Annotated in this window: 50 protein-coding genes and 1 riboswitch (1 of these 51 running past the window's edge); of the genes, 32 read left to right on the forward strand and 18 right to left on the reverse strand. The window is 53.2% G+C overall.

The window, feature by feature from the left end; genetic code table 11:
• Positions 1 to 170: 170 nt before the first annotated feature.
• Positions 171 to 470 (reverse strand): hypothetical protein, encoded by a 300-nt coding sequence (locus N0M98_RS21600; protein WP_249866451.1) that lies wholly within the window; start codon positions 468 to 470, stop codon positions 171 to 173.
• Positions 471 to 674: 204 nt separating this feature from the next.
• Between N0M98_RS21600 and N0M98_RS21605 the strand changes: the two genes are divergently transcribed.
• Positions 675 to 1,703 carry an HRDC domain-containing protein gene (locus N0M98_RS21605; protein WP_249861583.1) on the forward strand — a complete coding sequence of 343 codons (1,029 nt, stop codon included), beginning with the start codon at positions 675 to 677 and terminating at the stop codon, positions 1,701 to 1,703.
• Positions 1,704 to 1,837: 134 nt separating this feature from the next.
• Here N0M98_RS21605 and corA read toward each other — a convergent pair whose 3' ends face one another.
• Positions 1,838 to 2,773, reverse strand: coding sequence for a magnesium/cobalt transporter CorA (corA, locus tag N0M98_RS21610; RefSeq protein ID WP_249861584.1), 936 nt, complete (start codon positions 2,771 to 2,773; stop codon positions 1,838 to 1,840).
• Positions 2,774 to 3,281: 508 nt separating this feature from the next.
• Positions 3,282 to 3,422: riboswitch (SAM riboswitch) on the forward strand.
• Positions 3,423 to 3,543: 121 nt separating this feature from the next.
• Between corA and metA the strand changes: the two genes are divergently transcribed.
• The 10 genes from metA to N0M98_RS21660 all read left to right on the forward strand — a co-directional run bounded on the left by metA (position 3,544) and on the right by N0M98_RS21660 (position 14,272).
• On the forward strand, positions 3,544 to 4,470 hold the full coding sequence (gene metA / locus N0M98_RS21615; RefSeq protein ID WP_249861585.1) for a homoserine O-acetyltransferase MetA: 927 nt from the start codon (positions 3,544 to 3,546) through the stop codon (positions 4,468 to 4,470).
• Entirely contained in the window at positions 4,467 to 5,654 is a 1,188-nt protein-coding gene (locus N0M98_RS21620) for an aminotransferase class I/II-fold pyridoxal phosphate-dependent enzyme (protein WP_249861586.1), read from the forward strand. The genes metA and N0M98_RS21620 overlap by 4 nt, the downstream gene beginning before the upstream one ends.
• 6 nt (positions 5,655 to 5,660) lie before the next feature.
• Positions 5,661 to 6,842 carry a trans-sulfuration enzyme family protein gene (locus tag N0M98_RS21625; protein WP_249861587.1) on the forward strand — a complete coding sequence of 394 codons (1,182 nt, stop codon included), beginning with the start codon at positions 5,661 to 5,663 and terminating at the stop codon, positions 6,840 to 6,842.
• 295 nt (positions 6,843 to 7,137) lie between these two features.
• Positions 7,138 to 8,274: a cyclic dehypoxanthinyl futalosine synthase gene (mqnC, locus tag N0M98_RS21630; protein ID WP_249861588.1), complete on the forward strand. Its 1,137-nt coding sequence runs from the start codon at positions 7,138 to 7,140 to the stop codon at positions 8,272 to 8,274.
• Between the two features lie 201 nt (positions 8,275 to 8,475).
• Positions 8,476 to 9,393 (forward strand): putative sporulation protein YtxC, encoded by a 918-nt coding sequence (locus tag N0M98_RS21635; RefSeq protein ID WP_249861589.1) that lies wholly within the window; start codon positions 8,476 to 8,478, stop codon positions 9,391 to 9,393.
• A gap of 319 nt (positions 9,394 to 9,712) precedes the next feature.
• Positions 9,713 to 11,656: a threonine--tRNA ligase gene (gene thrS, locus N0M98_RS21640; RefSeq protein ID WP_259619108.1), complete on the forward strand. Its 1,944-nt coding sequence runs from the start codon at positions 9,713 to 9,715 to the stop codon at positions 11,654 to 11,656.
• A gap of 171 nt (positions 11,657 to 11,827) precedes the next feature.
• The gene (locus tag N0M98_RS21645) at positions 11,828 to 12,520 is read left to right on the forward strand and encodes a 3D domain-containing protein (RefSeq protein WP_249861591.1); all 693 of its coding nucleotides are present in this window, start codon (positions 11,828 to 11,830) and stop codon (positions 12,518 to 12,520) included.
• A 62-nt stretch (positions 12,521 to 12,582) separates the two neighbouring features.
• The gene (locus N0M98_RS21650) at positions 12,583 to 12,711 is read left to right on the forward strand and encodes a hypothetical protein (protein ID WP_259619109.1); all 129 of its coding nucleotides are present in this window, start codon (positions 12,583 to 12,585) and stop codon (positions 12,709 to 12,711) included.
• Positions 12,712 to 13,220: 509 nt separating this feature from the next.
• Positions 13,221 to 13,565 (forward strand): hypothetical protein, encoded by a 345-nt coding sequence (locus N0M98_RS21655; RefSeq protein WP_249861592.1) that lies wholly within the window; start codon positions 13,221 to 13,223, stop codon positions 13,563 to 13,565.
• A gap of 230 nt (positions 13,566 to 13,795) precedes the next feature.
• Complete coding sequence (locus N0M98_RS21660; RefSeq protein WP_249861593.1) at positions 13,796 to 14,272, forward strand: hypothetical protein; 477 nt, start codon at positions 13,796 to 13,798, stop codon at positions 14,270 to 14,272.
• A 157-nt stretch (positions 14,273 to 14,429) separates the two neighbouring features.
• On the opposite strand, the gene N0M98_RS21665 is transcribed toward N0M98_RS21660, so the two are convergent.
• Positions 14,430 to 15,722: an ammonium transporter gene (locus tag N0M98_RS21665; RefSeq protein ID WP_259619110.1), complete on the reverse strand. Its 1,293-nt coding sequence runs from the start codon at positions 15,720 to 15,722 to the stop codon at positions 14,430 to 14,432.
• Positions 15,723 to 15,915: 193 nt separating this feature from the next.
• On the opposite strand from N0M98_RS21665, the gene N0M98_RS21670 reads away from it, so the two are divergent.
• The 8 genes from N0M98_RS21670 (at position 15,916) to glnA (ending at position 26,292) form a co-directional block, all read left to right on the forward strand.
• Positions 15,916 to 16,344 (forward strand): YugN-like family protein, encoded by a 429-nt coding sequence (locus tag N0M98_RS21670; RefSeq protein WP_259619111.1) that lies wholly within the window; start codon positions 15,916 to 15,918, stop codon positions 16,342 to 16,344.
• 1,643 nt (positions 16,345 to 17,987) lie between these two features.
• Entirely contained in the window at positions 17,988 to 19,559 is a 1,572-nt protein-coding gene (locus N0M98_RS21675) for a S1C family serine protease (protein ID WP_259619112.1), read from the forward strand.
• Positions 19,560 to 19,678: 119 nt separating this feature from the next.
• Positions 19,679 to 20,371 (forward strand): response regulator transcription factor, encoded by a 693-nt coding sequence (locus N0M98_RS21680; protein WP_249861597.1) that lies wholly within the window; start codon positions 19,679 to 19,681, stop codon positions 20,369 to 20,371.
• Between the two features lie 2 nt (positions 20,372 to 20,373).
• Complete coding sequence (locus N0M98_RS21685) at positions 20,374 to 21,900, forward strand: sensor histidine kinase (RefSeq protein WP_249861598.1); 1,527 nt, start codon at positions 20,374 to 20,376, stop codon at positions 21,898 to 21,900.
• A gap of 24 nt (positions 21,901 to 21,924) precedes the next feature.
• On the forward strand, positions 21,925 to 22,878 hold the full coding sequence (locus N0M98_RS21690) for a 4-hydroxy-3-methylbut-2-enyl diphosphate reductase (RefSeq protein WP_249861599.1): 954 nt from the start codon (positions 21,925 to 21,927) through the stop codon (positions 22,876 to 22,878).
• 21 nt (positions 22,879 to 22,899) lie between these two features.
• Positions 22,900 to 23,439, forward strand: a complete 540-nt coding sequence (locus N0M98_RS21695) for a DUF2062 domain-containing protein (protein ID WP_249861600.1) — start codon at positions 22,900 to 22,902, stop codon at positions 23,437 to 23,439.
• A gap of 134 nt (positions 23,440 to 23,573) precedes the next feature.
• Positions 23,574 to 24,617 carry a 3-deoxy-7-phosphoheptulonate synthase gene (gene aroF / locus N0M98_RS21700; protein WP_259619113.1) on the forward strand — a complete coding sequence of 348 codons (1,044 nt, stop codon included), beginning with the start codon at positions 23,574 to 23,576 and terminating at the stop codon, positions 24,615 to 24,617.
• Between the two features lie 250 nt (positions 24,618 to 24,867).
• On the forward strand, positions 24,868 to 26,292 hold the full coding sequence (glnA, locus tag N0M98_RS21705) for a type I glutamate--ammonia ligase (protein ID WP_249866452.1): 1,425 nt from the start codon (positions 24,868 to 24,870) through the stop codon (positions 26,290 to 26,292).
• 110 nt (positions 26,293 to 26,402) lie between these two features.
• Here glnA and N0M98_RS21710 read toward each other — a convergent pair whose 3' ends face one another.
• Complete coding sequence (locus N0M98_RS21710) at positions 26,403 to 27,218, reverse strand: 2-phosphosulfolactate phosphatase (protein WP_259619114.1); 816 nt, start codon at positions 27,216 to 27,218, stop codon at positions 26,403 to 26,405.
• Positions 27,215 to 27,685 carry a GNAT family N-acetyltransferase gene (locus N0M98_RS21715; protein WP_259619115.1) on the reverse strand — a complete coding sequence of 157 codons (471 nt, stop codon included), beginning with the start codon at positions 27,683 to 27,685 and terminating at the stop codon, positions 27,215 to 27,217. The genes N0M98_RS21710 and N0M98_RS21715 overlap by 4 nt, the downstream gene beginning before the upstream one ends.
• Before the next feature lie 362 nt (positions 27,686 to 28,047).
• On the opposite strand from N0M98_RS21715, the gene N0M98_RS21720 reads away from it, so the two are divergent.
• Both N0M98_RS21720 and N0M98_RS21725 read left to right on the forward strand, forming a co-directional pair.
• On the forward strand, positions 28,048 to 29,103 hold the full coding sequence (locus tag N0M98_RS21720) for a TolB-like translocation protein (RefSeq protein ID WP_259619116.1): 1,056 nt from the start codon (positions 28,048 to 28,050) through the stop codon (positions 29,101 to 29,103).
• On the forward strand, positions 29,048 to 29,872 hold the full coding sequence (locus N0M98_RS21725; RefSeq protein WP_259619117.1) for an alpha/beta hydrolase family protein: 825 nt from the start codon (positions 29,048 to 29,050) through the stop codon (positions 29,870 to 29,872). Before N0M98_RS21720 ends, N0M98_RS21725 begins: the two co-directional genes overlap by 56 nt.
• A 19-nt stretch (positions 29,873 to 29,891) precedes the next feature.
• On the opposite strand, the gene thpR is transcribed toward N0M98_RS21725, so the two are convergent.
• Positions 29,892 to 30,455 (reverse strand): RNA 2',3'-cyclic phosphodiesterase, encoded by a 564-nt coding sequence (gene thpR / locus N0M98_RS21730; protein WP_259619118.1) that lies wholly within the window; start codon positions 30,453 to 30,455, stop codon positions 29,892 to 29,894.
• 182 nt (positions 30,456 to 30,637) lie between these two features.
• Here thpR and serC point away from each other — a divergent pair, with 182 nt between their 5' ends.
• The gene (gene serC / locus N0M98_RS21735; RefSeq protein ID WP_249861607.1) at positions 30,638 to 31,726 is read left to right on the forward strand and encodes a 3-phosphoserine/phosphohydroxythreonine transaminase; all 1,089 of its coding nucleotides are present in this window, start codon (positions 30,638 to 30,640) and stop codon (positions 31,724 to 31,726) included.
• Positions 31,727 to 31,876: 150 nt separating this feature from the next.
• On the opposite strand, the gene N0M98_RS21740 is transcribed toward serC, so the two are convergent.
• Complete coding sequence (locus N0M98_RS21740) at positions 31,877 to 32,590, reverse strand: response regulator (protein WP_259619119.1); 714 nt, start codon at positions 32,588 to 32,590, stop codon at positions 31,877 to 31,879.
• A 125-nt stretch (positions 32,591 to 32,715) separates the two neighbouring features.
• On the opposite strand from N0M98_RS21740, the gene N0M98_RS21745 reads away from it, so the two are divergent.
• Together N0M98_RS21745 and N0M98_RS21750 are read left to right on the forward strand one after the other, a co-directional pair.
• A complete protein-coding gene (locus tag N0M98_RS21745; protein ID WP_249861609.1) occupies positions 32,716 to 33,180 on the forward strand; it encodes a tRNA (cytidine(34)-2'-O)-methyltransferase in 465 nt (154 codons plus the stop codon).
• Between the two features lie 194 nt (positions 33,181 to 33,374).
• The gene (locus tag N0M98_RS21750) at positions 33,375 to 33,629 is read left to right on the forward strand and encodes an AbrB/MazE/SpoVT family DNA-binding domain-containing protein (RefSeq protein WP_249866453.1); all 255 of its coding nucleotides are present in this window, start codon (positions 33,375 to 33,377) and stop codon (positions 33,627 to 33,629) included.
• A 252-nt stretch (positions 33,630 to 33,881) separates the two neighbouring features.
• Here the strand turns inward: N0M98_RS21750 and N0M98_RS21755 are convergent, their stop codons facing one another.
• Genes N0M98_RS21755 through N0M98_RS21770 form a run of 4 tightly spaced genes read right to left on the reverse strand, consistent with a single transcriptional unit; the run spans position 33,882 to position 38,862 of the window.
• A complete protein-coding gene (locus tag N0M98_RS21755; protein ID WP_249866454.1) occupies positions 33,882 to 34,955 on the reverse strand; it encodes a phosphodiester glycosidase family protein in 1,074 nt (357 codons plus the stop codon).
• Positions 34,956 to 34,970: 15 nt separating this feature from the next.
• A complete protein-coding gene (locus tag N0M98_RS21760; protein WP_249861610.1) occupies positions 34,971 to 35,411 on the reverse strand; it encodes a hypothetical protein in 441 nt (146 codons plus the stop codon).
• Positions 35,408 to 37,024 (reverse strand): response regulator, encoded by a 1,617-nt coding sequence (locus tag N0M98_RS21765; protein ID WP_259619120.1) that lies wholly within the window; start codon positions 37,022 to 37,024, stop codon positions 35,408 to 35,410. Before N0M98_RS21765 ends, N0M98_RS21760 begins: the two co-directional genes overlap by 4 nt.
• A gap of 44 nt (positions 37,025 to 37,068) precedes the next feature.
• Entirely contained in the window at positions 37,069 to 38,862 is a 1,794-nt protein-coding gene (locus N0M98_RS21770; RefSeq protein ID WP_249861612.1) for a cache domain-containing sensor histidine kinase, read from the reverse strand.
• A 195-nt stretch (positions 38,863 to 39,057) separates the two neighbouring features.
• Here N0M98_RS21770 and N0M98_RS21775 point away from each other — a divergent pair, with 195 nt between their 5' ends.
• From N0M98_RS21775 to N0M98_RS21790, 4 genes are all read left to right on the forward strand, one after another.
• A complete protein-coding gene (locus tag N0M98_RS21775) occupies positions 39,058 to 39,942 on the forward strand; it encodes a carbohydrate ABC transporter permease (protein ID WP_249861613.1) in 885 nt (294 codons plus the stop codon).
• Complete coding sequence (locus N0M98_RS21780; RefSeq protein ID WP_249861614.1) at positions 39,942 to 40,778, forward strand: carbohydrate ABC transporter permease; 837 nt, start codon at positions 39,942 to 39,944, stop codon at positions 40,776 to 40,778. Before N0M98_RS21775 ends, N0M98_RS21780 begins: the two co-directional genes overlap by 1 nt.
• A gap of 165 nt (positions 40,779 to 40,943) precedes the next feature.
• The gene (locus N0M98_RS21785; RefSeq protein WP_249861615.1) at positions 40,944 to 42,248 is read left to right on the forward strand and encodes an ABC transporter substrate-binding protein; all 1,305 of its coding nucleotides are present in this window, start codon (positions 40,944 to 40,946) and stop codon (positions 42,246 to 42,248) included.
• A 322-nt stretch (positions 42,249 to 42,570) separates the two neighbouring features.
• On the forward strand, positions 42,571 to 43,842 hold the full coding sequence (locus tag N0M98_RS21790; RefSeq protein ID WP_259619121.1) for an MFS transporter: 1,272 nt from the start codon (positions 42,571 to 42,573) through the stop codon (positions 43,840 to 43,842).
• A gap of 86 nt (positions 43,843 to 43,928) precedes the next feature.
• On the opposite strand, the gene N0M98_RS21795 is transcribed toward N0M98_RS21790, so the two are convergent.
• Together N0M98_RS21795 and N0M98_RS21800 are read right to left on the reverse strand one after the other, a co-directional pair.
• Positions 43,929 to 46,469 carry a PEP/pyruvate-binding domain-containing protein gene (locus N0M98_RS21795; RefSeq protein WP_259619122.1) on the reverse strand — a complete coding sequence of 847 codons (2,541 nt, stop codon included), beginning with the start codon at positions 46,467 to 46,469 and terminating at the stop codon, positions 43,929 to 43,931.
• 244 nt (positions 46,470 to 46,713) lie between these two features.
• A complete protein-coding gene (locus tag N0M98_RS21800; RefSeq protein ID WP_259619123.1) occupies positions 46,714 to 47,175 on the reverse strand; it encodes a MarR family winged helix-turn-helix transcriptional regulator in 462 nt (153 codons plus the stop codon).
• 207 nt (positions 47,176 to 47,382) lie between these two features.
• Between N0M98_RS21800 and N0M98_RS21805 the strand changes: the two genes are divergently transcribed.
• Positions 47,383 to 48,336, forward strand: coding sequence for an NAD(P)/FAD-dependent oxidoreductase (locus N0M98_RS21805; protein WP_259619124.1), 954 nt, complete (start codon positions 47,383 to 47,385; stop codon positions 48,334 to 48,336).
• An 83-nt stretch (positions 48,337 to 48,419) separates the two neighbouring features.
• Here the strand turns inward: N0M98_RS21805 and N0M98_RS21810 are convergent, their stop codons facing one another.
• Positions 48,420 to 49,292 carry a polysaccharide deacetylase family protein gene (locus N0M98_RS21810; RefSeq protein WP_259619125.1) on the reverse strand — a complete coding sequence of 291 codons (873 nt, stop codon included), beginning with the start codon at positions 49,290 to 49,292 and terminating at the stop codon, positions 48,420 to 48,422.
• Positions 49,293 to 49,388: 96 nt separating this feature from the next.
• Positions 49,389 to 50,309 carry a DUF2161 domain-containing phosphodiesterase gene (locus N0M98_RS21815; RefSeq protein ID WP_259619126.1) on the reverse strand — a complete coding sequence of 307 codons (921 nt, stop codon included), beginning with the start codon at positions 50,307 to 50,309 and terminating at the stop codon, positions 49,389 to 49,391.
• Between the two features lie 244 nt (positions 50,310 to 50,553).
• On the opposite strand from N0M98_RS21815, the gene N0M98_RS21820 reads away from it, so the two are divergent.
• The 3 genes from N0M98_RS21820 (at position 50,554) to N0M98_RS21830 (ending at position 54,762) form a co-directional block, all read left to right on the forward strand.
• Complete coding sequence (locus N0M98_RS21820; protein ID WP_259619127.1) at positions 50,554 to 51,903, forward strand: sn-glycerol-1-phosphate dehydrogenase; 1,350 nt, start codon at positions 50,554 to 50,556, stop codon at positions 51,901 to 51,903.
• Between the two features lie 397 nt (positions 51,904 to 52,300).
• The gene (gene prkA, locus N0M98_RS21825; RefSeq protein ID WP_249861623.1) at positions 52,301 to 54,196 is read left to right on the forward strand and encodes an ATP-dependent protease PrkA; all 1,896 of its coding nucleotides are present in this window, start codon (positions 52,301 to 52,303) and stop codon (positions 54,194 to 54,196) included.
• A 257-nt stretch (positions 54,197 to 54,453) separates the two neighbouring features.
• Entirely contained in the window at positions 54,454 to 54,762 is a 309-nt protein-coding gene (locus N0M98_RS21830; protein ID WP_249861624.1) for a hypothetical protein, read from the forward strand.
• Between the two features lie 93 nt (positions 54,763 to 54,855).
• Here the strand turns inward: N0M98_RS21830 and N0M98_RS21835 are convergent, their stop codons facing one another.
• The 3 genes from N0M98_RS21835 to N0M98_RS21845 form a co-directional block, all read right to left on the reverse strand.
• A complete protein-coding gene (locus N0M98_RS21835; RefSeq protein ID WP_249861625.1) occupies positions 54,856 to 56,409 on the reverse strand; it encodes a PAS domain-containing sensor histidine kinase in 1,554 nt (517 codons plus the stop codon).
• Positions 56,410 to 56,934: 525 nt separating this feature from the next.
• Positions 56,935 to 57,105: a hypothetical protein gene (locus tag N0M98_RS21840; RefSeq protein WP_249861627.1), complete on the reverse strand. Its 171-nt coding sequence runs from the start codon at positions 57,103 to 57,105 to the stop codon at positions 56,935 to 56,937.
• 31 nt (positions 57,106 to 57,136) lie between these two features.
• A protein-coding gene (locus N0M98_RS21845) for a YwaF family protein (protein WP_259619128.1) crosses the window boundary here: on the reverse strand, positions 57,137 to 57,671 show its 3' portion. It continues 242 nt past the right edge of the window; the window shows 535 of its 777 coding nt (coding positions 243-777); its start codon lies beyond the right edge, outside the window; its stop codon occupies positions 57,137 to 57,139.

The following is a 57,671-nucleotide window of genomic DNA, read 5'->3' on the forward strand; positions in this document are numbered from 1 at the left end:
GGTTCAGGACACCAAAGTGAACCGACCTTCCTCGCCAGCCATAGTAGCAGTGTTAACGTTTTTTGTTAGTACCAACCCCATTTTCATCATCAATGGTGCCGCGTCAGCGGCATGGATGGCTTTTGGGGGATTTGTTCGTTGCAGCCTAGCGGGACGAGGACGCCCGCTGATCAATCATCAATCAAATCGTCGCCCGGACCGTCATGCGTAGGATGAGATCCCGGGTAATCCCGGGAGATTCCTTCGTGGAGCTCGCGGTTCTCGTAAGTGAAACGATTGGGAGGACGCTGATCCTCACGCCACGGAGAACTTTTGCCCAAGGTGGCTTCGTGAAACGTCGCGCCGTACGGCCCTTCAGGGAACTCTTCGGCGGTTAGGTCGTTGCGCTGAGATTCGACGGTTTTGACATCGGTATAACGATGGCGGTCCTCTTCCAGGAAGCCGTTTTGTTCATTTTCCGGATTGGCCATCATGCTTGCACCTCGCTTTTTTTACAGTACTGCTTTTAGATTGCCTTCATGGGAAAATCGTTATTCCTCTTGCTTTCATGGAGGTTGTATGATAATATGGGAATAATTTCAAACGCGCTTAGAGGAAGCACCTCTCTTACTTTACGTAGGAGGGGTGCTTTTTTGCGTTTGAATATATATCTGATGGCGAGGGTGGGATATGGAATGAATCTGTTATTTCTGAACAGTATGGAGAAGCAGGTTGGCGACGACCGCACGCGGGGAGCGCAGGCTTCCATCGGTGAAAGTCATGGGAAGTGGATCGCAGGATGGCAGGAGACGAAAGAAGACGGCAGATTAACCCATGAAACTTGGTTTGAAGGAACGAGCTGGGAGGAGCTGATCGCGGCGTTCCGCGAGCGGATGCTCGTCAAGCGGCATGAAGGCTTCAAGCCGGTATTGGACCCGGCCCTGCTTCTGGAGCGGGTTTCGTTGGACAGCCGCTCCGCGCGAATCCAGCTGCTGCAGTTTTACAGCGAGCAGCACACGAGCGAAGAACTGTACGAGGCGCTTCGTCAATGGCGGCTTAAGCAGGCGGGCAAAGAAGGCAAATCGCCCTTTTTGGTCGCGACCAACCGTCTGCTGCGGATGATCTGCGCGTTCCTCCCTCACACCGAAGAGGAATTAAGCCAAATTCCCGGATTTGGCGCGAATAAAGCCGCGCTGTATGGAGCGGAGCTGTTGAAGTTCACGCGTCAATATGAGCGGACGACTTCATTTCCGCTGGATTGGGTGGAGGACAGTGTGAATCTGCTGCAGTTTCAAGCCTGGCAGCAGCAGGAGAAGCAGCGCAAGCAGCAGCTGGAGCAAACGAAGCGCGAGACGAAGCGCAGGCTGCTTGAGGCGGTGACCCGCGGCGACAGCCTGGAACAGCTGCGGGAAGAGCTGCAGCTTCAGCCGAGAGATTTGATGATCTGGCTGGAGGAGCTGGACAGGGAGGGCTATGATTTGGAGGCGTACATTGAGCTTGAACTGAAGCGGGTTCCGGAAGAAGAGCTGAGTCTGGCTTGGGAGGCTTTCGAGCTGCGCGGGGACAAGTATTTGAAGCCGATTTTGCAATCGCTGTATAAGCAAGAGGAGCTTGACGGAAAGGAGGTCGACCGGATTTATGAATGGTTGCGCCTGCTGCGGATGAAGTTTCGTAAGGCACAAGCATCGCAGGAGCAGGCAAGCCAGGAAGCCGTCGCCGGTTAATCGTTTCGTCCCGGCCGCCTAATATGACAGCTTCGGCTTCGGGCTCGCTTACGGTCCGAACGCAAAAAACTCTTGCCTTAAGCGGCCGATACCGTCCAAGGCAAGAGTTTACTATATATAGAAACGAGCCGCGTTCATAGCCAGCCCTTTTTACGAAACAGAACGAACATCGAAATGCCGATAACAAACATCAGGATGACCGCAGCGACGCCGCCGTACTCCCAATGGATGCCGGGAATATGCTCGAAGTTCATTCCGTAAATACCGGTGATGAATGTGAGCGGCATGAAAATGGTCGTGAGCGCGGTAAATATGCGCATGATTTCGTTGGCGCGGTTCGACAGGCTGGACTGGTAAGCTTCTCGTAAGTTCGCCATCAAATCGCGGAACGTATCGAAGTTCTCGGATATTTTTACGGCGTTTTCGTAGATATCGCCGAAGTATTTTTTGAGCGGATCGCTAATGAGCCGCAGTTCTTTGCGGTTTAACGTCGCGATCACTTCTTTTTGCGGAACGAGCACTTTCTTGAGCCATAAAATTTCGCTTCGCAGACCGATAATTTCGTTCAAATGCGATTTTTTCGTATTCATCAGTATATCTTCTTCCAGCTTCTCGATCTTCGCTTCGATCCGGTCGCCGACATTCGTATAGTTATCGACGACAAGGTCAATCAAATGATACAAGAAACGGTCCGGCGCGCCGACTTCCTCTTCCCAAAGCACCGGTTTCAAAGCGCGCAGCTCGTTAATTTTTTGCCGGGTCACGGTAATGATATAATGCTTGCCGAGAAATATATTGAGCGCCCGCAGAAAAATTTCTTCATCATCAAACCGGATGCTGTTGACGACGATAAAATAATGGGTATCGTACAGCTCGATCTTCGGACGCTGTTCTTCTTCCGTCAAGCAGTCTTCCACTGCCAATTCATGAAGATGAAATAAGGGCTGTAAAATCGTCAAATCGTCAACATCGGCATCGATCCAATAAAATCCATGCTCCGGCGCCTCGATCGTTTGGGTAATATCCTCAATTAAAGTAAAAATGCCGTCCTGAACCAAACGTGCTTTCATCTGCTCCACCCCTTCACATGTAGCTTGAGTTAGCTCGTGAGGAATGCAGACGGAAGAAACGTCGCCGATTCGCCGGACAGCATCTAGGCTAGGCGTAGAGGTCAAAAAGTCATAAGCCGGCCGTAAACGGCTGCGGCGACCTGGTTCCTAAGCAAAGGACAGTCCGGTGCATGCGAACGAGCGGCGTAAGCCGTCGGCATTCCAAACGAAATATTCTGTTGTCGCTGAACGAAAGATACTACTCCTCGGGTCTCCGTCCATTCGTTTGGTGCACCCCTTTGCTAGTGTTGTCGAATTACTTGTCTAGTATAACCGCTCGATTGCCGCTCTTCAAGGTGGGTCTGCTCTATTTTTTGCAATTTTTTTCGGGTCTACGATATAATATGCCGTTTGCGGGGAAAGTGATATTCTTAAAGAGCGGAGCGGGATGCGGAATACTGTCTTGACGTTCCCTTTATTTTCGTATACAGTAGGTATAGAACTACAATTTCATATTTCAAGTTTCAAACTCTTATCAAGAGCAGGTGGAGGGACTAGCCCGATGATACCCGGCAACCGACTATCCTTAAGCTCATATCCGCGCAGGCGGGCATGGACAGGAAGCACGGTGCTAAATCTTGCGGAAGCGTAAGCTTCTGAGAGATGAGAGAGGACATTGTTGAATTGACAAGGCCTTTCTCGTGCGCGCGAAAAAGGCCTTTTTTAGTGCCTTTTTGCAGGAGTTTACCCGGAAACAAACACAAACGCCTACAAAAAAGGAGGATATACCTATGCCAATCAAAATTCCAGATCATTTGCCAGCCCGAGAAATTCTGATGAACGAAAACATCTTCGTGATGGATGAAACGGTGGCTTTCCACCAAGATATTCGTCCGCTGCGAATCGCGATAATGAACCTGATGCCGACCAAGGAAACGACGGAAACGCAAATTCTCCGGCTGATCGGCAATACCCCGCTGCAAGTCGAGTTTGTGCTGCTGCATCCGAGGACGCATACTTCGAAAAATACGTCCGTCGAGCATCTGGAGCAGTTTTATAAAACGTTCGACGATGTGCGGGGAGAGCGCTTCGACGGTCTGATCATTACCGGCGCTCCGGTTGAACAGCTCGACTTCGAGGATGTGAATTATTGGGATGAACTGAGGCAAATCATGGATTGGAGCCGCGAAAATGTGACGTCGACGCTGCATATTTGCTGGGCCGCCCAGGCGGGGCTGTATCATCACTTCGGCGTTCCGAAATATCCGCTGGAAGAGAAAATGTTCGGCGTCTTCCCGCACTATATCAGCACAAGCAACGTGAAGCTGCTCCGCGGCTTCGATGAGTTGTTCCTCGTTCCGCAGTCGCGCCACACCGAGGTGCGCCGCGAGGACATTGAGAATGTTCCCGAGCTTGAAATCTGGTCCGAGTCTTCGGAGGCGGGCGTCTATATCGTCGGCACGAAGGACGGCAAACAAATATTCGTAACCGGACATTCGGAATACGATGCGTGTACCTTGAAATACGAATACGACCGCGACGTCAACAAAGGGATGGACGTTGCCGTTCCGAAAAATTATTACCCGAACGACGATCCGACCAAGCAGCCGCTCGTATCGTGGAGAGCGCATGCGAACCTGCTGTTCTCCAACTGGCTTAACTATTATGTGTACCAAGAGACACCGTTTGATCTGCACAAGGAGGAATACTGTATATGAGCGAGCAGCACAGCGAGAGCAAGTTGAAAATCGAGAGCCGGTTAGCCCAAATCGGCTCTCAGGAAGAGCCTGTGACAGGCGCAGTCAGCTTCCCTATTTACCAAGCGACGGCGTTCCGTCATCCGAAGCTCGGACAAAGCACGGGCTTCGATTACGCCCGCACGAAGAGCCCGACCCGCAAGGTGCTTGAGGACGCGATAGCGGAGCTGGAGTCCGGTGACGCCGGATTCGCCTGCAGCTCCGGCATGGCTGCTCTGCAGACGATCTTTGCCTTGTTCAGCCAAGGCGATCATCTGATCGTCTCTCTGGATTTGTACGGCGGGACGTATCGGCTTCTGGAGAAAATTATGTCGCGCTTCGGCGTGACCGCGACTTATGTGGATACGAATGATCTGGACGCGCTCGAATCGCATTATCAGTCGAATACGAAAGCGGTGTTGATCGAGACGCCGACGAACCCGCTGATGATGATTACCGATCTGGAGCTCGTTTGCGGCTGGGCGAAGAAGAAGGGCATTTTGTCCATCGTGGACAATACGCTGCTGACGCCGTTCTTCCAGCGTCCGATCGAGCTTGGAGCCGATATCGTCATTCACAGCGCGACCAAATACTTAGGCGGACATAACGACGTGCTGGCCGGTCTCATCGTGACCAAAGGCAAGGAATTGTCCGAGCAAATGGCGTTTTTGCACAATTCGATCGGCGCCGTGCTGAATCCGCAGGATAGCTGGCTTTTGATGCGCGGGATGAAAACCCTCGCCATCCGTATGGAACGCCATCAACATAACGCGACCAAAATCGCCGAATTTTTGTTAAATCATCCTCAAGTGGAAGCCGTCTATTATCCGGCGCTGGAGAGTCATCCGGGCTATGTCGTTCAGAAGAAGCAATCATCCGGGAATACCGGTATTTTCTCTTTCAAAATGAAGGACGCCCGCTTTATCGAGCCGATTTTGCGCCATATTCAGCTGATCGCATTCGCCGAAAGCCTCGGCGGAGTAGAATCGCTGATGACGTATCCGGCTGTGCAGACGCATGCCGACATTCCGGAAGACATCCGCCGCCGGGTGGGCGTCGACGACCGTCTGCTGCGTTATTCCGTAGGCATCGAGCATGCGGACGATCTGATCGCGGATTTGGCTCGCGCTATCGATTTGGCGCAGTCCGAGATAGAGGGGGCTTAAGGCGTAATGGCAGCAAACGAGCCTAACGGCAAGAACGAACAGACAGAGCGTCAGTTTGCAACCAAGCTGATCCACTTCGGGTCGGAGATCGACCCGAGAACGGGCGCTTCCAGCGTACCGATCTATCAAGCGTCGACCTTCCATCAGTTTTCGCTCGATGAACAGCAGGAATACGATTATACCCGTTCCGGCAACCCGACGCGGCAAGCGCTGGAGGATTATATCGCCCTCCTGGAAGGCGGCGACCGCGGCTTCGCCTTCGCCTCCGGCATGGCGGCCATATCGGCGGCGTTCATGATGCTGTCGGCAGGGGATCATGTCATCTGCACCGAGGATGTGTACGGCGGAACGTACCGTTTGCTCAGCACGATCATGACGCGAATGAACGTGGAGACGACATTCGTCGATATGACCGATCTGGAGCAAGTGAAGGCGGCGCTCAAGCCGAATACGAAGGTTGTCTTTATGGAGACGCCCTCCAATCCGACGTTGAAAATTACGAACATCGCGGAGATTACGGCTTGGGCCAAGCAGCAAGGGCTGCTGACGATGCTGGATAACACGTTTATGACGCCGTATCATCAGCGTCCTATCGAGCTCGGCGTCGATCTGGTGCTGCACAGCGCGACCAAGTTTTTGGGCGGCCACAGCGACGTCACGGCCGGTCTGGCCGTCACCGCCAACGAGAGCCTCGGACAGCAAATGAAGCAGGTGCAGAACGGAATGGGCACGATTCTCGGCGTATACGACTCCTGGCTGCTGATGCGCGGGATGAAGACGCTGCAGGCGCGCATGGAAGCGCATGAGCAGAGTGCCCGCCGTCTGGCCGAATGGCTGTCCGCTCATCCGAACGTGGAGAAGGTATATTATCCGGGGCTTACCGGACATCCCGGACGCGAAATTCATGAGAAGCAGTCCAAGGGCTACGGGGCCGTCGTTTCCTTCGACATCGGTTCCGGCGAGCGCGCCAAGCAGGTGCTTCACCAGGTGCAAATCCCGCTCGTAGCGGTCAGTCTCGGGGCTGTAGAGAGCATTCTCTCGTACCCCGCGATGATGTCCCATGCGGCGATGCCGCGCGAAGTGCGTCTGGAGCGAGGAATTACCGACGGTCTTGTCCGTTATTCGGTCGGTCTTGAGAATATCGAGGACATCATCGCCGATCTCGATCAAGCGCTTCGCGGCGTTTAGCCTCCTCTTATAGAAGCGTGGCGAAGCTGCAACAGCGAGAGGAAGCTTCTATCGACGGCAGGCTGCTTGTTTTTCACCGCCCTTTTAAAAACCTGCTATCAAAGCGGACGGGGCATAATTTTTGGCGCCGTTAAATATGAATAGAGAGTGTCTTTTCGGGTGCATACCCGGGAAGGCAGTCTCTTTTTCACGTTTTTTTCAATGACTCGGGCCTATGTTTGTGGTACCATGATTTTATAAGTTTTTTCGTATGCAAAATAGTTTGGCAATAGATAGCAAAAGGAGTGAGCACAGGATGAGTTCCATAGACCGCATCCTAGATAGTGCGCTGGCCGGAAACCGGATCGGATTGGAAGATTGTATTCGGTTGTACGAATCCGACGAGATCGAAAAAATGGGTCATGTCGCAAATCAAATTATGCTGAGGCATCATCCGGAGCCAATTACCACTTTCGTCATTGGACGCAATATTAACTATACGAACATTTGCGATGTATACTGCCGTTTTTGCGCGTTTTACCGCTCGCCGGGCTCGAAGGAAGGCTACGTGCTCCCGGACGAAACGATCTTCCAGAAAATCCAGGAGACGCTGGATGTGAACGGTACCGAGATTTTGATGCAGGGCGGAACGAATCCGAACCTTCCGTTCTCCTACTATACGAATTTGCTGCGCGAGATTAAGAAACGCTTCAATATTACGATGCACTCCTTCTCTCCTGCGGAGATTATGAAAATGAAGGAAGTATCCGAAGGGTTGACGCTGGAAGAAGTCGTTCGCGAGCTGCATGCCGCCGGATTGGACTCGCTGCCGGGCGGAGGCGGGGAAATTCTCGACGACCGCACCCGCCGCAAAATCAGCCGCCTGAAAGGCTCCTGGCGCGATTGGATGGACGTCATGCAGACGGCGCACCGGGTCGGCATGTCTACGACCGCCACGATGGTTATCGGCTTCGGCGAGTCGATGGAAGAGCGCGCCTTGCATCTGCTGCGCGTCCGCGACGCTCAAGACGAATGCATTGCCAACAAATGGAATTCCCCGGGATTCCTGGCGTTTATTTCCTGGACATTCCAGCCGGACAATACGAATCTGAAGGCGGATAAGCTCGGGCCGGAAGATTATTTGAAAAATGTGGCGATCAGCCGGATTATGCTCGACAATATTCCGAACTTCCAATCGTCCTGGGTGACGATGGGGCCGGAGGTCGGCAAACGCTCGCTGCATTTCGGCTGCAACGACTTCGGCAGCACGATGATCGAAGAGAACGTCGTCTCCGCCGCCGGCACGACCCATAAGGTCAACATCGGCTCGACGCTGGACATTATCCGCGAAGCGGGCAAAATCCCCGCGCAGCGCAACACGAGATACGAGATTCTTCGCGTGTTTGATGATGTGGACGAGAAGGTTGACAACGACTTTATTATGCAAAATTAATTGGCCAATTTAGAATTCGCTGCACTTACGGCGCATAACGCTTGTCTATATGAATCCGATGGAGGGATTCGTGTAGATAAGCGTTTTTTGTCGTTCTTGAAAACGGCCGGCGTTAGTCATGGGAAATTGTTGTTTGTATATATGCTCTCCGGCGACCATATACTTAAAAAAGAGAAGTAAGGGAAGAAAGGAGTGAGCAAGATGAAACTGTTTGCCTTGACTGTGGCGAAAATGCCGGATGATGCGGTTCAGCGTCTTCGCGATGCTGTGGAGCAGGCGGCGCGGCAAGTATATAAAAGTCATCTGGCGGTACACGTACAGCGTTTCGGCGCTTGTTCGACCATTCTGGCCGAGGGCATTTTTCCTCGCTTTCAATTGGACAGACGGACGGACACCCTCTATTCAAAAACGGCGGATGCGCTCGCGGAGTGGATCATTCATGAGGAAGAAGAAGGCTTGCTCCGTTCGCTGATCGCGCGTCATTACGAATATAAGAAGGATGAAGAAATACGCTCCATCTTAAGCTACTGCCTTCCCGGGGCCTTCGGCGAAGCCGGGGAACCTCCGTTCGAGCAGACGTTCTCCCGCCGCAAGCAGATTATCGCACAGGCGGTTTTCGAATATTTGCAGGAGCACACGGACTTGAATCTGGAAGGGTTTATCCATTTTCGGCTGCACGATTATATGGAGGAGCTCCATGAAATGGTTGAATATGCGGTCGATGAATTTTTGATGGATCAGCAGTATCAGGAGTTCATTTCTCTTTTGAAATATTTTGTCTATATCCAGGAAGCCAAAATACCTGTCGCTCATTTGATACATAAAGGCGGCAATGAATTCGCTTTGCTCAACGATTCGATGGAGCCCATCGATACGAGCGAGAACGATGCTACGGTGACCGTTGAAATGCTGGAGAAGGACATCAATTTTGAAGATGTGATCGTCAGCACTTTAATCTCGGTTTCGCCGCAGCAGATCTATATCCATACTCGAGACCCTGAAGTTCAGGTTATTAAGACGATCAAGCAAATTTTCGAGAATCGTGTCCAGCTGTGCGACTATTGCGGACTATGCCATAATCTTGACCGATCCGCCGCCGCCGACTATAATAAAGGGTAAGGCAACGATCAAAGATAACAATGGTTGAAGTGCTGCTCAGAGAAGGAAGTCTTAGGCTGCAAGCTTCCTCAGTCAACGACAATCATTTACCCCTTTGTAGCCGAGATGTGGAACGCGGGTTTAGTCGCAAGCGGACGATTCCCGGTTAGTATATATCTCCGGTTCATTCCCGTTACAGGATGCTTACGAGGATTCGCCGGCTGTTTCCAGCTACGCGAATTGAACTAGGGTGGAACCACGAGACCAAGCGCACTCGTCCCTTCTATGGGATGATGCGCTTTTTATGTTTTCCAGCATAATACAGGAGGATTGGATAAGCATGGCAGCGGTAAAAGTAACGTTCCCCGACGGGGCGGTAAGAGAGTACGAGCAAGGAACGACAATTGAAGATGTGGCGGGTTCGATCAGCTCGGGCCTTAAGAAAAATGCGGTTGTAGGCAAGGTGGGCGGCAAAGTCGTCGATCTGAACACTCCTTTGGAGCAGGATGCCGCGCTGGAAATCGTCACGCTGGACAGCGAAGCGGGGCTTGAAGTATACCGTCACAGCACGGCTCACTTGATGGCTCAGGCGCTAAAGCGCATTTACGGAGAAAAAGCGGTCAAGCTGGGAATCGGCCCGGTGATCGAAGACGGGTTTTATTACGATATCGATTTGGAAACGCCGGTAACGCCGGAGGATCTGGTCAAAATCGAGAAAGAAATGGAGAAGATCGCGCAGGAGAATTTGCCGATTCGCCGCCGTGTCGTCAGCCGCGAAGAAGCGATCCGCATTTTCACCGATATGGAAGACCCGCTGAAGCTGGAATTGATCCGCGATTTGCCTGAGGATTCCGTGCTGACGATTTACGATCAAGGCGAGTTTTTCGACTTGTGCCGGGGGCCGCATTTGCCGTCCACAGGCCGCATTAAGGCGTTCAAGCTGCTCAGCGTAGCGGGCGCATACTGGCGCGGAGATTCCAAGAATAAAATGCTCCAGCGCATTTACGGCACGGCGTTCCCGAAAAAAGCCGAGCTTGAAGAGCATCTGCATCTGCTTGAAGAAGCGAAGAAGCGCGACCACCGCAAGCTGGGGAAAGAACTGAAGATGTTCACCTTCTCCCGCGAAGTCGGACAAGGCCTCCCGCTATGGCTTCCTCACGGCGCCAAAGTGCGCCGCACGATGGAGCGCTATATCGTCGATCTGGAAGAGAGACTCGGCTACCAGCACGTCTATACGCCGGTTCTCGCCAATGTAGAGCTGTACAAAACTTCCGGACACTGGGAGCATTACCAAGAGGATATGTTCCCCAAAATGATTATGGACAACGAGGAACTTGTGCTTCGCCCGATGAACTGTCCGCATCATATGATGATATATAAGAGCGACATGCGCAGCTACCGCGATTTGCCGATCCGCGTAGCCGAGCTTGGCACGATGCACCGCTACGAAATGTCGGGCGCATTGACGGGCTTGCACCGCGTGCGCGCGATGACGCTTAACGACGCGCATATTTTCTGCCGTCCGGATCAAATCAAGGAAGAATTTGCACGCGTCATCAACCTGATTCGCCAAGTGTACGAAGATTTCGGAATCACCGAGTACCGGTTCCGTCTGTCTTACCGCGATCCTCAGGATACGGAGAAATATTTCCCGGACGATAACATGTGGGAAATGTCGCAGCGCATGCTGCGCGAAGTCGTTGAGGAGCTGGAGCTGCCGTTCTACGAAGCGGAAGGCGAGGCGGCGTTCTACGGCCCTAAACTGGACGTACAAATCAAAACGGCGCTCAAGAAGGAAGAAACCTTGTCCACCGCGCAGCTGGACTTCCTGCTCCCAGAGCGGTTCCAGTTGGAATATGTCGGCGAGGACGGCCAGAAGCATCGTCCGGTCGTCATTCACCGCGGCATCATCTCCACCATGGAACGGATGACGGCGTTCTTGCTGGAGAACTTCGCCGGCAATTTGCCGACTTGGCTGTCTCCGGTTCAAGCGAAGGTGATCCCGGTATCTACGGCCTTCGAAGGCTATGCCAAGCAAGTTGAAGAAAAGCTGCAGCTGGCGGGCATTCGCGTAGAATCCGATCTGCGCAACGAGAAGCTGGGCTATAAGATCCGCGAAGCGCAGCTGGAGAAAATCCCGTATATGCTCGTTGTCGGCGAGAATGAGATGAACAGCCAAAGCGTTTCGCTCCGCAAGCGCGGGCAGGGCGACCTGGGCGTGCAAAGCCTGGACAGCGTCGTGCAGCTGATTAGCGAAGCGGTTCGTACGAAACAAATCGATTAATCGTCCCTCGGACGGTCGGCGAGGACTTATCCTTTTACTTAGGGTAAGTCCTTTTTTTACTTCAAAAATCGGTTCAAGACGCGCGGCGGACAAAGAACCATTTCGCAAGCTTGTATAATCCTAGAAGTAATTGGACAGCCTCTTATATTAAGGGGAGGTTTTAAACCAAGTATGTTACCAAAAGCCGCAAGTCATGCGAAATGGATCTGTTTGATCGTCATTTTGTTGGGATTGTTCATGGTGCTGGATCAAGAGCAGCAATCGCTCGCGCAAAACCGTTCCGCCGATAGCGAGTGGAATCAGGTTATACCGTCACTGGCTTCAAGCGTAAGCACGTCTGCTCCGGCCAAGCCGGAAACGCAAGATGGAGTTAAAGAGACCAAGGCCGTATCTTCGGTAAAACAAACAAGCCGTGCTGAATATACCGAAAAACAAAGCGACAAATATATGTTTTTGCCGAATTTGAAAAAAGATATCTCCAAGTTCACCGCGGTGGAAGTGGTTGCTACGGGCTACTACGCAGGCGAAGAATCGACCGGAAAAAATCCAGGTCATCCCGAATACGGAGTGACCTTCTCCGGAATGAAGGTGCAGCGCAACAAAAATTCATTCTCTACTATTGCCGCCGATCCGAATGTCTTCCCTCTGGGAACCGTGCTCTGGATACCGGGATACGGATACGGAGTCGTAGCGGATACGGGGAGCGCCATCAAGGGCAACCGGATTGACCTGTATTTCGAGACCAAAGACCAAGTGTATCGGGAATGGGGAAAAAAGACATTAAATGTGTTCGTTGTTAAAAAAGGCGACGGAAAAATTACGAAAATGATCTGGAGCCAGTTGGAAAACGAGATTTTGTTTTAAACTTCCAACATAATCGCCTTTCACCTTGCTCATACTAATGATTGTAAGGGGAGGTGAACATCATGGCTAAAAACAAAAATAAGAAGCAACAAAACGATACAGAGTTTTCCCAAGAGGTAACAGCTAAAAACGCAAAACAATCGGCGCAAAACAACGCTAACGAAAGTGCCGACAATAACTCTAAATACTAACATACCAGACCGGCGCGGATGCGCCGGTTTTTTCATTTAGGAAATGATGCGCAGCAATATCCTGTGGAAATCCGGGGTCTCCCCCGAAAGTAAAGTCTACCCATAGAACGATCCCAGAGGAAGGGTTTGTCGCCGATCCAGCTTAGGCTGGACGCGGACGGAATAAGCTTCAGAGCATCACGTCACTACCCTGGAAATTACTCTTGGTACCCCATTTCCATTGTCTGTGGTGCCGCGTCGGCGGCATGGATGGCTTTTGGGGGATTTGTTCATCAATTGAAAATAATTGGAACGTCCCTACCTCCCTCTTTTTAACGCTTAAGAATGCCTGCTAACCTCCGTTTGTTTATTTTAATTATTCAGATCTCCTCCTTAATCGTCATGAAAAAAATTAGTTATTTTCAAAACGGGCTATTTAGTGTAAAATAAAATCACTGTTATGAAAGTTGACATTAAAAGATAGGTGATATCCCATGCTGAATGCTTTGACGATGGGGAGTATGAGCGCGATGACTAAACGAAAAGCAGCAGAAGTTTTCCCTTTTTTGGAAAGGTATATTGCCCGCAAGGAAGAACAGATCGCGGAAATAGAGCAAGTGATCGAAAGGTACGAGAAGAAACGATTGATAGAAGAAAGGAACTATCAGGCGATGTCATCTTTTCGAAAAATATTTGCCGGAAAAAAGCCGGATCATCATTTGGCTGTGGAATATATCCATTATGTGAAAAGGCCGATGGAGCAAATTCGTCAGCTCCGCGCGGAGGCGGAACAGGCGAGGGCGATTTTGAACGGCAGCAAGCCGTCGGATTATGTAGCTATCAGCGACGACCTGGAGAAAGAGATCGGCCTGTAATGGAAGCATTCGTTTTAAGGAACGAGAGCACGGCTCCTTCGCCAATCCTCGACATGAGATGCGAAAAAGGGGCCTATTTTGTGCGTTTTCACGCACATTTTTGGTGATAATAAACAGTAAAGTCGACACCTGGTTTTGCTTTGCGACAAAAAAGTCGTTATAATGAGTTCTAGTCGAGCGGCTGCAGACTAAGGTCATCTGTGAATGACAATCATGAATGGAGGGATCTGATGAAGCGCCAAGCACTCATCGCACTATTTGCTTTAACTATGTTAGTTTCCGCTTGCTCCAAGCAAACGGACCAAGCAGGCACGGCATCGCCGACGCCTACGCCGGATACGTCGCAGCAAACTCAATCTCCTGCACCATCCCCAACGCCGACGCCTACGCCGGCTGCGCAGGACTCGAATAACAACAAGTCGGCCGATCAGGGGCAAACGAAGGAAAATCCGCCTGTGGAGGCGCCGAAAGGAGCTGCGGAGCAACCGGTCGTTACGACGGATCAATACAGCAAAGTCGATTTCGGCATGTCGTTCGACGACGTAACCAAAACGATGGGGCAAATGGGCAAATTGATCAGCGAAGCGAAAGCCGAAGACGGCAGCAACCCTGTGCAAACTTACGAGTATAAGCTAAAAGACGGCGGTTCGGCCAAGATTACTTTCCGCAACGGAAAAGTAACGTCGAAGTCGGACAGCTCCAAATAACGGCATCTCCAATAGACGCCAATGAAGGGCTATCTTGAGCAGATTGTATCTGCCCGGATAGCCCTTCATTCGTTTTATCGCATCCACGGTTCGAAGCCGGGGATGGATCAGGTTTTGCTAAAAGGATTTTGTCGGCCGGCTTGCCGCGCCGGGGGAATTACCGGCTCTTCAGCTTGTTGAGTTCGATGAAATCATGCTCCTGACTGTAGGCGGGAACGCCGTGAATGCCTACGTCGAGACCGACCAGCTCCTCGTCCCGGCTGACTCGAACCGGAGCTAAGCGGCCTATTAGCTTCAAGGCGATCCAGGTTAAGGCGAAACCCCAGACGGCAACGATAATGAGTCCGAGCGCCTGCACCCCTAAGAGCGACCAGCCTCCGCCGTAAAATAACCCGCTGTACCCTTGCCCTACGCTCGCGGCAAGCTCCGGCTTGGCGAACAGGCCGACCGCTAATGTACCGATGCTGCCGCTGACTCCGTGAACGGCGAATGCGCCGACCGGATCGTCGATCCGTTTGGACTCAAGAAATTCGGTAGCAAAGACCATCGCGATTCCGCAGACGGCTCCTATGAATATGGCGGCCCCGTCGCTTACAAACGCACAGCCGGCCGTTATCCCGACAAGCCCGGCCAAGGAGCCGTTAATGACCATTGGCGGGTCGGCTTTGCGGTAGCGCAGCATCGTAAACAGAATGCATGTGGCGCCGCCGGCGGCTGCCGCCAGCATGGTGGTGACGGCGATATGCCCGATCGAGCTGTTCGTCGCGCTCAACGTGCTGCCGGAATTGAAGCCGAACCAGCCGAACCAGAGGACGAAAGCGCCGACAGAGGCCAGCGGAAGATTGGACGGGGGTACAATATTCGGCGTACCGTCATCGGAGAACTTGCCGATGCGCGGCCCGATGAAAATGGCAGCCGCCAAGGCGGAGAAGCCTCCCATCGCGTGGATGACGGCGGAACCTGCGAAATCGATCATGCCGAGGCTGCCGAGCCAGCCGCCGACGCTCCAAACCCAATGACCGGCAATCGGATAAATAAACCCGGTCATCGCGATGGCGTAAAGAATATAAGCGTGAAAGTTGATGCGCTCGGCGACCGCTCCCGAGACGATGGAGATGACTGCAATGACGAAGGCGCATTGGAACAGCCAATACGTATCGTTAGAGATGGAAAGCTTGATATGTGTCAAGTCTCCTCCCATCATGAAACCGCTTGTACCGATGAGACCGGAAACATCCTTGCCGTACATAAGGCCGAATCCGAAGAAATAAAAGATGAGCGCTCCGAAGGTAATATCGACAAATACTTTCATGATGATGCTGACGGCGTTCTTTTGCCTTACGAAGCCGGCCTCCAGCAGTGCGAAGCCGCCTTCCATCAGCAGGATCATCGCTGCGGTCAGGACTACCCAGATCGTATCCAAGCCGCTCGCCAATGCGGATAAATCCATGTGTTCAACTCCTCTAGACCAACGATATGAAAAATCTACGCCACTCATTATACGTTTCCTATGATAGTTATGTCAACGAACTACGTAAGATATATTGACATATTGATCCGATCATTCGCATTTCTCTTGTGTGGATAATTTCTGCATGTAACGTTTATTCTATATACTAAAAACATGCGGGAGGATACATACGATGATTTCTTTGGATTCCAGCTTAATAAACCGGGAAGAGGGCTACGACCAAATCCGCGATTATTTAAAGGATCATCAGTTTACTTTGGGCGGCAATTGGGAATACGATCACGGTTATTTCGACCGGGCCCTGGACGAGGAGAACAAGGTATGGCTAAGAATACCTTTTACGGTGACGCATGGGGTGTTGGACGGAAATACCGATGCGACGAATGCGATCATCTCCATCGGCCGTCCGTTTGTATTGAAGCACTTATATAATGAAGGGTTGGATAAGGAAGCCCAAGTCAGCACGTACGGAGCGCTCGTCGATCAGTTCCAGGAGCCTGTGGACAAGGACGCCTCCTTGGAAGACCGATGGGTGAGCAAAGCGAAGGATGTTTTACGGGAAGTGGAAAAATCAATCCCCCTATATCCCCCTTACTCTTAAGGGGGACCCCGGGCGCTGCGCCCCTGGACCCCGCATGTTCGGTGCGAACTCAGAGGCTTGCGGCTTCGATGTGACGTTGGCGCTAGGAACCGCGTTCATCCCCTGTTCTTTGCTTGGCAAAGGGACAGGGGATACGCTTCGACTGCAGTGCGGGAACGGGCTAGTGCTTGGCGGGGCGTAGAGTGGATCGGCGCGCGTCGGTCCGGTTCTGCTTTGCTTAGCGCAAAGTTTGAACCGGACACGCTTGAGGGTGGAGCAAAACGGATGGGTTCGCTGGGCTGTTTCGATAGAAAATCGCGCTCACGGTTTTGGACAGGGAGGCAGTCGCCCCTGGACCCCCGGCAAGGACGAAGCGGCTTCGAGAGCACGCTTGAGGGTGGAGCAAAACGGATGGGTTCGCTGGGCTGTTTCGGGAAAATCGCGCTCACGGTTTTTGGACAGGGAGGCAGTCGCCCCTGGACCCCCAGCAAGGACGAAGCGGCTTCGAGGGCCCGCTTGAGGGTGGAGCAAAACGGCGGGTTCGCTGGGCTGTTTCGGGAAAATCGCGCTCACGGTTTGGTCAGGGGGGCAGTCGCCCCTGGACCCCCAGCAAGGACGAAGCGGCTTCGAGGGCCCGCTTGAGGGTGGAGCAAAACGGATGGGTTCGCTGGGCTGTTTCGATAGAAAATCGCGCTCACGGTTTTGGACAGGGAGGCTGTCGCCCCTGGACCCCAGCAAGGACGAAGCGGCTTCGAGAGCACGCTTGAGGGTGGAGAAAAACGGATGGGTTCGCTGGGCTGTTTCGGGAAAATCGCGCTCACGGTTTTGGACAGGGAGGCAGTCGCCCCTGGACCCCGGCAAGGACGAAGCGGCTTCGAGAGCACGCTTGAGGGTGGAGCAAAACGGATGGGTTCGCTGGGCTGTTTCGGGAAAATCGCGCTCACGGTTTGGTCAGGGGGGCAGTCGCCCCTGGACCCCCAGCAAGGACGAAGCGGCTTCGAGGGCCCGCTTGAGGGTGGAGAAAAACGGCGGGTTCGCTGGGCTGTTTCGGGAAAATCGCGCTCACGGTTTTTGGACAGGGAGGCAGTCGCCCCTGGACCCCAATAATTTGGATGTGCAGCATATGCTGTATCATTATAATTAGAGAGACGCAGGTATTGTCACGCGTCTCTTTTTGATACATACTAATATGAAGGTATGAAATAAAAGGTAGAATATAAGAAGAGAGTATGTTCACTCGCATGTTAAGCGCTTCCTGCCGGTTCTTTGCCGCAGGCAAAGGTCGGCAGGACGGGCGCGCGCTCTATCCGGTAAAGTAGCTCTCTGTACGAGCCCGTTCCCGCACTGCAGCCAAGCGTATCCCTTGTTACTTTGCGGAGCAAAGAACAGGGGATGAACGCGGCTACCGGCACCAACGTCCCATCGAAGCGGCAATCCCATGAGTTTGCGCCAAACCTGCGGGGTCCAGGGGCGCGAGCGCCCGGGGTCCCCCTTGAGGTCAAGGGGGATTTAGGGGGATCGTTTACGTTAGGGGGATCGGCCTTTTTTACTCTCTATTTATTTAATTTTAAGGTTTCTTTAAGGTTGGCGAGGCAATATATAAATCAAGGAAAGTAAATGAACTCAAGAAATCTTTAAAGCTAGTGGATGGAGGGGTTAACAATATGGAAGATAATAAAAAAGGATACGATGATTTTTTTCGCCGGCCTGAAGGCGATTCTTCTAACGATACTTCTTCCCGTGAAGCGGCGGGAAATTCGGATAGGGGCGAGGGGCAAGAGAAGCCGTCATACTATTATTCCTATGGGCCTTATAAATCCTCAATGAATCAAGATGAGACGAACGCTCACATTACATCTACGACAGGCAGCGGGGAGCCGGTGGAAGTGACGCCGCCTAGACCGGTAAGACCGTTCTCTTACAATGTCTCGGATGGCGGGGGCGACGATCCTATGAAAAACTGGCAGTTCCCGCAGCAAAAGAAAAGAGGCTCTTCGTTCCGAAGCGGGTTTATTGCTTTCTTGGCTGGGGCCGTCGTCGTCGGGGGGCTTATGTTCGCATCGGACAAGATGAATTTATTTACCGGATCGAAGGGCGTCCTGGGCAGCACAGCGGCCCCGAGCTCCAGCCAATCCTCCAGCGGCGGAACGGCGAAGCCGACTTCGTTCAGCCTCGGCAGACCGGATAACATCGCGCAGATCGCCGAGCAATCGGGTCCTGCGGTGGTTAAGATCGAAACGAAGGTGAAGACTAAGGCAAGCAGCGGCAATTCGCTATTCGACGATCCGTTTTTCCGCCAGTTTTTCGGAGGCAACGGAGGCGGTCAGCAAAGACAAAAAAGCCAGGACACCGAGCAATTGCAGCCGGGCGGAATGGGAACCGGGTTTATTTTTGAAAAATCCGGCTATATTCTGACCAACGAGCACGTGATCGACGGAGCGGCTGAAATTTGGGTGACGGTGCAGGGCTACGACCAGCCGTTCAAAGCGCAGCTGCTGGGCAACAGCTACGATCTCGATTTGGCCGCGCTCAAAATCGAACCGCAAGACGGCAAAGAATTCGCTTCCCTGCCGCTCGGCAAAGCGGAAGATACGAACGTAGGCGACTGGGTTGTCGCTATCGGTAACCCTTACGGCTTCGACCATACGGTAACGGTTGGGGTGCTCAGCGCCAAGGAACGTCCGATCTCGATTCCCGACAGCCAAGGCACTCGCGAATACAAGCATTTGCTGCAAACCGACGCATCGATCAACCCCGGCAACTCCGGCGGGCCGCTGCTCAACTTGAACGGCGAAGTGATCGGGATCAATACGGCGGTCAGCGCGCAGGCGCAAGGGATCGGCTTCGCGATTCCGACAAGCACGATTTCCAGCGTTCTGGATAATTTGAAAAACAACGTAAAAATTCCTAAAGAGCCGTCCCCGTATATCGGCGTGCAGCTCGGGGCTATCGATAAAGAATGGGTTTCCGAGCTGAAGCTCGAAAATACCGATGGAGCGATCGTCTCCGACGTGGAACGCAAAAGTCCGGCATTCAAAGCGGGCATCCGCCCTTACGACGTTATCGTCGAGGTGAACGGAACTAAGGTGAAAACTTCGCAAGAGGTTGTCGATAAAATCAAAGCTCTAAAAGTGAACGATCAAGCGACGCTCGGCGTTATGCGCGACGGCAAGAAAGAGTCGATCACCGTCACGATCGGGGACCGCAATGCCGAAGCCGACAATACCGGCAAATAAGAAACAGAAAAAGGTTAGATAACAGGAAAGAAGTAGAGCGAAGCCTTTTGTGTAGCTCTGCTTCTTTTTGTATCTGACATGCTAATTTTGATACAATAACTAATAAGGGCGGTGTTGCTATGAGAGAAAAAATATTGGTAATTGACGACGATGAAAAAATCACTTCCATGCTTCGCCGGTCGTTGGCATTCGAAGGCTATACGGTATTTACGGCCAATCACGGCATGGACGGCTTGAAGCAAATTTTGGAGCATGATCCTGATGCGGTTATTTTGGATGTGATGATGCCGCAGCTCGACGGCTGGGAGGTTGTCCGGCGTATCCGCGAAGGCGGGACGACGGTGCCGGTCCTGATGCTGACGGCCAAGGACGAGGTCGCCGACCGGGTCAAGGGGCTCGACATCGGAGCCGACGATTATTTGGTGAAGCCGTTCGCGCTCGAAGAGCTGCTTGCGCGGATTCGAGTGCTGCTGCGCCGCAAGACGGCGGAGAAAGCGGAACAGCCGACGAACCGGCTCCAGTACCAGGACGTCTTCATGGATCTGGACACCCGGGAGGTATTCCGCGGCGGCCAGTTGATCGAGCTGACGACGAAGGAATTCGAGCTGCTGCATTTATTTATGCAAAATCCGAAGCGGGTGCTTTCCCGCGATTTGATTATGGAAAAAATATGGGGTTACGACTATAGCGGCGAGTCGAACGTCCTTGAGGTTTATATTGCGCTGCTTAGACAAAAAACGGAGGAGCATGGGCACAAGCGGATGATTCAAACCGTTCGCGGAGCCGGGTATGTATTGAGAGGAGAGGGCTGACGTTGTCCATTCGTCTTCGTCTAACATTATGGTATACGGGCATTTTGTCGGTCACGATATTGCTATTCGGCTTCGGATTGTACGGTCTGCTTTATTTTAACAACTACAACTATTATAAAGAGGATCTGACGAATCAGGCGAACGATGTATACGCCCGCATTCAGCCGCGGATGGTCATTACGCTCGGAGGCGGCGTCAGCTGGGATTTCGGACTGCAGGGCAGAGATTTGCTCAAAAGCTCCACGACGTTCTACCAGCTGGACAATTTTCTTAACGGAAGGACCGATAAATCGTCCAATTTGCAGCAGCTGCAGCTGACGCTTCCCGAGCTGACCGACAAGCAGAAGCAAGCGCTGATTCAGGATCAAAGCCTGATCCGCAAAACGAAAATTGAAAATCTCGATTTTATCGTCTACAGCCTGCCCATCACGGTGCTCAAAAACGGCCAGCAGCAGCTGGCCGGCGTTTTTCAGGCGGCGGTCTATACGGAGTCGTTCGAGAAGCTGTTCGCGCTGCTGCGCATCATTCTCATATCCGCATCGATCGTGACGATATTGCTGGCGGCCTCGATCGGCTGGTTCCTTGCGCGCAAGGCGCTCAGACCGATCGATCAGGTCATCGCCGCGGCGGATCAGATTGAGAAGGGCGCCGATCTCGGCAACCGGATCAATTACGACGGACCTGATGATGAGATCGGAAGATTGACCAATACGATCAACGGCATGCTAGGGCGCCTCCAGACGACCTATTCCGATCTGGAGGAAGCTTACCGGAGGCAGCGCCGGTTTGTGTCAGATGCATCTCACGAGCTCAGAACCCCGCTAACGACGATCCGGGGCAATGTCGATTTGCTGGAGAAGATGTGGCGGCAAACCGCCGCCATCGGCGAGCTGCAAGACCGTCAGCAGCTGGAGATGTCGCTTGAGGCTATGCATGACATCGCCGGCGAATCCGAACGGATGACGCGGCTTGTGAACGACTTGCTGGCGCTGGCCAGAGCCGATGCGGGCTTTCAGATGGAGAAGAGCGAAATGGAGCTGAAGCCGATTGTCGACCAGGTCATTCGCAGGGCGCAGCTGCTTCCGCATAACGTCGATTGGCAGGCCGGAGATTTGAGTGCGTTGGAGGGCGTTGTCGTCATAGGCAATCGCGATTACCTGCAGCAGCTGTTGTTCATTTTCGTCGAAAATGCTTTTAAATATACGGAGCATGGCTATGTGAAGCTGGATGCGCTGCGCATGAACGATCAGATCGGGGTGCGGATCGAGGACACGGGAATCGGCATGGATAAGGAAGAGATACCGCTCATTTTCGAACGCTTCTACAGAGCCGATCCGTCCAGAGGCAAGACATCGGGCACCGGTCTCGGGCTATCGATCGCCAAGTGGATTATCGACGAGCATCAAGGCTCTATCGAGGTGAAGACGCGCAAGGATGAAGGGAGCACTTTTGTCATCTGGCTTCCTATGCTAGAGGATTCGACAACATTCGTGCACAGGCATTCCCTAGAGGAGAGTAATCAGGTATAATGGATGTGAAGGGCAGGTGCAGGAATGGACATTATCAAAATCTCGCCTCGAGGCTACTGCTACGGGGTTGTAGATGCCATGGCGCTGGCTATGCAAACGGCAAAAAATTTGGATCTGCCGAAACCCGTGTATATTTTAGGCATGATTGTGCATAATTCCCATGTTACGGATTATTTTGATAAAGAAGGCGTTATTACGCTGGACGGACCGAATCGTCTGGAAATTCTTGAACAGGTGGAAAAGGGCACGGTTATTTTTACCGCTCACGGCGTATCGCCGGAAGTGCGCAAGCTTGCCAGAGATAAAGGGTTGACGGTAGTAGACGCTACATGCCCGGACGTTACGAAGACCCACGATCTGATCAGGGAAAAAACGGCGGAAGATTATCACGTCATTTATATAGGAAAGAAGGGGCATCCGGAGCCGGAAGGAGCGATCGGAGTAGCGCCGGGACGCGTGCACTTGATCGAGAAGCTTGAAGAGATCGAGAAGCTGGAGCTGGGCTCGGAGAAGATCATCATTACGAATCAGACGACGATGAGCCAGTGGGACATTAAACATATTATGAACCGGCTGCTGGAGAAGTTCCCTCGGGCCGAAATTCACAACGAAATTTGTTTGGCGACCCAAGTGCGGCAGGAGGCGGTAGCGGAGCAGGCGAAGGATGCCGATCTCGTGCTGGTCGTAGGCGACCCGCGCAGCAACAACTCGAACCGGCTCGCGCAAGTGGCCGAGGAGATCGCCGGGGTCAAGGCGTACCGGATTGGAGACATAACGGAGCTGCGCCGCGAATGGCTGGAGCCGGTGAGGCGAGTGGCCGTAACTTCAGGCGCTTCTACGCCGACACCAATCACTAAGGAAGTCATAAACTATTTGGAACAGCTTGATCCAAACGATCCGGAAACTTGGGAAATCAAGCGAACCATTAATTTCGAGAAGCTGATTCCGCCGGTGAAGAAAAAAGCGGGAAACGAATAACAAACGTTAGGATGAAGGGATATGCAGCAGAAGAGAACGGCAAAAAGCAAAAAGCCTTTTCATGTCCGCAATATTGCACGCTGGTTTAAATACAAATATTTGCTGCTGACTCGGGCTAAAGGCGGGCCAAGCATGGTTGCGATGGGGTTTTCCATCGGTTTGGCTATAGAAATGTTCACGCTGCCGACGGCTGGACTTGCATTCTTCCTTATATTTCCATTCGTTTATTTGTTTCGAGGGAGTATGGCTGCGGCTTTGATCGGCTTCGTTTTCGGCAAAGTGATCTATATTCCCATGACGTACTTCCACATGAAGGTTGGAGGCGCGCTTATGCCGCACGGCGCCCGCAAGTTTCTTGCGTATCATCTGCCCGATTGGATGGATGCGTTTATCCGCTCGAACCTGAAGCTGTTTATCGGCGGCGTCATTGTCGGAATCTTCCTCGGTTTGCTTGTGTACTTCCCGATCAAATGGGGACTTGAATTGTACGACTCGCGGCGCAAGGAAAAGCGGAAAAAAAGAAAGGCTCAGCTGATGGTCAGACCGGAGTCGACGCAATAAAAAAGGAAAATAAAGCCTCCTACTTGACGGGAGGCTTTTTCTTATTGTATAGTTACTTTAGTGATTAAAAGCTTAAAAGCGTATAAGCGTCGAAGCGTTCAAGTGAATTTTGTATAAAAGGGAGTGCTGTTATTATGATCGTTATTATTTCGAATAAAGTATCCGAAGAGAGAATTCAGGAAATTGTCCATCATATCGAAAAGCACGAGGTGCAGGCGCATGTGTCCAAAGGAGTGGACCGCACCGTGATCGGCATTATCGGCAAAGCCGATCCGATGCTTGCCGAGCAGCTTCGCCAACTATCGGGCGTAGAGCAGGTGGTGAAAATCTCCAAATCGTATAAGCTGGCGAGCCGCGATTTCCATCCGGCGGATACGGTCATCAAAATTAAGGATGTGGAGATCGGCGGGGAGCAGCTCGTTATCATGGGCGGACCTTGCGCCGTAGAGTCTCCCGAGCAAATCGATGAAATCGCCCGGCTCGTGAAAGCAGCGGGTGCGCAGGTGCTGCGCGGCGGCGCCTTCAAACCGAGAACCGGCCCTTACAGCTTCCAGGGCGTCGGCGTGGAAGGTCTCGTCATGATGGCGGAAGCGGGCAAGAAGCACGGTCTTCTGACGATTACCGAAGTGATGACGCCGGAGTATGTAGATGTATGCGCCGAATACGCGGATATTTTGCAGGTCGGTACGCGCAATATGCAGAACTTCGATTTGCTCCGCAAGCTCGGAACGATTCAGACGCCGGTTCTGTTGAAGAGAGGGTTCAGCTCTACGTACGACGAATTCCTGAACGCCGCCGAGTACATTTTGGCCGGAGGCAATCCGAACGTAATGCTCTGCGAGCGCGGAATCCGAACATTCGAACCTTACACGAGAAATACGCTCGATCTCGCCGCCATCCCGGCGCTGCAATCGCTCAGCCATCTGCCGGTCATTTCCGATCCGAGCCACGGCACGGGGCGCAGAGAGCTGGTCGAGCCGATGAGTAAAGCTTCCGTAGCCGCAGGCGCTAACGGGCTGATCGTGGAAATGCATACCGATCCGGACAATTCGATGACAGGAGACGGGGTTCAATCGCTGTTCCCGGATCAATTCGCCAAGCTGATGGTCGATTTGGAGAAGCTGGCTCCGCTGGTAGGCAAACGGTTTGATACGAAAAAAGAGTCAATTACCGTATAATCTCACAAGCAAATAAATAAATGACAAGACTTGATTTCCCGTTAATGAGGAGATCAAGTCTTTTTTTGTCGAAAATATGAACAAAATCGATCGATGTGTGAGAATACCTTACATATCCATAAAAAATACCTGACATAACTATTGACGGTTATTCACGAAAAGTTTTATAATAACACCATAATAAATAAAAAACTTGAACAATGTACGAACAAACCGTGAAGAATGTTCGGAAATTAGGAGGTTGGCTACAATGTCAATTCAAAACGTATTAAGCATCCTTAAAGAAAAAGGCATCGAGTGGGTAGATTTTCGCTTTGTCGATCTTTCCGGTAGAGCTCATCATATTTCCTTGCCAGCGAATGAAGTTGACGAAGCTACATTTGTGAACGGGGTAGCGTTCGACGGATCTTCTATTCCTGGTTTCAAAGGTATTGAAGAATCTGACATGGTTATGCTTCCTGATACCGAGACGGTATATGTAGACCCTTTTACTGCTCATCCTACGCTGATCGTGATGTGTAATATCCACACTCCTGAAGGCGAGCGCTATGATCGTGACCCGCGGAGCATTGCTCAAAAAGCGGAAGAGTACTTGCAATCGGCAGGAGTAGGCACAACGGCATTCTTTGCCCCTGAATCCGAATTTTTCATCTTCGACGAAGTTCGTTTCGAGAGCGGACAAAACAAATCTTCTTATTTCGTAGATTCCGAAGAAGCTCACTGGAACTCGAACCGTAAAGAAGAAGGCGGAAACCTTGGCTTCAAAGTCGGTCATAAAGGCGGTTACGTGCCTGTAGGTCCTACGGATACGCAGCAAGACATTCGCAGCGAAATGTGTCGTCTGTTGATGGAAGCCGGTCTTCGTATCGAGCGCCATCACCATGAAGTGGCTACCGCCGGTCAAGGCGAAATTAACTTCCGCTTCGACACATTGACTACAACGGCCGATAACCTGATGAAATATAAATATATCGTACAAAACACAGCCAGACAATACGGCAAAGTGGCTACGTTTATGCCAAAACCGCTGTTCGGCGACAACGGAAGCGGCATGCACGTTCACCAATCGATCTTCGACGGCGATACTCCTCTTTTCTATGAAAAAGGCGGCTACGCTAACCTGAGTGAAATGGCATTGAACTACATCGGCGGTATCTTGTACCATGCGCCTGCTTTGATCGCGTTGACGAACCCGTCCACGAACTCGTTCAAACGTCTGGTTCCTGGCTACGAAGCGCCGGTTAACCTGGCATTCTCCAAAGGCAACCGTTCCGCAGCGATTCGTATTCCGGTTGGCGCCGTTACGCCTAAAGGCTGTCGTATTGAGTTCCGTACTCCGGACTCCACCGCGAACCCTTACCTTGCTTTCGCAGCTATGCTGATGGCCGGTTTGGACGGCATCAAGAAGAAAATCGACCCTCGCGCTCTCGGCTATGGTCCGCTGGATAAAAACATCTACGACCTGTCCGACGCAGAAAAAGGCGAAATCCGCAGCGTGCCTGGCACGTTGGACGAAGCTCTTAACGCTCTGGAAGCCGACTATGAGTTCTTGACTGAAGGCGGCGTATTCACGAAAGACTTCATCGATAACTACATCGGTTTGAAACGCAGCGAAGCCAAAGCCGTATCCATCCGGATTCATCCGCATGAATACTCCTTGTACTTCGATCTGTAAGATCCGCTCTAATACGATCTATATAATAGAAAGAAGGCAGTCCCGGTTCATATTCGGGGCTGCCTTCTTTGTGCTGAAGGACGGCTGCACGCCGCCGGGTGCTCCGGCGGTTACAAGGCATCGCCGATGAGCGCATCGGGGGCGGAGGCATCGACGAACCGTCCGCCTTGCAGCATGGGGACCGCCTCGTAGCGATCCGTGCTCGAGCAATGCGTGACATCGTCTTCGAAGCCGCGCAGACGAAGCTCCCGGCCGCTGGCGCAGTCCAGGAGCAGCGCCCTCACGTCGCTGCGCACCGCCTCGTAGGCAGCAGCGCACAGCCGGGCCTCCGGGGAGCGGCTGCCGCTCAGCCCGGAGAGAATGGCTCCTGCGCCCAAATAATCTTCGATAGCGGGACGCAGGCTATTTTCTTCTTGGCGGGCGTTGTCCCACCGTTCCCCGCAGGCGATGACGGTAACGGCTTTGCCGGGTCGCAGGAGTCTCAGCCGTTCGGCAGCGCGTGCCGCGGCGGAGGCGTTGAGCAGACTGCCTGCGATGACCGCGGCCGTTTGCGCTGCGGCTCCGGCTGCGGTGCAGGCGGCTCCGTTGGCGGAGCAGAGGACGAATGGCCTGGATCGGTCCGCAGAGCCGAACGATAAGGGAGAGAGCGAATGGCCTCCGGTCTTGGCCGCTTCGGCCCGGCCGGTAACGAGCTCCGCTCCCTGAGCTGCGGCAAAGGAACGGGCGCCCTCCATCGGCGGGGGATACGGTATAATCAGCGCGCCGTAATGCAGCGCGGTAACGACCGTCGAGGAGAAGCTGAGAACATCGACGATGATGACGATATCCCCTCGTTCGGCGGCAGCTCTGGCCCCGCGCGGGCCCCATTCGATTCGGCAATCGTAAGGCGCTTGATCAGTGTAGTGAAAACCGTGTAGGACGTTCATGAGTTCCATCCTTGCATAGGATACATATACACAATCTTTTGCGCGATCCACTCGAACCCCTCCGCAGCGTAGAGAGAGCGGGCCGGAGCGTTATCCAGGTCGGTTTCGAGCTGCATGCGGCCCGCGCCCCACTCCTCGGCCAAGGCCGCCGCGCGCCGCAGCAATGCGCTGCCGACACCGAGCCTACGGTACAACGGAGCCGTAAACAGATCCTGAATCCGCATAATCGGCAGCCCTTTCGAGGTGGAGAAGCCCCAGTTGTACGTAAGAAAACCGGCCGCATGGGAATCGAACCGGGCGAGCAGACCGAAGGCGTTCGGGAACTGCAGCAGCCGTTCCAAGGCATGGCGGCATTCTTTCGTCAGATGGTCTTCATGTTTGGCGTCGCGGGTACGGTACATCGTTAATAAGCGGGTCATTTCGTCCAAATGCTCCGCTCCCAGCTCGGCTACAGTTACATGGTTCATGTCTTAACCTCCTTAGGGTATGGGCTTGCAGGAAAATTGTGACATGAAATCCGGGGAAAATATAGACTTATACTGAGCGGTTTGTTATGATGTTGAATAAGGAGTATCCGAATTTCCGGACTCCCTGAACGGATGAGTGAAAATCAAATACTACACATGACGGACCGCTGAAGCAGCGGTCCTTTTTGTATATTTCGGTGCAAAGGTAAAAGATGGGATCGACCTATTGAGCCGGGAATAAAGTTAGTGGTAACCTTGATTTAGTAGAAGGATTTTCCAAATATATCATTTTCAACATTAGCTCATGCTTGAGATTTCAGCCTAATACAGAAATTTAATAAAGATGGGAAGGAAGCGGTAAAATGGATGTTTATATCGACGATCACAAGCTGATCGAGGAGATTAACAAACTTCATTATCGGCAGTTTCTGGAAGTCCATATATCCCCTGATGATAAAGATATTTTGGTAGTGTTCGGCAGTTCGGATGTTCCGGAACCCAATTATGCATTCGATGAATATAACCGGTCGATTTGGAAGTATTCCCTGGCAAGCAAAAGCTGGATTCAGATGACATCGCCGGAGGAAGATTCGTCAAAGGTGGCCTGGTGTCCTCTCGGCCTGAAAATTGCCTTTGTATATTTGAACAATGGACAAAAAGAGCTCGGCATCATGAACCGGGACGGATCGGATAGGAGAATATTAACACAATCCACATTCGGCGGCAGAGACCCTTTTAACGGAACAACATTATGCTGGTCTCCGAACTCTCAACACCTGGCTTATGTAGTGATGCCTAATGGCAGCAAATACGGATTAGCCAAAAAAATGAAAGAGAAATATAGAAATCCTGATGATATTACTATTTATAAGGGCGGCGATGATTTATATAAAAAAATGCGTCTGGAGTTATCGGTGTTTGAATCCGAATTGCATCTTATAGACGTGAACACGCTTGAGGACCGGAAAGTCCTATCGGTCAAAGAGAAAATGATAAAATTGGAACAATGGTTTCCTGAAGGGAATAGCCTGCTGATTTCAATAGGGGATGAGCTTTGCCGATTAAACTTGGACAATGGTCAATGTACAAGTCTATATAAAGGGCGCATCGAATTAACCCAAATGATAGGCAGCGAGATTCTCATGGCTAGACGGGCGGCAAATGAAATACAGGCAGGGAAAATTACCGACGGTGAATTTCAAATTGAAAATGCAGTACATTCCCCAGGTTATAATAACCAATTGCATACGTGGTCGAATGATGGAAAGTATATCGTTTTCAGCGCCCAGAACGGTGTTACGAATGCACTGTATACGTTCTCAAGAGCGAATTCTCAAGTGAATCAAATTACCCCTATAAATCATGCAGTATGGTCGCCCAGACATCGCGCAGGAGCAAAGAGCTTTCATTATTCTTGAAGGAATTGTCGTTTTGCCTCCCGGCTTCAAGATACAAGTCAAAAAAAGCCCGACATTAGTATTTTTACATGGAGGACCGGCGAATGGTACAGTAACCGCAAGCTTGACGGAGCTCATTTCGGCGCGGGGTGAAAGCGCCGCATTTTATCTTGCGCTGCATGGTTATGCCGTTTTTCTGCCGAATTTTAGAGGTAGCAGCGGTTACGGCGATACGTTTATGGAGGAGGCGAAGGGTGCAAGTTTAATGTCTGCACCCTATGAAGATGTCATTGCAGGCGTTAAGCATCTTATTGATCTAGGAATTACGGACCCCGACCGATTGGGAATTTACGGATCAAGCTTTGGGGCTATGCTGGTAACGTGGACTGTTGCTAAAACATCCATATTTAAAGGTGCGGCTGCAGCCGTCGGTATTTATGATCTTCTCTACGATGACCGATATGGCAATAAAGGCAGCTATGAAGAAAAGTGGGTAGACAAACAAATATACAAAATGAATTCGCCGATTGAGCAGGTTAATGATATTGAAGCACCTGTACTTTTTTTCGAAACCAGCGCAGAGCGCTCGCTCTATGGCAGTGTAGCCACTCCGTTCATAAACGGATTGAGATCCAAAAACACGGAAGCCTATTTAATTTGCTATCCAAAGGCTTTCCATAATGGGGGATGGAATGATATTTACAAAAAAGATTATATGAAAAGACTTCGGCTTTGGTTTGATCATTGTATTCACGGCAAAGATTTGCCTGGAAGCTTTTATGAAGCATAAACTGCGGCTTGCGGTTGATTTACATAGAAAACCGCGCCAATATTTCATACATCGGCTGATGGTTCATCCGTGTGCGGTACAGAACGAACTGTGAGCAGCTCCATGAAGATTCGCCGCTTCGCATCCATTCGGAATCCAGCTCGGCAGCCGGAGGGAAGGGCGATTCGTCCGCATACTTCCTCGCTATAGTAATATGGGGGCGGTAAGGCCGGTCCTCCGGCCGGAAGCCGAGGGGCATCACCGACTGCTCGATGCGGGACTGCAGCGAATGCAAAGCGTCCAGCTCCCCTTGCACGCCCATCCACAGCACGCTCGGAGCGGGCGGTCTGCCGAACGTGCCGAGGCGACCGAGCTGCAAGCGGAACGGCGCTCCCGCAGACGCCGCATCGTTCATTGCCGCCTTGACCTTGTCGGCTGTCACGGTGTCGGTGTCGCCGAGAAAGGTCAATGTGATGTGCAGGTCGTCCGGATACACCCATTTGCGGAAAGCCAGTTTGGGCTGCAATTGCTCCATAAGCTTGCTAAGCTCGCTTCGCGGCTGCGGAGGAACGGGAATAGCGATAAAAAGCCGGTCTTTGGTCATAACTGCTTCCTTCCTTCTCTCATTGAAGTTTCATCTTCATCAGCATTTCCGGCAGGTTGTGAAATATGTATCAATGATGTGAAGAATGCGCATAACTACTTGATGGATAGGGACAAACTTGCTATCATAGCCATATCATATCAAAAGATGCTGATGCTAAAAACAGGTGAAGGTGTGAAACCATGACAAAACGCGCGTACAATTTTAACCCGGGTCCAGCCGCTCTGCCGCTTGAGGTGTTGCAGCAAGCACAGGAGCAATTCGTCGATTACAATGGAATCGGCATGTCCTTGATGGAAATTTCTCATCGCAGCAAAGAATACGAAGCGATCAACGCAGAGACGCAGGCGCTCTTGCTGGAGCTTCTCGGATTGGAATCCGGATATAAAGTATTGTTTATGGGGGGCGGAGCCAGCACGCAGTTCGCTACCATTCCTTTGAACTTCCTGAAGCCGGGCAAGGTCGGCAGCTATATTATTACCGGCAGCTTCTCGGAGAAAGCCTATGAAGAAGCGAAAGTGTTAGGGGAAGCGGTTATCGCGGCATCCAACAAGGAAGGCAAGTGGAGAAGTCTTCCGAAAGCGGAAGACCTGCGGATCGATCCGAATTCGGCTTACGTTCATATGACGACGAACAACACGATCGAAGGCTCGCAGTTTTCTTATATTCCGGAGACGGGCGGCATTCCGTTGATCGGCGATATGACGAGCGGCATTTTGAGCCGTCCGATCGACGCCAAGAAGTACGCGATGATCTATGCGGGAGCACAGAAAAACCTGGGTCCGTCCGGCGTGACGGTAGCGGTGATCCGCGACGATCTGCTGGCGGACGAGCCTAAGCATGTTCCGGTTATGCTGCGTTATTCGACGCATGCGAAGAACAGCTCGCTCTATAATACGCCTCCGGTTCACTCGATCTATATGGTGAATCTGGTTTTGAAATGGGTGAAAAACAACGGCGGCGTCGCGGCGATGGAGAAAAACAACATCGAGAAAAGCAAGCTCGTATACGACGTCATCGATGCGAGCGGCGGCTTCTACAACGGAAACGTCGATGCCGACAGCCGTTCCATTATGAATATTACGTTCCGCTTGCCGAGCGAAGAGCTGGAGAAGCAATTCGTGAAGGAATCGGAGAAGCATAACTTCGTCGGTTTGGCGGGACACCGCAGCGTTGGCGGCATTCGCGCGTCGGCTTACAACGCCGTGCCGTACGAAGCTTGCAAAGCGCTGGCTGATTTTATGGCCGACTTCCAGAAGCGCAACGGATAAGGAATCGAACGGGCAGTCCTTGCTGCACAAGGGGGACTGTCTTTTTCTTTTGCGGGCGGGCGGCTTGATAAGAAGCGCCGCTTCGGTGACAGCAAGCGGCGCTTCTCGAGCCAGGCAAAATAAGAGAGGGAGCTTGAGAATGGGGCGGGCTTAAGCGAGCGATTCTTTAACTGCAGGCTCCGCCAGCTTGTAGCCGACATTGCGAATCGTGACGATATATTCCGGGTTGCGGGCGTTATGCTCGATCTTATCGCGCAGATGGCTGATATGCACGTCGACGATGCGCGTATCCCCGAGAAAATGGTAGTCCCACACGCCGTGCAGCAGCTGCTGGCGGCTTAACACTTTGCCTCGGTGCTTGCAGAGAAACAGCAGCAGATCGAATTCCTTCGGCGTCAGCTCGATAATTTCGCCGCGCAGCGTCACTTCACGCTGATCGGGTTGAATTTCGATCTGGCCGATCGTTACCGGAGTGTTCTCCGCAATGGACGGCAGCGTCTGAATTCGGCGCAGAATGGCTTGAATCCGCGAGATCAGCTCCTGCGGGCTGAACGGTTTCGTCATATAATCATCCGCTCCGTTATCGAGGCCGGCGATTTTATCGGATAAGTCCTGCATGGCGGTCAGCATAATGATCGGCACGAGATTGTTTTGTTCGCGCAGCTTGCGGCATACTTGAATACCGTCCATTTTGGGCAGCATAAGGTCCAGCACGATAACATCGGGGCGAAAATGCTGAATGGCCGGAAATACCGCTTCGCCGTCATATACGCAGTGCACCTCGAAGCCTACCAGCTTCAGGTTAAACTCTATTAGCATCGAAATGGAAGGTTCGTCGTCTACGACAAGAATTTTCTTCTTCATCCTTCGAATCTCCTTTTGTCTAAGCGCTTGATAACTTTATTATGCCGGATTACTATCAACACGATATTAAGATCAAGTAAACCGAGTGTAAAAATTTTTTGTACAGAGAGGCGGGTAAAACACAGATGGCTTTTCATATCGTATTAGTCGAGCCGGAAATTCCGGCGAATACGGGCAATATCTCAAGAACGTGCGCGGCGACGGGAACGTGGCTGCATCTGGTCAGACCGCTCGGATTTGATACGGATGACCGCACTTTGAAGCGGGCCGGGCTCGATTATTGGCATTCGGTCAAGCTTGAATATCACGATTCGTTTCAGGAAGTGAAGGATAAATACAAGGACGGCCGTTTTTTCTTCGCGACGACGAAGGCGGATCGGCTTTACACTGATTTTACATTTCAGGACGGCGACTTTCTCGTCTTCGGCAAAGAGACGAAGGGACTGGCGCCGGAAATATTGGCGGAGCATCCTGGACAATTAATGAAGCTGCCGATGTCGGATGCGGTCCGTTCGCTGAATTTGTCCAACTCCGCAGCGATCATTTTGTATGAAGGCTTGAGGCAGACCGGCTTCCCGGGATTGCATTAAAAAAACGGTGCAACCGATTCGAGGGGCAGGCTCAGCGAACTTTTTCACAGTACTTCTAGAGGTATGGCAGGAATTTTGACATATTCAACGAATAGTATAATGACAGGCTGCAATCCGATGGTTACGGTTGTCGGCTAGGATTGTACTGTTCGTTTTTTTTTGCGTTGGAAAGACGAAAGAGAGGTGAATTTATGATGAAACCAGCAGGTGTAGTTAGAAAAGTCGACCAGTTGGGCCGGATTGTGCTTCCGAAATCGCTGCGCAAGCGTTATCAGATGAATGAAGGGGACCCTGTTGAAATATTGGTTAGCGGAGACCACATTATTTTGGAGAGATACCGTCCGCGCTGTGTGTTCTGCAGTTCCATGGAGCAGGTCAGCGAATTTAAGGAGCGCCATATTTGCGGGGAATGTCTTGCAGAGATGGGCGCGATGAAACAAAAGGCATAATACGGGAAAAAGCAGAAAGCATCACGGAGTCCTTAAAAACTTAAGGAACGTGATGCTTTTTATCATGATTGGAAGGAAAAGCCCCTTACAGGCCTTTCGTCTTGTCGTCATTATAAGCTGCAGTGCACATTGCTACAATAAACATTAAGAATACTAAAATGACAATCCAAAATGTTGCTGACATCGGATGCACCCCCTGCACATTATTATAACCAATGCTAGGCGAAAAAAATATTACCAAAATGTGAACATTTATTTAAAAAACAAGAAATGCGTCGGCAGCAGGCGCAATTTTCCGTCGGAAGGGCGATTGATGATCTGGCCTTCATAAATCAGGCTGGAGGAGCCGCCGCCGTCCAAATTGTACGCATCCTTGACACCCATCGCTAACAGCTTGTCTTGAAGCTCGGCGAGCGTAGCTCCGGAATTGCCCCGTTCGTCATAACCGTCGGTAACAAGGAAAATCAACTGGTCGTTCTTGAAATTGCCGACCACCGTTCTCGGGGCGCGGGCAGGAGAGGTCTGCCACTGCGGCGGAATCGACTGCTTCTTGCCGTTCTGCAGCAGAACGGGAACGAAGGTGGCTCCGAACGCCGGACTCAGCTTATCCAAATCCTGCTGCCGGGAGAAGCGCCCTCCGATCAGCTTGCGGTCCGTGCTCAAGCCCACGAAGGCCAAATCTTCAAACGTCGGCTCGAAGCCGTATACGTATTTGCTATTGTAGACGGTCGTGCTGAGCGGATACCGTTTGCCGGTTTTGCTGTCGTCGGCGAAGCCTCCGGCGTTGACTCCCGCGACCGCGCCATAGCGCCGGGCCGCGTCGAGCGTCGTTTCGCTGCCGCCGACGGCATCTTTGCCGAGCACCATCTTCATCGCCTTGTCCGATTTCATATTGACTTTGAGCGCGTAGCCCTTATAGTTCGAATCGCTGAAGTTGTACAGCTTCAGATCGATGTTCGAGCTGACGGTTTGTCTGGCGAGCTTCCCGCCGAGCTTGGAGCTAATGCGCGAATCGAAGACGGCTTCGGGTTTGGCGGAGGCTGCCTCGGCCGTCGCCACCATCGCAGTCACATCGGAGGCGCTTTTCTCGTACAGCTCGAAGAAGCGTTCGATCGTCGACTTGGTCTGCGTCGCGTCGTCTTTGGCTTTATCGAGCTGCTCGCTTGATTTTTGCAATTCCTCTTGGATGGAGAAGTCGGTCTTGGCGATTCGCTGCAAATCCGGCAGCTGTACGGACAATTGGGATAAAAGTAAGAAAGCGACGATTCCGATAAAAGGAGCAAGGGCCAAGAGCATCGTGCGGTTAATAAGTTGAACCGGATTCATTTTGTTCACACTTCCTTATTGCAGTACATCCAGGTTTTTCTTCAAGTCGTCAAGCTTTTTCTTCACTTCGTTCAGCTGTGTGTACAGCTGGTTGCTGTTGTCCGTCTTACTGTTGGCGCTGTCCTTGGTAAACGCCAGCAGCTCGTTCAAGGCGTCGATCTTCGTCTGCATCTTGGCCAAATCTCCGCCGACGCTTTCCTTCAACTGATCCAGCTGCTTCTTATAATCCTCCTGCACGGCCTGCAGCTGCTGATCCGTCTGCGCGGCGATTTGCTGGGCAATCTGCTGGCGCAAATGATCGGTGTACATCTTGGCGCCTAGCCCGCCGAGCGCGATGAGCAGCGTCCACGCCATAAATAACAGAACGTAGGTTCTTCCTTTTCCTTTCCGCTTGACCGGCTTGCTCGGCCGCGCCATCGGCTGCTCGAAAACGGCAGGTTCAACGGGCGTGTTCATGGTTGATTCACCTTCCTGTACTCGTTCGGTGAGAGGCCAACCAGCTTTTTAAACACCTTGCTGAAATATTTCTCATCGTCGTACCCGACCATCTCGGCGATTTGAGCAATCCGCAGATGCGGGTTGAGCAGGAGCAGCTTCGCCTTCTCGACGCGGATATCGCTCAAATAGTCGGATAAGTTGACTTTAAACTCTTGTTTGAATTTACGGGAAATATATTCACGGCTTAAATAAAAATGATTGGCAATCTCTTGAAGCGTAATATCCTGATGATAATGGTTTTGAATATACTTTGCAATCTCGAAGATTACGTTGTTATCCCGATGCTGATGCTCCAGCTGAAGCTTCGCGAGAGCGGTCAAATCGTCGATCAGCTGCCGCCTCCACAGCCCCGGAGACAACGCTCCGTCTTGATCGAGCGGCAGGCTTGCAAAAACCGGGGCCGCGCGGATGTTCAGCTCGGCCTGACGCTCGCCGAACCATTCCGCCAGCCAGCGGCTGCGCAGCACGTTGTACTCGCTCTGCCAATGTCTGAACTGCTCCACGGTCACGGTGTCGAGAGCGCGGACGGCGTCCAGCCACAAGTCGACGGCTTTGCCGATCTGTTCCTCGCTGCCGCTTTTTACCGCCAGGCGGATTTGCTCGGCATAGTCGGAATAAGAGAGCAGCGGCTGCTGGGCGGAAGGCTGGCCGGCCGCATAATATATCCGCTTCTCCTTCACGCGCAGATTGCGGCGCCGGAGGGCCGACTGGGCTTCCCGGTACGCTGCCGGCAGGCCGTAGGGGAACGGCTGGACGAGGCTGACACCGATGTCCAGGCTGCTGCGCAGCGCGGCCGTGAGACCGCGCTGGATTTCGGCGAGCACAGGGTCCGGGTTGGGCGATGCGCCGTACAGCAGGATGAGAATCTCTCCGTCGCTGTTCCAGTAACGGTAGGCGACGCCGTGACGGCCCGCCCGCAGTATCTCGTTACATATATTCGTAACGGAAAAGAATAATAGGTCCGAGTTGGCGTCGAACTTCGCTTTTAATCCGGCGTTCATCGTATCGAGGGCAATGATGGCGAGGCGGCATTCCTTCATGCCGCGCTCAATGCCGAAGGCCTCGTCCAGCGAGGCGGCCGACGCCTCGTACGCGGACGGCTCGGCGACGAGATTGGACAATGTCTTCTCCCAGTAGACCGGACGAATCTGATTCATCTCGATATTGCTCTGCACTTTGCGATGACGCTCGTTCTCCTCCCGAATCCAGCAGTCCACTGCTTTGCTTACTGCGGCGTGGAGCTGCTCCGCGTCGATAGGCTTCAATATGTAATCCACGCCGCCGTGCTTGACGGTATGGCGAACGAGCTGAAAGTCGTCATGACCGCTGATGACGATCGTCTTCCCGCAGGCATAATGGGCCTCCAGCCATTCCAGCAGCTCAAGGCCGTTTTTGGTCGGCATCATCATATCGGTAAAAATAATTTGCGGCCGGTGCTCGCCGATCATCTCGATAGCTTCTTCTCCGTCTTGCGCTTCCAAAATCGTATCGATTCCGAAATGGTTCCAATCGACGAGCAGCTTGACCGCTTCGCGCACATGTTTCTCGTCGTCGACAATGATCGCTTTCATGCGTTTTCCTCCTTTTCCAGCCGCGCTCAAGTTAGCCGAGCGGACTAGCCGTTCTGATGAGCCCCCGGCGCATCCAGCGGAATCAAGAGCACGATCCGCACGCCCGAAGGGCTGCATGGCTCAATCTTCATCGCTGTGCCCGGGTAGTAGAGTGCAAGCCGCGACCGCACGTTCAGCAGCCCGATGCTCTCCGCCGGCTCGGAGGCGATGTCGGGATGCTTGCTCAGCTGCCGCCGGAGCCGGGCGAGCGTATCCGGATCGATGCCGCGGCCGTTATCCTCGACGGTCAGCCGCAGCCTGTTATCCTGCGTGATCGACCCGGTAATGAGCAGCCGTCCGGTCTTCTCGCGCGGATCGAAGCCGTGCTTAAAGTAGTTTTCCGCGAGCGGCTGCAAAATCATTTTGGGCACGGTCCTATCCAGCGTCTCCTCGTCAATCTCGAACGAAACGGTCAGCTCGTTTTCAAACCGCTGCATTTGCAGCTCCAAATACGATTTTACATGAGCGATTTCTTGTTTGAGCGGGACTAGCGTTTCATTCGTATTCATACTGTAGCGCATCATCTTGGCCAGGGACGACAGCAGCGAATAAATTTTCGGCGCTTGATGCTGCAGGGCGAGCGTGCCGATCGACTGCAGGCTGTTGTACAGAAAATGCGGATTAATCTGGGCTTGCAGCGCCTTCAGCTGATTGGTCTTATTGGCCAGATCAAGCTTGTATTCGCTCACGATCAAGTTGTTGATCGTCTGCATCATCTGGCGGAAGCGCCTCGCCAAAATGCCGATTTCATCATGGCTCGTCACCTGAATGTCCACCTGCATGTCGCCGGTTTGGATTTTGCCGATATAACCGATCAAGTTTTTGATCGGAGCGGTAAACTTGAACGAAATGTACAGCGTTGCAAAAATCACGACAATCAGAAACAGACTGAAAATCATCGTGTTGATTTGGGTCAGCTCGCGAGCGTTTTTGTACAAATTTTCGTAAGGAATCCGCTTCACGAGCGTCCATTCCATATAAGGCGACGTCATCCGCTCGTATATATGGATGCCCGAGAACGGCTTGCTTTTCCACTCGAAGCTTCCTTTATCCTCGGGCATCGCCAGCAAATGCCGCACCCAATCCTCGTCCAGCGCCTTACCCCACGTCTCGCGGTCGGTTCCGTAAATCACGGTTCCGTTCCGGTCGAGAATGTACAGTTCTTCCTGTCCCGGCGTGTACAGCTGCTCGCAAATGCTGCGGATGACATCGACACTGAAGTCGATCGACAAAAAGCCGAGCTCCTGCTGAGTCAGCGCATTGCGAATGGAGCGGTGCATTGTGACGACCGTCGCAGGGGGGACGTAGAACAAGCCGCCCATTCGGTAATCATGGCTGATATGAGTAGGCTCCAGCCGCACCTCCGCGCCGTTCATCTCCGGGATGTATTTCGGTCCCGGCCCTTCGTTGCGTCCCGGATTTCCCTGGGCAATCATGAAGGAGCGGTTCGTTTTGGCTATGTATAAATACGCCTGCTTTATTTCTTTGACCGAATTGGCAATCGCCTGCACGCCGCGGAAAATTTCGCTCGTGCTGATGTAGTCCGTGTCGCCGCTTTCTATAATATTGTACAGCGTCGTGTCGTTATACACGGACAGCGAGCTTTGCTCGATTACCTTCAGGTAGTTCATAATGTTCGTTTTACCTTGATAAATCAAATTGGAGTTGCTGACGACCGTCTCCTGCGACACTGAATGCTTGGTGAAAAAGTAGGTAATGATAATCGATGTGGCAATGGGCACGATCGTAGCCGCGAGCAGGAAGACGATCAATTTGTTGCGGATGCTGTTACGGATCATAAGTCTTCCCCTTTCTTTCACAGAGCTTCTAGGCGTTGTGCCAATGCGGTACTACAAGAGCTCGGCTCCTTGCGCAAGCTATATTGTATCAAGGGATATCAATAAATTCCACCTGATGGGTCATCATAGTCGGTGTTTTTAAACCGTTTCCGTTTCTATACTAGGGTTATACTTAACCAAAGGGGGAAAGATGCTATGAAAGCTAGGCATCGCTTGTCGGATTGGATGCTTCAGACGGTATTCGTCGGTCCGGCGCTCGTCTTTTTCTCCATTATCGTTATCGTGCCGTTTCTGATGAGCATTTATTATTCGTTCACCGAATGGAACGGAGTTACTTCTACGATCAAATGGATTGGGCTGGATAATTTCAAAAAAATCATTGTGGACGATCAAGATTTCCACTCTTCATTTTGGTTTACGGCCAAGTTTACCGTAACGAACGTGCTGCTGGCCAATCTCGTCGGCTTCGCGCTGGCGCTGCTGCTGACGCAGGCGCTGAAGAGCCGCAATGTGCTGCGAACGGTGTTTTTTATGCCGAATGTCATCGGCGGCTTGCTGCTTGGGTTCATCTGGCAGTTTATTTTTGTCAAAGGGTTCGCTACGATCGGCGAGCTTACGAATATCGGTTTTTTCCAGCTTCCATGGCTGGGCGACGCGCCGACGGCGTTTTGGGGACTGGTCATTGTCAGCGTATGGCAGACGGCCGGATATTTGATGGTCATCTATATCGCCGCGCTGGCGAACGTCCCCAGAGACATTGTCGAGGCGGCTTATATCGATGGCGCGAACCGCTGGCAGACGCTGCGCACGATTACGTTTCCGCTGATCATGCCGGCCGTCACGGTCTGTCTGTTCCTGACGATATCCTGGGCGTTCAAAATGTACGACCTGAACGTTTCCTTGACCAAAGGCGGGCCGTTCAACTCGACGCAATCCGTGGCGCTCAACATTTATGATGAAGCGTTCCGTAACAACCGGTACGGACTCGGAACCGCCAAGGCGTTCCTGTTCTTCATCGTCGTGGCGCTCATCACGATGATTCAAGTGTGGACGACCAAGAAGAAGGAGGTTGAAGTGTGATGGAAGCGAAAAGCACTTACAATCTTCGCTTGCTGGGATTGGAAATTGTAGGCATCATTGTCGGCTTGCTGTTTCTCGTCCCGTTTTACTTCGTCATTGTCAACTCGATGAAGACATTCGGAGAAATTCTGATCAACTCGTCGAGCCTTCCGAGCTCGCTTAATTTCAGCAATTACGTCAAAGTATGGGACATCATGAAGTTCCCGAAGGCGTTCCTGAACTCGCTGCTGATTACGGTGTTCAGCAATCTGGGACTGGTCGTGATCAGCTCGATGGCCGCTTACCGGCTGGTGCGCCGGCCTTCCCGGTTCAATAATCTCGTCTTTCTCGCGTTCGTCGCGGCGATGGTCATCCCGTTCCAATCGATTATGATCCCGCTTGTCCGCGTAGCGAGCGAAGTCGGGCTGATGGACAGCATTCCGGGCTTGGTCGTCTGCTACTTCGGCTTCGGAGTCTCGCTGAACGTCTTCCTGTATCACGGGTTCATTAAGTCGATTCCGATGGAAATCGAGGAGTCGGCTACGGTAGACGGATGCACGCCGTACGGCGTGTTCTGGAAAATCGTCTTCCCGCTGCTCAAGCCGATGACGGTCACGATCATCCTGCTGAACAGCCTGTGGATTTGGAACGACTTCCTGCTGCCGATGCTCGTTCTAAACAGCCCCGATCTTAGAACGATTCCGCTGACGACGTACTCGTTCTTCGGACAATATACGAAGCAGTGGGACTTGGCGCTGGCTGCGCTCGTGCTCGGCGTCCTGCCGATCGTCATCTTCTTCCTGGCGATGCAGCGTCATATTATCGAAGGGATTACCGCCGGCTCCGTCAAAGGATAAAGAGGGCGGGGGCGTCCGCGGCATGATGATGCGGTCAACAGGTTACACCTTTTCGTTCAATATAGTCCGTGTTCGAAGAGGGTCCGATTTCTTACAATAAATACAGGAACAAGCAACAAAGATAACTTTTACAAAAAAAGGTTTGATAAAGGGAGGTTTCTTAGAATGAAAAAGAAATTTGCGGTTCTCGGTTTGACTACAGTGATGCTGGCTTCTCTGATGGCGGGATGTGCCAAGAGCGGTACGCCGGCGCCTGAAGCCGGAGGCTCGAATGCCGGAAGCGGCGGAGCCAAAAACGTGACGCTCAAAATGTTCCAGTTCAAGGTAGAGATCGCCGAGCCGCTCGCCAAGCTGGCCGCCGAATACGAGAAAGAAAATCCGGGCGTCAAAATTCAGATCGACACGGTGGGCGGAGGCTCGGACTACGGCGCCGCGCTGATGGCGAAGTTTAACTCGGGCGATAAGCCGGATATTTTCAACAACGGAGGCTTTTCCGATCTGGACAAATGGATCGAGCATCTGGAGGATTTGTCCGACCAGCCGTGGGTGAAGGATATGGTAGCGGTCGCCAAAGAGCCGATGACCAAGGACGGCAAGCTGTACGGACAGCCGCTCAACCTGGAAGGCTACGGCTTCCTGTATAATAAGGATCTGTTTGCGCAAGCGGGCATTACCGAGCTGCCGAAGACGCTGTCCCAATTGGAAGCGGCCGCGCAGAAGCTGCAGGACAAAGGCATTCAGCCTTTCGTCAACGGCTACGGTGAATGGTGGGTGCTGGGCAACCACTTCGTGAACATTCCGTTCGCTCAGCAGCCCGATCCTAACGCCTTCATCGACGGTCTGAACAAGGGAACGGCCAAGTTCCAAGGCAACGCCGCGTTCGAAAACTGGGTGAAGCTGTTCGATCTGCAGCTGAAATACGGCAATAAAAACCCGCTGCAAACCGACTACAAAACGCAGGTGACCGAGTTCGCCACAGGCAAAGCAGCAATGACGCAGCAGGGCAACTGGACGCAGCTGCAGCTTACGCAGACGAACCCGAACATCAAGGTCGGCTTCCTGCCGATGCCGATCAGCGACGATCCGGCGGCGAACGACAAGCTTCCGGTCGGCGTGCCTAACAACTGGGTTATCAACAAAAACTCGCCGAACAAGGATGAGGCGAAAAAGTTCCTGAACTGGCTCGTAACCTCCGATATCGGCAAAAAGTATATTACCGAAGAATTCAAGTTCATTCCGGCGTTTACGAACATCCCTGCGGATGAGAAGATTCTCGGACCGCTGGCCGCCGATATTATCAAATACAGCAAAGAAAACAAAACGCTCAGCTGGAACTGGTTCAAGTTCCCTGGCGGCGAAGCGAGCAGCCAGAAGTTTGCCGCGACGATGCAGGCTTACGTGGCGAAGCAGAAGACGAAGGATCAAATGTTCGACGAGTTCCAAAAAACGTGGGACAGCTTGAAAAAATAAAGCAGACCGACCGACTCCCCGGCCCCTTGGCCGGGGAGTTTTCCGGTTGTTTGGGAAGCGATGCGCCATCATGTCCTTGCGGTTAACAGGGGATAGGTTCGGCGGTCGCCGCGGGTCGCTTACGCTTTTTACAATAAAGAGAGCTTTAGGAAGCAATGGAGAAGAAAAGGCTACCAAGGAATGATTAGGGAAGTAAACCGCTAGTAAACCCGCTTACAAGTGCTTACATCGGCATTTGCCGCCGCTTTGCCGAGTTAACATCGGACGGGGTCGCTGTTACAATGAGGATGAGTTTGCTAGCGGATGCTAACGGGGGATGGACATGATAACGAGGCTTATTACGGGTGGCAGGCAGTGGTATGTGGCAAGGAAGCGATTTTTACCTGAGGATAAGCGGCTATCGAAGGATGCGATGGTTTCCCTGTTTATTCATTTCTGTTTCCAGTTCGGAGCCTCCATGTCGGGGATTTTCCTGACCCTGTACTTGTGGAGGCTGACCGAAAGCTTATGGATTAACGGCATGTACTACATCGTCAACTATGCCGCGGCGCCGCTGGCGTTCGCCCTGGGCGGGCTGATCATCAAGCGGAAGGACCGGATGGTGACATACCGGCTCGGCATCGGCCTGATTGCTTTATTTTATCTTGTCGTCGTATTCGCGCAGGAGGCGGTCGTCGATTATTATGTGCTGTTCGCGATTTTCGGCGGCGTAGCTGGCTCCTTCTACTGGGCGGGTTATTTGACGCTGATGTACGACGTCTCCACGGAGCGCAACCGGATTCGCTATTTGGCGATCAATATGATGGTGTTTACGTTGGCCGGGCTGATCGGGCCGGCGCTGGCCGGCTTTATTATCCGCGAGAACGAAGGGCTGCAAGGCTATACGATCGTTTTCTCGATCGCCTTCTTCATGTTTCTGATCGCGACGCTGGGCAGCTTCAAGATTAAAACCAAAGCATCTCATCATAAAGCATATTATTTAAAATTCGTCGGGCTGCTGATGAACAAAAACAAGCGCTGGTTCAAATCGCTGCTCGGCTTTTTGACGATGGGGCTGTTTCAAGGAATTATGCTGTTTTTGCCGAATATATTGTTGTTTCAAATTGTCGGCCGCGAAGACCTGGTCGGATATTTGGGCGTGCTGTACGCGACGCTCAGCATCTTGACGGGCATCGTGCTGACCAAGTACGGCAGGGAAGAGCGGGCGCGCAAATTTCTCGTCATTTCGACGATCGGGTATGTGGCGGGCACGCTGTTCATTCTGTGGAAGATGACGCTGATTACGGTCGTCGCCTTCATGGTGCTGTACTCGATTTGCTCGCCTTTGCAGGGCAATACGATTACCTCGTTCTATTTCCGCCTGATCGGGGCTTTGCCGTTAAAAGGACAGCTGCGGGTGGAATCGGTCGTGATGCGGGAGACGTTTCTTAACTGCGGACGGGTCATTTCCATTCTGGCGCTCATTCTCATTACCGAATACAGCGGGAACGAATGGCTTCCATGGGTGCTGTTCGCGGCGTCGATAACGCAAATCGGGATCGTCTGGCTGCTCGAACGGGTGCCGGAGGAATCGGAGGAAAAGGAAGCGGCTTGAGCGCGCAGCGGCGGCAGCAACAAGGAATCATTCGCAGCAAAGAGCCCGGGCGGATCAACACGCCAGAGCTCTTTTTAATAATATATTCAATCCAGCAAGGTGACGATGCCTTTGGTGCCGTCCACTCGAATGCGCTGCCCGTCCTGCAACAGATTCGTCGCATTGTCGATGGCGACGACGGCAGGGATGCCGTATTCCCGGGCTACGATGGCGGCATGGGAGCCGGCGCTTCCGATTTCCGTGACGGCCGCCCCGGCGATTTTGAAGAGCGGCGTCCACAGCGGGGCGGTATAAGGAGAGACCAGCACATCTCCTTTTTTCAGCTTCTTAAATTGTGCGGGGTTTTTCACGATACATACCGGCCCTTCATACATGCCGCGGCTAGCTGCGCTTCCGCGGATGACGCCCGCGTTGGCGGCATCGTCATCCTGACGCTTCTTCTTGGAAAACACAGGGAAGGAGCCTGTGGAGATCAGCCAATGTACGCCTTGTTCATGCGCGGCGCATACCCTTGCAAACGCGCCCTTCCGTCTGCCGATGCGCTCGCGTACTTCCAGCTTGCCCTGCGCCGCATCCCGGAGCTCCTCCAGCAAGAGGAAGAAAATATCGTTAGCTTTATCGATAACCTTGCGCTCCGCAAGCATTTCCCCGAGCTTCAGCGCGATCCTGTGCAAGCAGCCTGCAAGCTTCTCCAAATAAAATACGCTTTCCTCCCGGATGACGGTGGCCTCTCTCACGGAGTCAAGCAGTTTCAGAAACTTCGCGTAGGCCGCAGGCTTCAGGCCGTCGCGGACAAGCTGTTTGGCCGCGTTAAACTCCGCCTCCTGCCGGCGGAAGCTCTCTTCGGGGTCCGGCGCCGAGGAATCCGCGAGCAGCGCCTCAATCACCTCGTCCATTTTCTCCGGTTCTTCACGCCATGTGGCCGGGGACAGCATGCGTCCCATGCCTAGCGACGGCCGGTCCCCGTATTCCCGAAGAAATTGCTTCAGCTCCTTATGATACGCCTGACTGTCCTTGCCGTGCAGCCGCGCGGCTTGAGCCATCTTCAGCAGCGCCTGATTTTGCAGTGCGGTTCGGAACGGCAATGCCCGCAAGAGGCTGGCGGTAATATCATCCGCGTTGGCTTGACCGGCCGCTTGTTTAACCATGCTCGCAATTTTCTTCTCGGAGTAGCTGCTCGGCATGGCAATGACGGCAAAACGTTTATACACAAAATGCTGATAGTCTTTTAGGGCTTGCTCGAAAAGATCAACCATTTGCCGGGCATCGCCGGCATGGTTTAATACGCCGTCGGTTTTTTCGATCCATGCTTGAACTTCGCTCGCGAAATCATACCATGTATATTTGTTTTTGAAAAATGAGTTTTTCACCCATGCCGCCGGTAATTTCCACAGCATCGCCGGAGATACGGACAAGCCGGCGAAATGTAAGGCAACCACTCCATTCTCGCGTTCAACAGGCCGGTCATCCCCCTTCGACGAAAAGCCGGATTCCATAAAGTTTTGATGAACCCCTTTATAAAAATAGCAGAAGCTGGCGAAATCCAGGGGCGCATGCGGATAAGGGCTATGCTCGATCACGCTTTGCAAACCGAAGGGCTCCTTGGCGCCCTTGTAAATAATCTCGTCCTCGGGCCCCAAAACCTCCAGCTCTACTGCGGTCGGGGTCATTGCCGTAATCGGTCTTGCCTGCAGCAGATAGATATTGCCTTGAGACAAAGCCCACTCGGTATCGATCGGGCAGCCGTAATGCTGTTCCACAAGCTTAGCTAACCCGCTTAGCCGAGTGAGCTCCGTTGGGCCGAGACAGTAGCTTTGACGCTCCGTAAGCGGAACTTCTTCCGTGACCGTTCCATCGCTTTTCAGCTGGATGCGCAGCTTCTTGGAGCCGAGCGTCCGCTCTTGCACCCGGCCGTCCTTCGTAACGATAAACGTATCCGGTGTGATCAAGCCGCTGACCACAGCTTCCCCAAGTCCATAGCCGGCGCTGATCAAAATTTCATCCCGCTTGCCGCTGACGGGGTTGGCTGTAAACATCACGCCCGCGGCTTCGGCCGGAATCATAGCTTGAATGACGACGGCAAGAGCGACCTCAAGATGGTCAAAATTCATATTCATCCGATACGTTATCGCCTGCGGCGTCCAGAGACTGGCCCAGCATTTTTTTACATGGGCGGATACGGCTTCCTTTCCGTACACGCCTAAATAGGTTTCATGCTGCCCCGCAAAGGAAGCCGTGGGCAAGTCTTCCGCCGTAGCGCTGGAGCGAACGGCCACGGATAACCCTTCGTTCCCGCCCGCGGCATGGGCCAACTCCCCGTACATTTGCTCCAACTCCGCTTGGACGTCGCGCGGCATAGCCGCTTCTTCAATCCAGCCCGATATTTCCCGGCTCGCCGCCGCGATGGCATCGATATCCGGCTGCCGCAGCTGCGCAAGCGCCTCCTGAATCCGGCGGGTCAGCCCGGACGCTTCGAGATGCGCCCGGTAAGCGCGCGTCGTAACGACAAATCCCGGAGGCACCGGAAGACCGGCGCGGATAAGCGTTCCCAGACTCGCGCCTTTGCCGCCTGCTTCCGGCAGGGCGTCTTCGGACAATTCGTTTAACATCTTCATATACGCTGTCATGGTTATAATCTCCTTATGTTTTAGGTTGACCTCTACCTATTCCATTAAAAAAACGTATTAGTGAAGCGAACGCTACGTCCTCTAGAAGGGGGTGAAAAAGTCCGCTGCGGCGTCCATTTGATCCTCCAATCGCTGTTGAAAACGGAGTTTTTTCGTTTTTCTGCGGAGAGAATCCGATTTTAAAGGCGAACGCTTACGCTTTTCCAGATTCAAATGGCCCCTCCGTTCTTTTTTCACCAGGCTTCTAGAAGTTCCCGCTTCGTTCATCTATATTTTTCCATGCTTTGACGAGCAGGTCCAAAAACAGCTTTTTCTCTTCTTCAGTCATTCCTTTCAGCAGCTGCTGTTCGGTCTCTTCAAATACTTGCTCCATTTCCGATAGCAGCTTCTTGCCCTCCGAAGTGATCTCGATATGAAAAGCGCGGGCGTCGCCGGCTTTCGTGCTGCGGATAATATATCCTTTGCGCTCCAGGCCGTTGAGCAGATTGGTGATGGTAGGTCCTTTCAGCTGCATGACCTCACCCATATTTTTTCGGCTGATCTCCTTGCCCATTCGTATGCCGCGGTCAATGATCTCAAGCAGCAGTCCCTGCGGCGAAGTGAGCTGGTATTCCGCCAGTTTTGCGTCGTTGGTATAGCGCATTTTATGCGCGATCGTTTTGATAAATAAGTCATAGGGGTATTCCCAATCATCTTGATGCGTCAAAGCGGATCATCCTCATTTTCTATTAAAGGTAGACGTCTACTTAAATTTATAAATCAATTCAACCGCGCTGTCAACCGCGTTTCCAGCAACTGCTTGAGAACGATTTTCCGTATTATCTTATCTCAGGCCAAGATCGGCCGGTGCATGACGCCGCCGCAGCTTGGATACCCTAACGGGGATAACAGGCAGGGAAGGGCGGTAATCGGGATGACAGCGCAGACGAAGTGGGATTGCATTATTATCGGCGGCGGCATAGCGGGGCTGCAGGGAGCGATTCAGCTTGGCAGATACAGGCACAGCACGCTGGTCATCGATAAAGGCACGGGAAGGTCGACCTTATGCCGGAACTATCATAATGTGCTCGGCTGGCCGGACGGCATATCCGGACCGGAGCTGCGCAGGCTGGGCAGGCTTCAGGCCGAGGCGCTCGGCGTCCGGTTCGAGCGCGATGAGGCGATCCGGCTCGCATCGAAGGAAGACGGCGGCTTCGTGGTAGAGACGAAGGGGAGCGAACGGTCGTACCATGCCGAGACGCTGCTCCTCGCGACGGGGCTTACGGACCGATTCCCGAACCTTCCGGGTCTTGAACGCTGTCTCGGGCTGTCGGTATATGTATGCCCCGATTGTGACGGCTATGAAGTCAGCGGAAAACAAACGATCGTTATGGGCGCAGGCAGCGCAGGGGCTGCGATGGCGGTAACGCTGTCATACTGGACGGACCGGATCGTGTATGTCCGGCATGAGCCTGAGCGGGCGCAAGTGAGCGAGGAGCTGCAGGAGCAGCTGAAGGACAAAGGGATACGAATGATTTCCGTACCGCTTGCGGAAGTCATCTCGACCGAAGCGGGCGAGTTCCGGGGAGTGAGGCTGGCGGACGGGCAGATCGTAGAAGGAGAGCGCGGGTTTATCGCTTTCGGAGGCAATGAAGTGCATTCGTCTCTGGCGGCGAAGCTTGGAATCGAACGGCTGGAAAACCGTCATATCGTCACAGACCCCCGGTCCAAAATGACCAATGTGCCGGGGGTTTGGGCTGCGGGAGATGTCGGCGTGCATTCGGAGCAGGTGACGATTTCGATGGGGGAAGGCTCGCAGGCGGCGATTTGGATTCACAAGGAGCTGTTGAAGCGGACATCCGCCGCAAGACAAGCTTGCCTAACCTAAGGACTAAGGAAGCAGCACCAGGTACAACGCAATGGGATTCCACTGTTTGCGCGCAGGGGGCAGCGGCGGGAGCGCCTGCACGATCATTTTTCTAATCTGGATATCCATCGGTCTATCGACTCCTCTCCATTGACGAAAATTCGTTTCAGCTTCAATTGGTCTTGCTCCGGCGTCGTCACTCCTTGCTCGATCGTGAACGCATAGCGGAAATGATGCTCCTTCAGCAGCTTCAGCGTCGTTTGGTTCCATTCTCCGTAAGGATAGCAGAATACGTCCGCGGTCGTGCCGAGCCGCTCTTCGATCTGCCGCTTGGCTTCGGCGATCTCATTCAACTGATCGTTCGCCTTGAGCAGCGGCAGGTGAGGATGGGTCATCCCGTGCGGCTGAATATCCCATCCGGCTTCATGCATTTCCTTGACTTGATCCCAGTCCAGAAAATAACCGTCATCCGTCATGCCGGGCGACATAAACAATGTGGCGTGAAAATCGAGCTCTTGCAGGAGCGGCAGCGCATGTTCGTAATTGTCGGCGTACCCGTCGTCGAACGTCAGCAGCACCGCCTTGTCCGGAGCTTCTTCACGTCCCTCCATAATGTCTGCGAACTGCCGCAGCGTAAGCGTAGTATATTCGTTGTCCTTCAAATAGTTCATCTGCGCGGCAAATTTCTCCGGCGTGATGGTGGCGCGATTGCCAGGATCGACGGTAATGCTGTGATAGTTGAGCACGGGAATGCGCGGCGGCGCGGCAGGCTTCTGCTCCCCGGCTTTGACGGCGGGGATGCGGTCTTGCAGAAACGCGGCTTCGGACGCCTCGGCACGGGCGGACGGGAGCGGGCACAGCCCGGACAAGCAGAAGAGAAGGAGCAGCACGGTCAGCAGGCAGCGCGTTCGGAAGGAGGATGGCCCCCCGCGGGCGGTTTCGGCCGGCGGGGCTAAGGATAATACCGGCTTGTTCATAGACGTTAGACTCCTTTGCATAGAAATCTAGTACTCTATTTATATCCGGCGCTAGAGGCGAATATGACACTTCATGGGAATTCGCTCGCAGGAAGCTTAAGCGTTTGCCGAGCCGTCCGCGGCCGCCGGGGAAGCCGGCTTCGCGCCTATAGAGGCGGGGAGCCCCTCAACGACTCGGGCATATGTCAAGAGCGCTTCCTCGCCGAGCGGCGTCAGCCGGTATACGCCGCGGGCGACCCGCTCGAACCAGCGGTAGTAATTTTTTTGCAGAAGATCGGCGGCGTTCTTGATGCCGGTCTGGTCGCGCAGCAGCCGCGGGCTCATCGGGCCGTTGCGGTGCAGCAGCAGGGCCATATGGAGCGCCTTCTCGCGGTAAGAGGTGACCAGCTTGCGCTGCGTGCTCCCCCCGACGTTATAATCCGCGCTGCGTTCCTTGAACTCGCGGACGATCCGTTCCGCCGCCCGTTTGTTAGGGCGGGGCAGCGTCAAAGGCCCTTCGGAAGCGGGCAGCAGCGCCGCCGCGGACGCCGTGCCGGCTGCAGCTTTCTCGACTGCCGCGTAGACCAGTTCAGCGGCCGAGGCCGCCGTCTCCACCGCTTCCAACAGCAGCGGGCTTGAGGGCGCCGCCGCGTCGGGCAGGCCGTCCTTGAACGCAGCCGGGTGGCATTCCACCTGAACCTGCGGTTTTTTGCGCTTGTAAAATTGTACGGTGATCATCCCGATGCCAAGCATCCGGCACAGTCTGCGCAGCTCGGTCCAGCTCGCTCCGTGCGGGGCCCGGCCTTTGCTCGGCAGCTCGAAGGCGACATAGACGCTGCGGGTTAAGCGCAGCCTGTCGATACCCTGCAGCAGCAAAGGGATGGAGAAGCTTTTCTTCAATTCCACGATGACCGGAGGCTCGTCTTCGCGAATCGCGACGAGGTCGCAATGATGCACTTCGCCGCGCACATGATAGCCCTGCTGCTCGAAATAGCTTTTGACCGGCGCGTACAGCTCCGTTTCGGTTTTGATCGGCACAGTCTCGGTCTCCTTTATTTAATCGCATCGATATAATAACAATATATATGTATTCTGCGTCCGCGGCGAACGATGCCGGACGGATGAAACGGCCCCCTTTAGACAGGGAAGCGGCCGCGAGATTTCCAAGCGATCCGCTAGGGATTGGGTGTTCTTTCTGTATCCGCCAACGCAAAGTAATGTAATTATAGCACAGATTTGGTAGTATAGACTTAAAAGACAAGTAAGGCAAGGGGGAAACCGGATGTTAGAGCAAGCGGGAGAGATTCAGCCGTGGCTGGGCGCCAGCTTTGTATGCGGCTGCGGACAGGAGCACACGGTGCCGATCCGCAGCGTTGTCATCGAGCGCGGGGCGCTGGCCGCGCTGCCGCCATATGCCGCGGAGCGCGGATATAGCGAGCTCCTGATCGTCGCCGACCGCCGCACGATGGAGGCGGCCGGAGAGGAGCTGCTGCAGCGCTGCAAGGCGGCTTCGCTGCAGGCGCAAGCATGCGTGCTCGCGGAGGACGAGCGCGGGGAACTGGCCGCCGACGAGCGCGCCATCGTGCAGCTGATGCTGCATATGACGCCCGGCGTGCAGGCGATCGCGGCCGTAGGCTCGGGCACGATCCACGACATCGTGCGGTTCGTCGCCCACCGGACGGGGCGCGTGTTCCTGTCCGTGCCGACGGCTCCGTCGGTGGACGGCTTCGCGTCGGTAGGGGCGCCGCTCATTATCGGCGGCTTTAAGCAGACGATTCCGGCCAGCGCGCCGGAAGCTATCTTCGCCGATCTGCAGCTGCTCGCACGGGCGCCGCAGGCGATGATCGCCGCCGGCTTCGGCGATATGCTGGGCAAGTATACCGCGCTGGCCGATTGGCAGCTCGGCCGGGAGCTGTTCGGCGAGCCGTACTGCGAGCTCGCCGCGGAGATGACCCGGCAGGGGCTGGCCCTGTGCATGGACCATGCCGAAGAGATTGCCGCGGGGACGGAGCTCGGCGTGCGCAAGCTGATGGAGGGCCTGACGCTGTCGGGCATCTCCATGCTGCTTGTCGGCCACTCGCGCCCGGCCTCGGGTGGAGAGCATCATCTCTCCCATTTCTGGGAGATGCGGTTTATTCAGCAGCGGCGCCGGGCTCTGCTTCACGGCGCCAAGGTCGGCGTCGCGGCCGTGCAGATGGCCGCGCTGTACGAAGCGGCCGCCGGCCTCACGCGGGAGGCGGCCGCCGAAGCCGTCGCCGCGCGGCTGGCGAGCGGCGATGCGCCGAGCGTGGAGCGGATGCGCGCGCAAATCGAGGCCGGCTACGGCACCATCGCGCAGCAGGTGCTGGCCGAGAACGGCCTCGGGGCGGCGGCGGACTCCGCCCCGGCGGCATCCGTGCCGGCAGCCTCGCCGGAGCTGCCGCAGCGCATTGCGGCGCGTTGGGACGCGATCCGCGAGATCTGCCGCTCCGTGCCGTCGCCGCAGGAGCTGGCGGATGCGCTGCGCCGCGCCGGGGGCCCGGCCGCTGCGGAGGAGCTCGGCATCGAGCCCGAGCTCCTCGCGGAAAGCCTGCGGGTTGCGAAATATGTGCGCAACCGGTATACGATCATGCGGCTCTGCGAGTGGCTGTAACGAGCCGCCTGAGCGCAGCGCCGGTTCATGCGCTTTGCGCGTCTTGGCGCATATAGGATCGGTCGATAGCCCTCGCCTGAATGATAGGCGGGGGCTATTAATCGCTCGCAGCATCTCGTCCGGATAACGGGCACGGACGGTTTTTTGCGGCAGTGTCTCGTCGTCCGCACGGTTCTTTCGTTCGCGGCGGAACCGGGGGAAATTCCGTCCGTTTACCGGCCAAGAGGCGTTTTAAAAGCGATCCGCGACGGCTTGTCCTTGAAAACGGCTGCGCCGATGTTTTCTCAATTTGTCTTAAAATTTCGGTCAACTTATCCCTCCGGCCTGCATAATTATTTAATACACTTCGTTCTTAGATGTTGTGACCGTAAATGCACCGTACGGAGGAGGTTAACTCATGGACATATTCAAAAGGATCACAGATTACCGCGCAGAAACCGACAGACTTGCTTGGACCGGAACCTTTGCCGATTATATCGCCTTGGTTCGCAAAAACCCGCATTTGGCGATGACGGCGCATGCCCGTGTGTACGAGATGATTGCAGCGCAAGGCATAGCAAACGACAACGGTAAACGCAAATACCACTTTTTCGAACAGGAAATATTCGGACTCGATACGGCCATAGAGAAACTGGTCGAGGAATATTTTCACTCTGCAGCCCGGCGACTGGATGTCCGCAAACGTATACTCCTCTTGATGGGGCCCGTCAGCGGCGGTAAGTCGACGATCGTCACGTTGCTGAAAAAAGGCCTTGAACAGTTTTCGCGTACGGATCAGGGCGCGGTTTACGCCATCAAAGGATGCCCGATGCATGAAGAACCGCTGCATTTGATTCCTCATGAGCTGCGGGCCGAGGTCGAAGAAGAGTTCGGCATTAAAATCGAGGGCAATTTGTGCCCGTCGTGTCAAATGCGCCTCAAAACCGAATATAACGGCCGCATCGAGGATGTGCTCGTAGAGCGGGTGCTGATCTCCGAGGATAACCGGACGGGGATAGGGACCTTCAGTCCTTCCGATCCGAAATCCCAGGACATCGCCGACTTGACGGGAAGCATCGACTTCTCCACGATAACGGAATACGGCTCCGAGTCCGATCCCCGCGCTTACCGGTTTGACGGGGAGCTGAACAAGGCCAATCGCGGGTTGATGGAGTTTCAGGAGATGCTGAAGTGCGACGAGAAATTTTTGTGGAATTTGCTGTCGTTAACCCAGGAGGGGAACTTCAAGGCAGGCCGCTTTGCGCTCATCTCCGCCGACGAGCTGATTATCGCCCACACGAACGAATCCGAGTACAAGTCGTTTATATCCAACAAGAAGAACGAGGCGCTGCAATCGCGGATGATCGTCATGCCGATTCCATACAACTTGAAGGTGTCGGAGGAAGAGAAAATTTACTCCAAGCTGATCAAGCAAAGCGATATGTCGCATGTACATATTGCGCCGCATTCCTTGCGGGCGGCAGCCATCTTCTCTATACTGACCCGGCTTAAGGAGTCGAAAAAGCAGGGGATGGATCTGGTCAAAAAAATGCGCATGTACGACGGCGAGGAAGTGGAAGGCTTCAAGGAAGCCGATCTGAAGGAAATGCAAAGCGAATATTTGGATGAAGGGATGTCGGGCATCGATCCCCGCTACGTCATCAACCGGATTTCCAGCGCGCTGATCCGCCAAGGCCTCGAATTTATCAATGCGCTGGATGTGCTGCGCGCGTTGAAGGACGGCTTGGACCAGCATCCTTCGATTACGAAGGAGGAGCGGGAGCGGTATTTGAACTTTATTTCCGTGGCGCGCAAGGAATACGACGAGCTGGCGAAAAAAGAAGTGCAAAAAGCGTTCGTATACTCGTTCGAGGAATCCGCCAAAACGCTGTTCAACAATTATCTCGACAATATCGAAGCTTACTGCAATTGGACCAAGATCAAGGACCCGCTGACCGGCGAGGAGATGGACCCGGACGAGAGGCTGATGCGATCCATCGAGGAGCAGATCGGCATATCGGAAAACGCCAAAAAAGCGTTCCGCGAAGAAATTCTCATTCGCATGTCGTCCTACTCGCGCAAAGGGCATAGGTTCAATTACAGCAGCCACGAGCGGCTGCGCGAAGCGATCGAGAAAAAGCTGTTCGCCGATCTGAAGGATATCGTGAAGATTACGACATCGACGAAAACGCCGGATGAAACGCAGCTGAAGCGGATTAACGAAGTCATCAAACGGCTTGTTGACGAGCATGGATATACGACGGCTTCGGCCAACGAGTTGCTGAGATATGTCGGCAGTCTGTTGAACCGGTAATCCCCGAGTCGTTCCGCCTGAACATGTATCGCCGCGCATAAATGAATAGGAGTGAACTTAAAGGGGCCATCCGTTCAGATGGCTCTTATTGTTCGCCGCAAGCAGCGGCCTGCCGCCATGAGCCGGCTGTATCCAGAACCGGACGGCGGCAGGCGGACTTCGTCCGCCAATAGGCGTTCACCCTCCCGGGCCAATGTACATATGCTGTAAGCAGGGAATGACAAATGCCTATTTTTGAAAGAATGGAGCGAAGCGAAATGACAACAGGTGCAATCGAATCGGGAGAAATCAGACCGGTCCACGATACCGCGAGGGGCTTTCACGGAGGAGGTTTTCATGGCGGCGGCGGCTTCCATGGAGGAGGCTTCCATGGCGGGGGCTTTCACGGAGGCGGCTTTCCTGGAGGAGGTTTCCACGGAGGCGGCTTTCACGGGGGGTATCCCGGAGGTTTCTATGGCGGCTTTTATAACCCGCTGATTTTTCCTTTTATTTTTGACGGCGGGTATTATCCTTACTATAATTATCCGTATTATCCTTACTATCCTTACTATCCGGTCGTTATTTAACGCCGTCGGGCGACGGTCCCGCCGCATAAAGAAAGCCCCGGTATCCGCTGATCAACCAATTAGCGGAGCCGGAGGCTTTTTTTTGTATTTTCATTAATCGATTAGTTTTTCCCTTATGACGGGCATGAAAATTTCCACGGTCGTGCCCTGATTGACCTCGCTGCGGATTTCCATGCGGCCCCCGTGATTTTCGATAATTTTGAACGTGACCATCAAGCCGAGGCCGGTTCCTTTTTCCTTGGTCGTGTAGAACGGTTCGCCGAGCCGGGGAATCCGTTCCTCCGGGATGCCGCAGCCCTGATCGATAAACCGGATGAGCAGCGTATTTTCGTCCCACATCCCGAGCTCCATGCGAATTTCTCCGCCGTCGGGCATCGAATCGATCGCATTGTTCAAGATGTTGATGAACACCTGCTTGATCTGATTTTCATCGCAGTTAATGGGGGGCAGCGGCTCATCCGCACTCATCTCCAGCACGACGTTATGTATCATCGCCTGGGAGCCCAACAGCGCGACCGTATTCTGCAAGATTTGGACCACCTGCTTCTGCTGATAGCGGACCGACTGCGGCTTGGCGATGACGAGAAATTCGCTGACGATAAAGTTGATGCGTTCCAGCTCGTCCAGCATAATATCGAAATACGATTCATAACCGGAGATTTTCATCTGCATAAGCTGGACGAATCCTTTGAGGGAGGTTAACGGGTTACGGATTTCATGGGCGACCCCTGCGGCCAGCTGGCCGACGATCGACAGCTTCTCGGAGCGCAGCAGCATCTCCTCGGCCCGTTTGCGTTCGCTAATATCTTTGCCGATCATATAGACCCCGTTCATCTGACCGTTGACGACAATCGGAACATTCAGCACGCTTAGCTCTACCGGATGCCCTTTTTTATGTAGAAACGTAATTTCGTAAAGATGATTTTGTCCGCTGAGCGTTCCGTTGAATTGCTCCTGCCACCGTTCCATATGCTCCGGCACGATCAAGTGATGAATCGACTTGTTCAGCAGCTCATCCTCCGTATAGCCGGTCATCCGGAATAAGGCCGGATTGGCGCTTGTGCAGTATCCGTAACGGTCGAAGGAGCAGATGGGATCGGGATTATGCTGGAACAGCGATTTGTAGCGCTGCTCGCTTTGCTCAAGCTTCTTCTCCGCCTTCTTCCTCTCGTAGATCGCTTGAATCATGGCGTAGGATCGCGCGAAGCGGCTGTCTTCCTCCTGCTCCACGATCGAGGCGAAAATATCGTCCTGGAAATCGTCGGGATCGCTGCTTCGGTCAAGCTTTTTAACTTCCCCGAGCATATTTTTGACGTTGGCGATGTGATCTTTATGGATCCAAGCGGCCGATGCCGTTTTGGAGCGGGTTTCATTCTCTGGACTCAAATAAACGATGCCTTTTTTCACATCGTAATCGGTCACGTGATTCATATTCACGACATTCATCTGGTCGATCAGCCGGAAGCCTTCTTCATACATCCATTCCTCGAACGCTTCTAATGAAGCGGCCCAATAATATTTGTCGTTCACGGTGTGAATGACGTATTCCTTATCTTTTACCGATTCGATCTTTACGACGTCGTCGGAGTGGATGATCATGATATCGGAGCCTTTTTTTCCGTCTCGAGTGACGGGAATTTTCTGCATGTCCTTCGTTCACCTGCCTGCCTACATCATTCAATTATACCAGAAAAATTTCAGCGTCAAAACAACAGGCGGATATAAGTGCGAGTAGTGTAATGAACTGTGTTGGAACGGCCAGAATAATGCCCGCTGCACGAAAAAAACCAACTGACGCTGATGCTCTTGCGAGATAACATACGAAGCCACTTCAGGGTGGCCAAGGAAACGGAAGCCGCCGATATGCCGGGACAACCGGAAAGCAAGAACCCGCTTGGCAGCAGCACGGTCAGTGCATGAATAGGCGGTGTGAATAAGCGGCTTAATATTGACCCAAATGCTGGTGATTTGCGGAGTAGAGGCGAAATCGGAGCGTAAGCCGTCTGCCAAAAAATAAACACAATGCCTCCATTATATCCTTAGTCGATTTCAGAAGTAAATGCAATAATTAGAAAAATATCGATTTTTCCTTCGGCTGCTTGCACAACGGACGCCCGGCTTGCAGTCCGGCACAAAAAACCGCCCTAAGCAAGGGCGGAGGAAGGCGAAGCATCAAGGTTCGTCTACATATTCGTCCTGGTCGCTGCCCCATATGAAGTCTTTGGTATAGTCGATGCCTGGGGCGGTTTCCGCGGCGTTCGGCTTCGCCGTTACGGCGCTGGAGACCAGAGCGGATTGCTGCGTCTCTGCCGCCGCTTCTTCCGGTTTATGCTGCCCGTTCATTGGTTACCCTCCCTTCTGCTCTGTTTGTCGGCTAACGCCCGTCGTAGTATTCTCTCTTGCCGGGAGTTTCATGAAACTTTTTGGATGACTGGAAGAGCAGGGCGGGCATGCGGAAGAAGAGAAGGTAGAGCAGGACGAACATGGTGAGGGCGATGGCTTCCTCCGCGATCAAGTAATAAGGGTGAGGCCCCAGCATATCCAGCATGGAGGGGGTGTCCGGCTTATGCATCAGGAACATATAATTGGAACCGAGCATCCTGTTGACGCCTCCTACGCCGAGCATCAGCAGGTTAAGGAACAGCATGGCTGCGCCGACGGATTTCCAGGACGGCTTGCAGTTTTCGATCCACGTCATATAGAGAGACGCCATAATAATGGCTCCGTGTGCAATGAAAAAATGGAAAAAACGAAAATGCGGAAACGGATACCCGAGACTCGGCGTCGCTATAGCCTGCAGGGCGCCGCAAATTCCGGCGAAAAACAAAATCGAATACAGTCTTCGGCTGCGGGTCCACAGCATGAAGACGGACAAGACGAGGGTAATGCTGCACAGCTCCAAAGGAAGG

This window comes from Paenibacillus doosanensis (assembly GCF_025060755.1).
In the GTDB taxonomy this organism is placed as follows: Bacteria; Bacillota; Bacilli; order Paenibacillales; family NBRC-103111; genus Paenibacillus_S; species Paenibacillus_S doosanensis.

Coding starts and splice junctions, on each gene's coding strand:
- N0M98_RS21770 (WP_249861612.1), bottom strand. CDS start 38,862: ATGATCCGTAACAGCATCCGCAACAAATTGATCGTCTTCCTGCTCGCG.
- N0M98_RS21670 (WP_259619111.1), top strand. CDS start 15,916: ATGATTTCTTTGGATTCCAGCTTAATAAACCGGGAAGAGGGCTACGAC.
- N0M98_RS21660 (WP_249861593.1), top strand. CDS start 13,796: ATGAAGCGCCAAGCACTCATCGCACTATTTGCTTTAACTATGTTAGTT.
- N0M98_RS21810 (WP_259619125.1), bottom strand. CDS start 49,292: ATGAACAAGCCGGTATTATCCTTAGCCCCGCCGGCCGAAACCGCCCGC.
- glnA (WP_249866452.1), top strand. CDS start 24,868: ATGTCAATTCAAAACGTATTAAGCATCCTTAAAGAAAAAGGCATCGAG.
- mqnC (WP_249861588.1), top strand. CDS start 7,138: ATGAGTTCCATAGACCGCATCCTAGATAGTGCGCTGGCCGGAAACCGG.
- N0M98_RS21820 (WP_259619127.1), top strand. CDS start 50,554: ATGTTAGAGCAAGCGGGAGAGATTCAGCCGTGGCTGGGCGCCAGCTTT.
- N0M98_RS21840 (WP_249861627.1), bottom strand. CDS start 57,105: ATGAACGGGCAGCATAAACCGGAAGAAGCGGCGGCAGAGACGCAGCAA.
- metA (WP_249861585.1), top strand. CDS start 3,544: ATGCCAATCAAAATTCCAGATCATTTGCCAGCCCGAGAAATTCTGATG.
- N0M98_RS21665 (WP_259619110.1), bottom strand. CDS start 15,722: ATGGATTTATCCGCATTGGCGAGCGGCTTGGATACGATCTGGGTAGTC.
- N0M98_RS21775 (WP_249861613.1), top strand. CDS start 39,058: ATGAAAGCTAGGCATCGCTTGTCGGATTGGATGCTTCAGACGGTATTC.
- prkA (WP_249861623.1), top strand. CDS start 52,301: ATGGACATATTCAAAAGGATCACAGATTACCGCGCAGAAACCGACAGA.
- N0M98_RS21750 (WP_249866453.1), top strand. CDS start 33,375: ATGAAACCAGCAGGTGTAGTTAGAAAAGTCGACCAGTTGGGCCGGATT.
- N0M98_RS21755 (WP_249866454.1), bottom strand. CDS start 34,955: ATGAATCCGGTTCAACTTATTAACCGCACGATGCTCTTGGCCCTTGCT.
- N0M98_RS21655 (WP_249861592.1), top strand. CDS start 13,221: ATGACTAAACGAAAAGCAGCAGAAGTTTTCCCTTTTTTGGAAAGGTAT.
- N0M98_RS21695 (WP_249861600.1), top strand. CDS start 22,900: ATGCAGCAGAAGAGAACGGCAAAAAGCAAAAAGCCTTTTCATGTCCGC.
- N0M98_RS21720 (WP_259619116.1), top strand. CDS start 28,048: ATGGATGTTTATATCGACGATCACAAGCTGATCGAGGAGATTAACAAA.
- N0M98_RS21795 (WP_259619122.1), bottom strand. CDS start 46,469: ATGACAGCGTATATGAAGATGTTAAACGAATTGTCCGAAGACGCCCTG.
- N0M98_RS21600 (WP_249866451.1), bottom strand. CDS start 470: ATGGCCAATCCGGAAAATGAACAAAACGGCTTCCTGGAAGAGGACCGC.
- N0M98_RS21680 (WP_249861597.1), top strand. CDS start 19,679: ATGAGAGAAAAAATATTGGTAATTGACGACGATGAAAAAATCACTTCC.
- N0M98_RS21710 (WP_259619114.1), bottom strand. CDS start 27,218: ATGAACGTCCTACACGGTTTTCACTACACTGATCAAGCGCCTTACGAT.
- N0M98_RS21780 (WP_249861614.1), top strand. CDS start 39,942: ATGGAAGCGAAAAGCACTTACAATCTTCGCTTGCTGGGATTGGAAATT.
- N0M98_RS21830 (WP_249861624.1), top strand. CDS start 54,454: ATGACAACAGGTGCAATCGAATCGGGAGAAATCAGACCGGTCCACGAT.
- N0M98_RS21785 (WP_249861615.1), top strand. CDS start 40,944: ATGAAAAAGAAATTTGCGGTTCTCGGTTTGACTACAGTGATGCTGGCT.
- N0M98_RS21625 (WP_249861587.1), top strand. CDS start 5,661: ATGGCAGCAAACGAGCCTAACGGCAAGAACGAACAGACAGAGCGTCAG.
- N0M98_RS21835 (WP_249861625.1), bottom strand. CDS start 56,409: ATGCAGAAAATTCCCGTCACTCGAGACGGAAAAAAAGGCTCCGATATC.
- N0M98_RS21805 (WP_259619124.1), top strand. CDS start 47,383: ATGACAGCGCAGACGAAGTGGGATTGCATTATTATCGGCGGCGGCATA.
- N0M98_RS21605 (WP_249861583.1), top strand. CDS start 675: ATGAATCTGTTATTTCTGAACAGTATGGAGAAGCAGGTTGGCGACGAC.
- N0M98_RS21650 (WP_259619109.1), top strand. CDS start 12,583: ATGGCTAAAAACAAAAATAAGAAGCAACAAAACGATACAGAGTTTTCC.
- N0M98_RS21745 (WP_249861609.1), top strand. CDS start 32,716: ATGGCTTTTCATATCGTATTAGTCGAGCCGGAAATTCCGGCGAATACG.
- N0M98_RS21740 (WP_259619119.1), bottom strand. CDS start 32,590: ATGAAGAAGAAAATTCTTGTCGTAGACGACGAACCTTCCATTTCGATG.
- N0M98_RS21725 (WP_259619117.1), top strand. CDS start 29,048: ATGCAGTATGGTCGCCCAGACATCGCGCAGGAGCAAAGAGCTTTCATT.
- N0M98_RS21635 (WP_249861589.1), top strand. CDS start 8,476: ATGAAACTGTTTGCCTTGACTGTGGCGAAAATGCCGGATGATGCGGTT.
- thrS (WP_259619108.1), top strand. CDS start 9,713: ATGGCAGCGGTAAAAGTAACGTTCCCCGACGGGGCGGTAAGAGAGTAC.
- N0M98_RS21715 (WP_259619115.1), bottom strand. CDS start 27,685: ATGAACCATGTAACTGTAGCCGAGCTGGGAGCGGAGCATTTGGACGAA.
- N0M98_RS21675 (WP_259619112.1), top strand. CDS start 17,988: ATGGAAGATAATAAAAAAGGATACGATGATTTTTTTCGCCGGCCTGAA.
- corA (WP_249861584.1), bottom strand. CDS start 2,773: ATGAAAGCACGTTTGGTTCAGGACGGCATTTTTACTTTAATTGAGGAT.
- serC (WP_249861607.1), top strand. CDS start 30,638: ATGACAAAACGCGCGTACAATTTTAACCCGGGTCCAGCCGCTCTGCCG.
- N0M98_RS21690 (WP_249861599.1), top strand. CDS start 21,925: ATGGACATTATCAAAATCTCGCCTCGAGGCTACTGCTACGGGGTTGTA.
- thpR (WP_259619118.1), bottom strand. CDS start 30,455: ATGACCAAAGACCGGCTTTTTATCGCTATTCCCGTTCCTCCGCAGCCG.
- N0M98_RS21620 (WP_249861586.1), top strand. CDS start 4,467: ATGAGCGAGCAGCACAGCGAGAGCAAGTTGAAAATCGAGAGCCGGTTA.
- N0M98_RS21790 (WP_259619121.1), top strand. CDS start 42,571: ATGATAACGAGGCTTATTACGGGTGGCAGGCAGTGGTATGTGGCAAGG.
- aroF (WP_259619113.1), top strand. CDS start 23,574: ATGATCGTTATTATTTCGAATAAAGTATCCGAAGAGAGAATTCAGGAA.
- N0M98_RS21765 (WP_259619120.1), bottom strand. CDS start 37,024: ATGAAAGCGATCATTGTCGACGACGAGAAACATGTGCGCGAAGCGGTC.
- N0M98_RS21760 (WP_249861610.1), bottom strand. CDS start 35,411: ATGAACACGCCCGTTGAACCTGCCGTTTTCGAGCAGCCGATGGCGCGG.
- N0M98_RS21645 (WP_249861591.1), top strand. CDS start 11,828: ATGTTACCAAAAGCCGCAAGTCATGCGAAATGGATCTGTTTGATCGTC.